Origin of the sequence: Sinorhizobium sp. NG07B (assembly GCF_002532005.1) — a bacterium.
Classification (GTDB): domain Bacteria; phylum Pseudomonadota; class Alphaproteobacteria; order Rhizobiales; family Rhizobiaceae; genus Sinorhizobium; species Sinorhizobium fredii_C.
Genome location: NZ_NWTD01000004.1, coordinates 446,754 through 503,127 on the forward strand (window position 1 = coordinate 446,754; position 56,374 = coordinate 503,127).

The following is a 56,374-nucleotide window of genomic DNA, read 5'->3' on the forward strand; positions in this document are numbered from 1 at the left end:
CCGTTTGCTGCCGGCATGGCGCTGCTCGCTGGCGCCTTTGCCGCCCGCATGGCACTGCCTGAGCTCTGGGAAATCGGCAACCGGCAGATATTCACGCTTCCCTGGATCTTTCACCTGGCGGTCGCGGGCTGGTGCGCGGCACTGGCGAAAAACTGGGCCCAGCGGCTCGCGGTCATGGCGGCAGGAACGGCGATCTATCTGTTTCTCGGCCTCTATGAGGGCGTCTGGATCGGCACGAAGATCAAATATCTGCTGCAGATCGTCGTGCTCGTGGCGCTTTTGTTCCTGCCGCGCATCCGCCTGCCGCAATGGGCAGTGCAGCTTGTCCTGCCGCTCGCGGCGGCAGGCTTTCATATCTACATCCTGCACCGCTTCGTGCCGGAGCTGCTGCTTGCGCCAATGCAGCCGTTCCTCCCGCCGCTTGCTTTCTCGCTCTGCTCGATCGCCGGCGGCGTCGCCTTGGGGATCGCGGTCTGGTCGGGGCAGCGCCAGCTGGTGAAGTGGCTCGTCCGCGGCCGGGTGGGTTCTCTCCGGATAGATTGGCCGGCCGCATTTATGGCCCGGCTCTTTTCAGGCCGACCACTTCTTCCCCTCGGTCCACAGGAAGAAAGCCAGGTCCAGCGTCAAGGATAGCCGCCCGAGCGCTGTCAAGATCGCATGCGCCTGTCCGCGGTGATGGGTCTGGTGGTTGAACAAATGGTCGAGCGCCAGGGCGACTTTCTGGGTGATCTCGCCGGGTCTGCTGATCGGCGAGTAGGTGAAGTGCGCGCCGAGCCGCGCCTCGTCGAGGCTGTCGATCCAGGCGATGATGCGCTCGTCCTCCGCCTCCCGCGCCGCCGTCAAGGCCGATAGGTCTTCATGGAGGATCGCGTCGAGCCTCGTGGGCGCGTCGCCCTCCTTGGTGAACCGCTTCATCCAGATCCGGTCGGCCACGAGGAGGTGGTTGAGCGTTCCATGCAGAGAACCGAAGAAGGCGCCCTTGTCCTGCCGGTACTCCGCCTCGGAGAGTTCGGCTACGGCAGCGTAGAGCAGCCGGTTGGCCCAGCGATTGTAGTCGGCAAACATCCGGTAATGGTCGAGCATCACATTCTCCCTTGCTGTCCGCCCACCCTAGCTCGGATTGATATTCGCGTGTCGAATGCAACTCATGAAAATTACTGATTTGATCGCCCGGGCTCACTCTCCTTTTATGCGTCGAACGATGTTCAGAACAGGAGGGGACATGACCCGCACACTTTATGCGCTCTGTGGTACCGACCGGACGCGCCCCTTTTCGCCGCATGTGTGGAAGACCAAGCTTTCGCTCGCACACAAGGGGCTCGGCTTCGACGTGGCGCCTGTCGGCTTCACCGAAATCCCAAAGCTCGAGCAAGGAGCGACGAAGATCGTCCCGCTGCTCCGCGACGGCGACAATCTCGTCAGCGACAGTTTCGACATCGCTCTTTATCTCGAGGAGACCTATCCCGACCACCCGGCCCTGTTCGGCGGCGAGGGTGGCAAGGCAACGGCCCGCTTCGTCGAAGGCTGGTCGCAGATGACGCTGCATCCGGCGATCGGCCGCATCGCCATCATGAATATCCATGACAGCCTCGATCCGGTGGATCAGGCCTATTTCCGGCAGAGCCGCGAGCAGCGCTTCGGTAAGTCGCTCGAGGCGACCGCGGAGGCGGGAGAAGCGGATCTCGAAACCTTCTCGATGAAGCTCGAACCGCTACGCCACATGCTGAAATTCCAGCCTTTCATCGGCGGCGATGGGCCACTCTTTGCCGATTACATCGTCTTCGGTGCCCTGCAATGGGCGCGGATCGTCTCGCCGCATCGTCTGCTCGCTGAGGGTGACGTCGTTTCGGACTGGTTCGAGCGTTGCCTCGATCTCCACGATGGCCTCGGCCGTTCCGTGACAGCCGCGTGAAACTGTCGCCGGCTCAGGCGAATCATCGCCGCTCCCCCTTGTTTTGCGCGGCATTGGCGGCTAATGAACCGCCACTTTCTCAAGAGCAAGGGAATTGAGCCAATGGCGATTGAACGTACCTTTTCGATGATCAAGCCCGACGCAACGAAGCGCAATCTGACCGGCGCCATCACCAAGATGCTCGAAGACGCCGGCCTGCGCGTCGTCGCTTCGAAGCGCGTCTGGATGAGCCGCCGCGAAGCCGAAGGCTTCTACGCCGTCCACAAGGAGCGCCCGTTCTTCGGTGAGCTGGTCGAGTTCATGTCTTCCGGCCCGACCATCGTTCAGGTTCTCGAAGGCGAGAACGCCATTGCCAAGAACCGCGAAGTGATGGGCGCCACCAACCCGGCCAACGCTGACGAAGGGACCATCCGCAAGGTTCACGCGCTGTCGATCGGCGAAAACTCAGTTCACGGTTCCGATGGTCCGGAAACGGCTGCCGAGGAAATCGCCTACTGGTTTGCGGGCACCGAGATCGTCGGCTGATCCATTTTCTTCGTTTTGCGCTCTAAGGGCTTGAAACGGTCTTCGAAACCGGGGCGGAGACGCCCCGGTTTTCCTTATGTCGGGCAGGCGGACGTGTCGAAATGCGTCGGCGCCAGCCCATTCCTGAAGACTTCCGGATTCTTGTCGTAGGCAGGGCCGACGACCAAGGGTCTTGCCGGCATGACGCTCTGGTCGACATCGGAAACCACCGTCGTTTCCAGCTTCTGCAGCGTCGCTCCGTCCGGCCCCTTGACCTCGATCGTCACCGCATAGGGCCTCTCCTTCCTGACGCAGGTTATGTCCGGGCTTTCCAGCACCACCTTGTCGAGCTTCGGAAAGAGCTTGCGCGTCAATGTCAGCGGTTCGCCGCCGGCCGGGTTCTCGAAGCTTGCCACGACGATGCTGCCGTCCGGCAGCGGTTCCGTCTTGTTGAGCGTGATCGTGTAGGTGGCGTAGGCGAGCCGGTAGTTGAAGACGAACATCTTGCCGGTCAATTTCAGTGGATCCGGTCCGGCCTCGCGCTGGCAGCCGGCAAGCGCGGCCGCGACCAAGGCGATTGCAATGGCGTGTTTCATGGCTGTGTTTCCTGTTTGGAACGGCGGTAGTGGCGTTTGGCCTTCGTGCGGTTGCCGCAAACCGCCATGTCGCACCAGGTCCTGCTCCGGTTGCGGCTGCGGTCAAGGAACAGCCATTCGCAGTTCGGGCAAATCTTAAGGCGGTCGGGCTCCGGATTGGCGACGAGGCTGAGCGCCGAATGCGCAGTGGCGACGTCGAGAGCGATGTATCCGCCGCCATCCCCCGGTCGGCGCACCACCGCGGCGATCGCCTCCAATAGATCGGCAAGAAGCTCCGGCCGGTCTTCGTCCCGCACCAGAGCCCGGAAATGCCGGTCCGTCGCCTCGCGCAGATCGATCAGCGACGCCCGCCTTTCAGGCCCGATCGGACCGAGCCTGCCGAACCGCTGCTTCTCGCAACCATGGAGATTGGCTGCTTCGGCAAAGCTGTCGATCGCCCTTTCATCGGCAAAACGATCGATGCGGCGTTGCGGGTCGAAGCGCAGGACCACCGAATTGGCGACATCTAGCGCCAATGCGCCGCCCGAAAATCGATGCGCGGTCCAGGTGAAGCTCATGCGAAAATCCTAACTAGTAAAACTCATTTTACCAGTTATATTGGTCCTGTCACCACTGCATGTCTCTTAAATCGACATCGATTTAAGGACAAAGATATGCAGCAATTCAAAGCGCTACAGCGATCCTTGCACGTCCGACAAGACGCACGGCGCTGTAGAGCCGCAGAGCAAAGTTGGTTGCGCCTTCGGCCTCCGCGTTTTGCAGGTGAACTTGATGCAGTTTCGTTCTCGGATCGACCCGATCCTGACCGCCGCGACCGACCGGATATGCCATGGCCTATTTCCTTCAGCAGATCGCCAATGCCGTTCCCGTTGCAGCGCTCTATGCGGCACTTGCCTTCGGCTACGCGATCGCCTTCGCCGTCACGCGGCGGGCCGACCTGACCTATGGCGCGCTCTTCGCATTTGCCGGGCAGATGTTCGTTCTCTTTTCGGATTTCGGCTGGAACCGGCTGTGGCTGGTGCTGCCTGCGGCCCTCGGCGTCGGTGCGGCGGCGGCGCTGAGCTTCGGGCTTGGCGCGGGGCTGGTCGCCGGCCGCTACATCATCCGGCCGCTGGCTTTCTCCTCGGCAAATGCGGTGGTTGTCGCCTCGCTCGGTAGCCTTATCGTGCTCATGGAAACGGCGCGTCTCGCGTCAGATACGAGAAGCCTCTGGCTGCCGCCATTTCTGAACCAGGTTATCGTCTTCTGGCCGGATCCGGAATTTCCCGTGACGCTGACAGTCGTGCAACTGCTGAACACCGCGCTGATGGCGGCGCTCGTCGCCGGCGGCCATTGGCTGCTGACGCACTCCTATGTCGGGCGATACTGGCGGGCCGTCTCCCAGGATCGTGAGGCTGCCGCCCTTTGCGGCATAGATCCCTCGATCGTCTACATTCTTGCCTATGGCGTCGCGTCGGTGATCGCCGCCTTCTGCGGCATTCTGGCCGCCTCCTATTATGGCAACATGGACTTCGGCATGGGCCTGACCTTCGGCGTCAAGGTCCTGTTCATCGCGGCAATCGGCGGCCAGGCGGCGCCACTCTATGCTGCCCTCGGCGCCGCCGGCGTAGGGCTCCTGGAAACGCTGTGGAGCGCCTACGGGCCGATCCTCTGGCGGGATTTCGCGATCTTCGGCTTTCTCGTCATCGTGCTCGTCGTGACCCGGCAGGAAAAGGTCATCCCCTGACGGCGCTCGCTCAGCGGCCCCAACGGCCGCGTGCCGCGTCGTCGGCGTCCTTGGCGCTGACCCAGTCGTCGGCACTGCCATCGGCACGGTGTTCCTTCTTCCAGAAGGGCGCCGAGGTTTTCAGGAAATCCATGATGAAGTTGGCGCCGTCGAAAGCGGCCTGCCGATGCGGCGAGACGGTGACCACGAGCACGATGTTCTCACCGGGCTCGATACGGCCGTAGCGGTGAATGGCCGTCGCGGCCTGCAACCCGAAGCGCTGCACCGCCTCGTGGCAGATGCGGCTGATCTCGGCTTCCGCCATGCCCGGATAATGTTCGAGTTCGAGCGCGTTCAAAGCCCCTGCCTCATCGCGGCAGAGGCCCAGAAAGGTGACGACAGCACCGATGTCCGCCCGGCCGCGGGTGAGCGCGGAGACTTCGGCTGCAAGATCGAAGTCCTCGGGTTGGACACGCACGCTGACCGAAGCGTCCATCGCCTCAGCCGCCCGTCATCGGCGGAAAGAGCGCGATCTCGCGGGCACCGGCGATCGGCTCGCCGTGATCGACATGTTCCTGGTTGATCGCCGCGCGGATGACGTTCTGGTGTTCGAGCGCCGATTCATACTCGGCGCCGAGCGTCTTCAAATGCGCCAGCAGATCGCCGACCGTGACGACGCCGTCCGGGAGATCCAGCGTTTCCTCACCCTTGCCGATGCGCTCGCGCACCCAGGAAAAATAGACGAGGTTGACGGTGCTCATTCGTTGACCACATGCTTCAGGCCAGCGCGGAAATAATCATAGCCGGTATAGAGCGTGATTGCCGCGGCGATCCACAGAAGGACGATGCCAGCCTCGGTTATATAGGGCACGATCTTGTCGCCGGCCGGACCGGCAAGCAGGAAGGCGATCGCCACCATCTGGATGGTCGTCTTCCACTTGGCGATTCGCGTAACGGGCACGCTGACCTTCAGCGCTGCAAGATATTCGCGAAGCCCGGAAACGAGGATTTCGCGGCAAAGAATGATGATCGCGGCCCAGATCGACCAGCCGGCGATGGTGCCGTCCGCAGCGACCAGCAGCAGGATCGAGGCGACCAGCAGCTTGTCGGCGATCGGGTCGAGCATCCGGCCGATATTGGAAGTCTGCTTCCATATGCGCGCAAGATAGCCGTCGAAGAAATCGGTGACCGAGGCGGTGACGAACAGCACGAGAGCGGTCCAGCGGGCGAAATCGGAACTGTGCAGCCGGCCCTCGATGAAGAAGCACAGCACGATCAGCGGCACGATGAGGATACGGAAGTAGGTCAGCAGATTCGGGATGCTGTAGGCAATGGGCGTTGGCATGGACTCGGTTTCTCTGGACACGACAATCCCCATTTCCCGCGGGTCATCGATGCGATTTTATTGTTCGGATGGCATCGGGTAAGCGCCAGCTCCCAGACCCTCCGGTTTCAGGTGTACAGAATGACTTTGCGACCACAAGGTCAACAGGTCATTGCGCTACTCCTGTCATATTTGGCGGATTTCGCCTGAACGCAGTCTGAATTGCGCCGCCGCTGCGCTTATTTGGCATCCTCGTGAAAATGCTCGTAGACGAGGCGGGCCACGGTCTCCGAAATGCCGTTGACGGCCATCAGGTCGTTGATGCCCGCGCGGGAAACCGCCTTGGCGGTGCCGAAATGGGTGAGAAGCGCTCGCTTGCGGGTCGGGCCGATGCCGGCGATTTCGTCGAGCGGGTTCTTGACCATCTCCTTCTTTCGCCGCGCCCGGTGCGAGCCGATTGCAAAGCGATGCGCCTCGTCGCGCAGCCGCTGGATGAAATAGAGCACCGGATCGCGGGGCGGCAGCGTGAACCCGTCCACGCCTTCGACAAAGAAGCGTTCGCGACCGGCGTCCCGGTCGACGCCCTTGGCGACGCCGATCGCCGTCACGCAGTCCTCGACGTCGAGTTCCTTGAGAATGGCGCGTACGGCCGTCATCTGTCCCTGGCCGCCATCGATGACGATGACGTCAGGCCATGCCGGGAAGGCCGCCTCTTCGCTCACCTCTGTCGAGCGGTCCGGCTTGCCTTCCTCCTTCAGCAGACGCGAGAAGCGACGCGTCATCACCTCACGCATCATGCCGAAGTCGTCGCCCGGGGTGATGTCCTTCGATTTGATGTTGAACTTGCGATACTGACCTTTAACGAAGCCCTCGGGGCCGGCGACCACCATGCCGCCGACGGCATTGGTGCCCATGATGTGCGAGTTATCGTAGATTTCGATGCGACGCGGCACCGAAGGCAACTTGAAGGTCTCGGCAAAGCCCTCGAGCAGGCGCGACTGCGAGGCCGTCTCCGCAAGCTTGCGGCCATGCGCTTCGCGCGCATTGGCCTGTGCGTGCTCGACAAGGTCCTTTTTCTCGCCCCGCTGCGGTACGAGGATCGACACCTTGTAGCCGGACTTCTCGCTCAACGCCTGGGCAAGCAATTCCTGCTCGTCGACCGCCTCGCAGAGCAGGATCTGCCGCGGGCACGGCTTGTCGTCGTAGAATTGGGCGAGGAAGGCGCTGAGTACCTCGGCGGCCGGGAGCGACGGGTCGGCCTTCGGAAAATAGGCGCGGTTGCCCCAGTTCTGGCCGGTGCGGAAGAAGAACACCTGGATGCAGGAAATGCCGCCCTCGTGGTGAATGGCGAAGACGTCCGCTTCCTCGACACCGGCAGGGTTGATCCCCTGGTAGCTCTGCACATGGCTGAGCGCCGCCAGGCGGTCCCGGTAAAGCGCCGCCCGCTCGAAGTCGAGATTTTCCGACGCTTCGGCCATCGCCGCGGCGATCGTCGCCTTCACAGCCTGGCTCTTACCGGAGAGGAAGTCCTTCGCCTCGCGCACGAGCTCGGCATAATCCGGATCGCTGATCTCGCCCGTGCAGGGCGCCGAACAGCGCTTGATCTGATAAAGCAGACAAGGCCGCGTGCGTGTTTCGAAGACGCTGTCGGTGCAGGTCCTCAAGAGAAAGGCCCGCTGCAGCGAATTGATCGTCCGCCCCACCGCACCGGCGGAGGCGAACGGCCCGAAATAGTCGCCCTTGCGGCTGCGCGCGCCGCGGTGCTTGTAGAGCGCCGGTGCCCGGGTGTCGCCGGTGACGACAATGTAGGGGAACGACTTGTCGTCGCGCAAAAGCACGTTGAAGCGCGGGCGCAGACGCTTGATCAGGTTCGCCTCGAGCAGTAGCGCCTCGATTTCGGTGCGCGTCGTGACGAACTCCATGTTCGCCGTCTCGCGCACCATGCGGGCGATGCGGTTCGAGTGGCCGCGCCCTTGTGCGTAGTTGCTCACCCGCTTCTTCAGACTGCGCGCCTTGCCGACATAGAGCACGTCGCCGGCCTCGTTGAACATTCGGTAGACGCCGGGTCCATTCGGCAGCAGCTTGACGAAGGCCTGGATCAGTTCGGCGCCCTTGAGCCCCTGCGTTTCTGCCTTGCTCTCCGCCCATTCCACAGTGGGCGCCGGCCGTTCGCTCTCGGCAACTTCGACGAGATCGTCTTCGTCATCGGTTTCGCTGCCGTCATAGAGGATGCCGCCGTCGGTGGGCGTCCGCCCGTTCATTCCACTATCTCCCGAATATCCGGCGTCTCCCAGGCGAGGTGCTGGCCGCCGTCGAGCGCGATCATCTGTCCGGTAACCGAGGGCGTCTCGAAAAGGAAGCGGATTGCGCGTCCGAATTCGTCGAGCGCCGGACCTCGCCTGAGAATCAGCGCGTGGACCTGGGCTTCGAAATCGCGCCGGTCCTGCCGCTCGTTCGGCAGCGTCGGACCGGGCCCGATGCCGTTGACGCGAATGTCAGGCGCCAGCGCCTGCGCCATCGTCTGGGTTGCCGTCCAGAGCGCCGACTTGGAGAGCATATAGGAATAAAAGCGTGGATTTGGAGACCAGACGCGCTGGTCGATCACATTGACGATAAGGCCGGAAACATCGCCCGAACGCTGCCGCGCGAAGTCGCGGGCAAGCAGGGAGGGGGCCCGCACATGCAGGGCGAAGTGCCGCTCCCAGGCGTCCTCGTCGAACTCGTCGAGACTGTCCTTGTTGAAGACCGAGGCATTGTTGACGAGGAGATCGAGCGGGCCGAGCAGCGAGGTCGCCTGCGCGATCAATTCCGACGCCGCCCTCACATCGGTGAGGTCCGCCTGGAGGGCGACAGCGTTTGTGCCGGCTTTTCTGAGGTCTGCCGCCAGCGCCTCGGCCTCGGCCATGGAGCCGTTTGCATGGATGGCGACCGCAAAGCCGTGGACGGCGAGATCCTCAACTATTGCCCTGCCGATGCGCCGGGCGCCGCCTGTAACCAGCGCCGCCTTGAATGTCCTTTTCAACGTTCTTTCCCGTTCTGCGAATCCTGTTCCGGTCGGACACAGATATAGGCAGGAAAGGCCGGGCTGAAAAACTCCCCCGGACGATTCATTTCGGAAAAATTAACGTGAGCGGCGTATTTTGAATTATCTTTTATTCTTATAGTATATCTTTGGTTAATCTTCAATTATGGTTAATAAATCCTCTGTGTCGTCAAGGCAACATCAAAGTTTGGACGCGGCTACGCCGCTAAAATTTCACATTTTAGCTCTTGAGAATCCGCATTTTCTGTCCAATTTCCGGTCAACCGGACGGGTTGATTGTAGATACCCGGTGTCTCGATAAAGCACGCCAAAGAGATGCTTCGGGGCGCCGGTCTGAAAGGAGAATAGTATGCGTACGCTCACCACCACTCTCATGGCTTCGGCCATTGCCCTGGTAACCTTCCAGGCAGCTCACGCCGCCGACGCGGTCGACGAAGTTCCGGCTGCTCCGGCTGCCGAATATACCGAGCCGGCCGTCAAGAACTGGTCCGGCGCCTATGTCGGCGGCACGGCCAATTGGCATCACGGCGAAGCCGATGCCACCGGCGGGAACACGTCGGCCGGCTTCGGCGGCGGCCTTTACGGCGGCTACAACGTGCAGGACGGTCAGATGGTCTACGGCGGTGAAGCCGACGTCAACTACGCCGGCAACGACTCCCACTCCAGCGGCCGCCGCGTGAAGCAGGGCGTCAACGGCTCGCTCCGCGGCCGCGTCGGTGTCGACCTCAACCCGGTGCTGGTCTACGGCACGGCCGGTCTCGCCCTTGGCAATGCCAAGCTCTCCACCCCGGCGGGCTCCGACGACAAGACCCTGGTCGGCTGGACGGCTGGCGCCGGTGCCGAAACCTTCGTCACCGACAACGTTACGGCCCGCGTCGAATACCGTTACACGGACTACGCCTCCAAGGACTTCCGCACCGGCGGCTCGACGGTCTCCTCCGGCTATGACGAGCACAGCGTCCGCGTCGGTATGGGCGTCAAGTTCTGATCCTTTCAAACGGATCAAGAAAAGGCCGGGGTGACCCGGCCTTTTTTGTACCCTTGATTCAGGTCTTGAATTTGGGATAATCCGGAAAGTGTTTCTCGAACTTGGCCGGCCAGGTCTTGAGCTTCGGCCGCCCTTTCTGCCATTCGCCGGCAAAGCGCAGCTCGATATAGCGCAGCATGGCGGCGAGCGCGAAATGTCCCGCATTCAGCTTGCCGCCGGTCTTCGGCAGATGAGCTTCCAGGTGGTCGAGCCCGCGCTCGACCTTTTCCCATTGTCGGTCGATCCAGGGCTGATGCACCTTTTCCGGCGGATGAAAGCGCTTTTCGTAGACGATCGCCAGCAGGCTGTCGCAGATGCCGTCGCAGAGCGCTTCGAAGATCTCGATCTGGGTGCGCTTCTCGGCGGTTTTCGGATAGAGCCCGCCTTTGGTCTCGCGGTCGAGGAAATGCATGATCGCCCGGCTGTCGTAGATCGACCGGCCATCGGCCGTGATCAGCGTCGGGATTTTTCCAAGCGGATTGCTGTCGACCAGTTCCGGCGGATTGGCATTGGTGTCGGTGAGCACGCTTTCCGCAGCGATTCCGAGATGATGGGCAGCCATCCGAACCTTGTTGGAATAGGGGGAGGCGGGCGAGTAGAGTATCTTCATTCGTCTTTCCGTTCTTATGGTGCGGCGGGGAGTAGCACCGCGCCTCGTCGGCAGGCGCGGCGATCTATTTCAGGGCAGGCCCTGAAACGCAATTCCCTGTCGAAGCAGACCCTGATTTCCTCGATCAGAGGCCCCTCGCAGGTCACGGCGATCATGTCTTTCGCCATGCCGGGGTTCTTCGTCGTGAAAGCGGTCTCGATCGATGCGGCGGAGAGGTCTCGCGAACCCTCCGTGGAGGTAAACTCGGCAGGAATCTCAAGCCGCTCGCGGGCCGCCCGTGTCACAGCGAAATAATCCGCCTGGCTGAGGCCGGAGCAGGTGCCGTGTTTGCGCCATTGATGCCCGATCAAGCCCATCGACGGAACGATGTCGAGATATTGCCGGCCAAGTGACTCAGGGACCCGGGCGGATTGCCCCGTCTGGCAAAACTGCGGATAGCCGCGTTCATATTGCGGCCAAAGGCCGTGGACGATCAGGCCGCTGCCGCGCTCGCACTGTTCGGATTTGCCCTTCGGGTCATTGCCTCGGCACCAGGTCGGGGACCAGGAGAGCGAAAGCACATAGAAGTCGAAGCCCTTGCCGAGCGGTACGCTCGCCGATGCGGCACCCGCCGGGGCGTCCACCCCGGAGCCGGATGTCTTGTCGCCTTCGCCGTTACAGCCGGCGATCGCCAACAGGGCAAGGGTCGCCAGAAGCCGGTTTCTTGCGGCAATCAACGAAGCGAAGAGCAATGGGCGCCGTAGACATACCAGGGATCGAGGCCGCCGACGCAGAACTCGACATTGGAGCCGACGCCGGCAAATCCCCAGGGTCGCTCGATGAGGTACCAGAGCGGCCTCCGGACCCCGTCGCTCATCACCGCGGTCGCATAGCAATATTCACGTTCGACCAGATGGGTGTAGTCGCGCGGCTCGAAGCGGTTCTGGCCCATGTCGCGGATTTCGGCGATCGCGAGATTGGCATGAAGATAGTTTGCCGCCTTATAGTCGAAGCGCCGCGTGATGAAGCCCAGCACCGACGGGTTGCCGCAAATGCCGATATTGTAAGCCTGCGGGGCGACGGGCACCGCGGCCAAATCCGCGGCGGCGGCACTGGTGACCACACCGGCGGCGAGGGAAAGCGAGGTCAGAAGCATTGCGGCAAGCTTGCAAATCATGACTTCCTCCTGGATCGTCTCTACAGCGCCGCGCGTCTTTCAGACGCGCAAAGGACGCTGCAAGACTTTGAACCTACGCATCGTGCTTTCCGAAAATGGATTCCGATTTTCGGGCCGATGCGCTAGAGATTGATGCTACGGCACCCGACGCGTCAAGGCCCTCGGTTGAGAGCTGTTTCGCCGCGCAGCCAGAAGCAGCGTGCCGACGCGAAGCGATCCTGGCGAAGTCGTTCCTTCAGGAAGGGCAGCAGGATGTCGAGCTCGTCCTTGAGCGTATAGGGTGGATTGACGATGACAAGGCCCGAGCCTGCCAGTCCGGTGATGTCGCGATCGCTGCGGACCGCAAGCTCGGCGCACAGCATTTTGGGTATTTCCAGCGCTTTCAGCGCCTCATGAAATTCCTTGACCGGCGCGCCTTTCTTCAGCGGATACCAGAGGCAGTAGATACCGCCGGCAAAGCGGCGATAGGCCCTGGCAAGCCCTTCGGCCAGCCGCTCGTATTCGCCTTCCTTCTCGAATGGCGGATCGATGAGGACAAGGCCGCGCTTTTCCTTCGGCGGCAGGTGGGCGCCGAGCGCCAGCCAGCCGTCGAGCCGGGTGATCCGGCTCTGGAAATCGCCGTCGAACAGCCGGTGCAGCGTTTCGTAGTCGTCCGGATGCAGTTCCATTGCCGAGAGCCGGTCCTGGGGCCGAAACAGCATGCGGGCAAGCTTCGGCGAACCGGGATAATGCGTGATCCCGGCATCCGCCCCAGTATGCGGATTGAGATCGCGCACGGCTGCGAGATAGGGCTCGAGAATGGCGGCTACCGGTGGAGGGAGTTCGGCGTCGACCAGCCTTCCGATGCCGTCGCGCCACTCGCCGGTCTTTTGCGCCTCCTCGCTGGAGAGGTCATAGAGACCGATGCCGGCATGGGTATCCAGCACCCGGAAGGCCCTATCCTTGTGTTTGAGATAGGTGAGGAGCCTGGCCAGCACCGCGTGCTTCAGGACATCGGCGAAGTTGCCCGCATGATAGATGTGCCGATAGTTCATAAGAGCCGCCGATGGCTGCGATCAATTGTTTCGATGGATGGCGAATGGGACTTTGAGCCCTCTTTCGGATGCCATATAGAAAAGCCATGAACGTTGCGACCCCCATCAGAGCAGAAAAGTCGGTCGGCCACTCTGTCTGTCCGCATGATTGTCCCTCGGCTTGCGCGCTGGAAGTGGACCTGACCGCCGAAGGCCGGATCGGGCGCGTCCGCGGCGCGGCCGCCAACAGCTACACGGCCGGCGTCATCTGCGCCAAGGTCGCGCGCTATGCCGAGCGCATCTATCATCCCGGCCGGCTGATGGTGCCGCAGCGCCGCATCGGCGCGAAAGGCGAGGGGCGCTGGGAGGAAATCTCCTGGGAGGCGGCACTCGACGAGATCGCCGAACAATTCGTCAAGGCCGAGCAGGAACACGGCTCGGAAGCGGTTTGGCCCTATTTCTATGCCGGCACGATGGGGCAGGTGCAGCGCGATTCCATCGAGCGCCTGCGCCATGCCAAGCGCTATTCCGGCTTCTTCGGCTCGATCTGCACGAACATGGCCTGGACCGGCTTTACCATGGCGACCGGAGCCCTGCGCGGCCCGGACCCGCGCGAAATGGCCAAGTCCGATTGCGTGGTAATCTGGGGCACCAATGCGGTGGCAACCCAGGTCAACGTGATGACCCATGCGGTCAAGGCGCGCAAGGAGCGCGGCGCCAAGATTGTCGTCATCGACGTCTACGACAACCCGACGGTCAAGCAGGCCGATCTCGGCCTCATCCTGAAACCCGGCACCGATGCGGCGCTCGCCTGCGCCGTCATGCACATCGCCTTCCGCGACGGCTATGCGGACCGCGCCTATATGGCGGAGTTTGCCGACGATCCGGCTGGTCTCGAGGCGCATCTGAAAACACGCGGGCCGGAATGGGCTTCGGCGATCACCGGGGTGTCCGTCGAGGAAATCGAGACCTTCGCGAAGCTCGTCGGGACAACGCCGAGAACCTATTTCCGTCTCGGCTACGGCTTCACCCGCCAGCGCAACGGCTCGGTCGCCATCCACGCCGCGGCATCGGTCGCCGCCGTGCTCGGCTCGTGGAAGCACGAGGGCGGCGGAGCCTTCCATTCCAACAACGACATCTTCAAGCTCGACAAGCGCGAACTGGTCGGAACCGCTCTGCACGACCCCGACATACGTATGCTCGATCAATCGCAGATCGGCCGCGTGCTGACCGGCGACGCCGAGGCGCTGCGCCATCGCGGGCCGGTAACGGCGATGCTGATCCAGAACACCAATCCGGTAAACGTCGCGCCCGAGCAGCGGCTGGTGAAGAGGGGGGTCCTGCGCGGCGACCTCTTCGTCGCCGTGCATGAGCAGTTCATGACCGACACCGCCCGGCTTGCCGACATCGTCCTGCCGGCAACGATGTTTCTGGAGCATGACGATCTCTATCGCGGCGGCGGACACCAGCACATTCTGATCGGCCCGAAGATCGTCGAACCGCCGCCGACGGTGCGCACCAATCTCTTCGTCATCGAAGAACTGGCAAAGCGCCTGGGCGTTGCCGACTGTCCCGGCTTTGGCCTCTCGGAGCGGCAGCATATCGACCGGTTGCTCGCCAATTACGGCATCGGCTACGAAGAAATGAAGGAGCGGAAATGGCTTGATTGCCAGCCGGCCTTTGAGGAGGCGCATTTCTTGAAGGGTTTTGGGCACCCGGACGGCAAGTTCCGCTTCAAGGCGGACTGGACCGGAACACCCGCACCGAACCGGCCGCCGAAATCGATGGGCCCGCAGGGACCGCATGGCAGCCTCCCCGAGTTTCCCGACCATGTCGATCTGATCGAAATCGCCGACGGCCGCCATCCGTTCCGGCTGGCGACCTCGCCGGCGCGTTCGTTCCTGAACTCGACGTTTTCCGAGACGCCCTCTTCGATCGAGAAGGAGGGGCGTCCGGACGTCATGATCCATGCGGAGGACGCAGCCGCGCTCGGCATCGCCGACGGCGATATCGTCAGGCTCGGCAACGACCGCGGCGAGATCCGACTTCATGCCAGGATCGGCGGCGGCGGGCGCCGCGGCGTCGTGATTGCCGAGGGCCTCTGGCCGAACGGCGCCCATCTCGACGGCGAGGGGATCAATGTCCTGACCGGCGCGGACGCGGTTGCACCCTATGGCGGTGCGGCCTTCCACGATAACCGGGTCTGGATGCGCCGGGCCTGAGCAGCCATGTTCGACACGCGCAGCATGCGTGTGAAAACGCTTTCATCAAGGATCACCCATGACGCAGCATGAAGACCCGCGCATCCGGATACTCGACCGCCGGTCTCTGTGGAAGGGCTTCATCAGCCTCGAGCAGGTCACCCTCGAGCAACAGATGTCCGACGGCAGGACTGCCCGCCTCGTTCGCGAGGTGCACGATCATGGCCGGGCAGCGACGATCCTGCTTTTCGACCCGGAACGCCAGATCGTCGTGCTCGTCCGCCAGTTTCGCCTTCCCGTCCTTTTGCAGGGGGAGCCCGCCTATCTGGTCGAGACGCCGGCGGGCCTGCTCGACGGCGAGGCGCCGGAAGTGGCGATCTGCCGCGAGGCGATGGAGGAGACGGGCTATTGCATCGAGAGTGCCATGCATCTCTTCGACGCCTATATGAGCCCGGGTTCGATAACCGAACGGACGAGTTTTTTCCTCGGCCGCATCGACACGTCCAAGAAGGTGGCCGCCGGCGGCGGGCTGGCGCATGAAGGCGAAGACATCGAGGTGCTGGAAATTGCCTTGGACCACGCCGTCAGAATGATCGGCAGCGGTGAAATCTGCGATGCCAAGACGATCATGCTTCTGCAATGGGCCGTGCTGAACCGGGCGGCGCTCGCGGGCTAACCCCTTGATACCGCATACATTACCGATAATTCACTTTTTGTCGGCTGCGGGCTGAGGTAAATCCCTCGTGTCTACTCCAACGACACGGGCGATCCATGACGTCCCCTTCTTTCCTCCACGAAATTGAAGCGCAGCCAGAACCGGCCGAGGTCGGGTGGCGGCCATTCCTGAGGCGCAATCAACGTTATCTTTCCGCCTTGGGCACCCTCCTGATGATCGCGCTCTTCGGGGTGGCGATTTTTCACCTCACTGCCGAAGTGCAGTATGAGGATGTGGTGGCGGCACTGGCAGGCACGAGCTGGAGCGCGGTGGCAACCGCCATTCTGCTCACCGGTCTGAGCTTTCTCGCGCTTACCTTCTACGACGTCGGCGCACTCGACTACGTCAAACGCAAGCTCCCCTATGTCGACGTCGCTCTGACGGCAGCCTGCGCCTATGCTGTGGGCAACACCGCGGGCTTCGGACCGTTGAGCGGCGGCGCGATCCGGTACCGCTCCTATTCCCGTCTCGGCCTGGAGCCCGATGAAATAGGCCGGGTCATTGCGTTCGTCACGCTCGCCTTCGGCCTCGGTCTTGCCGCCGTCGCCTGCCTCAGCCTGCTCGCCGTTGCCGAATATGTTGCGCCGCTGATGGGGATCGAGCCGTTCTGGCTGCGGGCAATCGCCATGCTCGTGCTTGCCGCCATGCTCGCGGTCATGGTGGCGGCGCGGAGCGGTCATGAGGTGAGCATCGGCCGCGTCACCCTGCGCCTGCCGGATACCAGGACCTCGTCGCGTCAGTTTCTGGTAACGGCGCTTGATCTCGCTGCCTCCGCTACGGTGCTCTACGTGCTGCTGCCATCGGGCACGGTCGGCTGGCCGGCATTCCTGGCGATCTATTCCGTCGCGGTCGGCCTCGGCGTGCTGAGCCACGTTCCGGCCGGGCTGGGGGTCTTCGAAACGGTGATCGTCGCAACCCTCGGCCGCGCCGCCGATGTCGATGCGGTCCTCGGCGCACTGGTCCTCTACCGCGTGATCTACCATGTGCTGCCGCTGCTGATCGCCATTTTCGTGATCATCGGCATGGAGCTCCGCCAGCTCGCTGGACATCCGGCCGCGTCCAGCCTGCGCCGCGCCGGCGGACGGATGACGCCGCTGCTGCTTGCGACACTCGCTCTCGTGCTCGCCCTGATGCTGGTTCTTTCGAGCGTCACGCCGACGCCGGACGAGAACCTGGCCTTCCTCGCCGACCATGTCTCCCTGCCGATCGTCGAAGGGGCGCATTTCCTGGCAAGCCTGCTGGGCCTGGCCCTGGTCATCGTCGCGCGCGGGCTGGCACTGCGGCTCGATGGCGCCTGGTGGGCATCGGTCGTCATCGCGCTCACCGCGCTTTTGCTCTCGCTCGTCAAGGCGGTGGCGCTCGTCGAAGCAGGCATGCTCGCCTTCTTCATCCTCGGCCTCCTCGCGAGCCGCCGGCTTTTCGTCCGTCCCGCTTCGCTGTTCGGGCAGGCGCTGACAGTCCCCTGGCTGATGGCGATGGGCGTCATCTGCCTCGGTGCCTATGTCGTTCTGCTCTTCGTCTATCGAAACGTCGATTACAGCCATGAGCTCTGGTGGCAGTTCGAGTTTTCGGCGGAGGCGCCGCGCGGCCTGCGCGCGCTGCTGGGCGTGACGATCGGCGCGACCGCCGTGGCGATCTGGAGCCTCATGCGGCCGGCCACGACGGCAGTGGCGCTCGCATCCGAGGAGGAGCTCGAGCGCGCCATCGCCATTCTCGACGCCCAGGACATGTCTGATGCCAACCTGGTGCGGATGGGCGACAAGAGCATCATGTTCTCGGCGGACGGCCGCGCCTTCATCATGTATGGCCGCTGGGCGCGCTCCTGGATCGCACTTTTCGACCCTGTCGGGCCCTTGGATGCCTGGCCGGACTTGATCTGGCAGTTCATGGAGACGGCGCGTTCCAACGGCTGCCGTGCCGTCTTCTATCAGGTCTCGCCCAAGGGCCTAGCTTACTACGCCGATGCGGGCTTGAGGGCCTTCCGCCTCGGCGAGCTCGCCGAGGTCGACCTTGCGCGCTTCGAGATGAAAGGCGGCAAATGGGCGAACCTGCGCCAGCAGGTGAGCCGCGGCCAGCGGGATGGGCTGGAATTTTCACTGGTGGAGCCCGCCGATGTGCCGGCGATCCTGCCGGAACTTGCGCAGATATCCGATGCCTGGCTTGCGCACCACAGCGCCCGCGAGAAGGGCTTTTCGCTCGGCGCCTTCGATCCGGATTATCTTGCGGAACAGCCGGTGGCGATCCTCAAATGCAATGGCCGCATCGTCGCCTTCGCGAACATCCTTGTGACCGGCACCAAGGAAGAGGGATCCGTGGACCTGATGCGCTTCTCGCCGGAGGCGCCCCGGGGTGCGATGGACTTCCTGTTCGCGCAGCTGATGGAATATCTGAAGGCGCAGGGCTATCGGCGCTTCAATCTCGGTATGGCGCCGCTGTCCGGCATGTCTTCTCGCCGGCTGGCGCCGGTCTGGGACCGTGCCGGGCGGACCTTCTACGAGCACGGCGAACGCTATTACAACTTCAAGGGCCTGCGCGCCTTCAAGTCCAAGTTCCATCCGCATTGGCAGCCACGCTATCTGGTAGCGAGCGGCGGGCTCAACCCGATCCTGGCGCTGATGGACGCGACCTTCCTGATCGGCGGCGGCCTCAAGGGAGTGATAAGGAAATGACAGTCATGGGCAAAGTTCGGAAAGCCGCGGTCCTCGCGGCCCTTGTCCTCGGGGCGGCCAACCTCTCGGCGGCGGCCGAGGACGCGCAGAAGTTCGACACAGGGACGATCCCGTCGCCGCATATCCTGTTCCCCAATCAAGAGGCGGCAGGACTCGTCGTGCTGCTTTCGGATGCCGGCGGATGGACGGCGAGGGAGGATACCGCGGCTCGTGCGCTTTCCGACGAAAACGCGATCGTCATCGGCATCGACCTGAAGGCCTATCTGGCGTCGCTCGCCAAGGACGACGGTGACTGCATTTATACGGTCTCCGACCTCGAATCCTTGAGCCAGCAGGTGCAGCGCGCGGCGGGCAGCGGCGCCTATCGCCCGCCTGTCATTGCCGGTGTCGGCGCCGGCGGCGCAATGGCGCTGGCGATCGCCGCGCAATCCCCCGCCGCGACGATCGGCAGGACGCTCGCAGTCGATCCAGAAGAAGGAATCGCTCTGACCAAGCAGCTCTGCACGCCGGCCGAGAAGAGCCACAAGAACGACCGCATGGTGTACGGCTTGACCGACGGAGCCTTGCCCGACCCGGTATCCGTCACCTTTTCTCCGGCAGCGTCTGCGGCAGGTCGAGACCATGTCGCTGCGCTTGTCGAGAAGCATTCCGAAATCGAGACCGACGAGACGGACGACGAAGCCTATAAGGCGCTCTCCGACGCGCTGTCGGATTATCTAGGGGAGGATGACGAAGCGGATAATCCGTTCGGATTGCCGCTGACGGTCCTCGACGCCAAGCCGAGCCGCGATACGATGGCGGTGATCTATTCCGGCGATGGCGGCTGGCGCGATATCGACAGGGAGGTCGGCAATGTCCTGCAACAGCAGGGCGTTCCCGTCGTCGGCGTGGATTCGCTGCGCTATTTTTGGGCGGAGCGCCAGCCGCAGGAGAGCGCCAACGATCTTCAGCGGATCATCGACTACTATCGCAAGCGGTGGAATGTCCGAAACGTGCTCTTGATCGGCTACTCCTTCGGCGCCGATATCCTGCCGCGCATCTATAACCTGCTGCCGCCCGCAGAGCGGGCGCGCGTCCGCCAGGTGACGCTGATGGCGTTGTCGCATCAGGCGGACTTCAAGATCTCGGTCTTCGGTTGGCTCGGCGCGGAAGGGGCGGGCAGCGCGGGCGACCCGGTCGACGACATCAAGGCGATCGATCCGTCGCTGCTCCAGTGCTTCTACGGAACCGAGGAAGAGGACGATGCCTGCCCGGAACTGAAATCATCCGGCGCCGATGTTGTCGCTATCGAAGGGGGCCATCATTTCGACGAGGACTATCCGGCCCTGACGCGTCGCGTTCTCGACGGCCTAGACCGGCGGCTCGCTCAGGCGAAGTGAGCCGGCGCTTCCAATTGACCACCCCTCCACAATTGATCGGAAGGTGGGCGGTCTTAGCCGCACAAGATGAGACATTCGCTGGCCGCTGGGGTATGATTGGGTCGGCCTGGAATTCTGGCACCCGAGAGTGGCAGTACACGAAGACTGGGTGGTCACATGAACGATCCGACGGTGCACAGACGTTTGACGGCCATCCTCGCTGCAGACGTCGTGACGTACAGCCGCCTCATGGGCCAGGACGAGGCAGGCACTCACGCGGCATGGAAATCGCACCGCCGGGAACTGATCGACGCCAAGATAGCCGAGCATGAGGGTCGCATCGTGAAGCTCACGGGCGACGGATTCCTGGCGGAATTTCCAAGTGTAGTAAATGCTGTCACCTGCGCGGCCACGGTCCAGCGGGGTATGGTGGAACGCAATGCGGGTGTGCCGCAGCGCAGCCGGATAGAGCTTCGGATGGGCATCAACCTCGGGGACGTGATCGTCGAGGGCGATGACATATTCGGGGATGGCGTCAATGTGGCGGTTCGACTTGAAAGCATAGCGACGCCCGGCGGGATCGCGGTCTCTGCAGCCGTTCGAGATAACGTCGGCAATCGGCTCGATCTTCGATTCGAGGATATGGGCGAGCAGGCACTCAAGAACATCGACCGTCCGGTGCGCGCCTATGGCATTACCCTGGACTTTCCTACGGCTCTCCGAACGACCGGTTCGGATTCTAGCCAGCAAGATCCCTGGGAGATCGAAAAGCCGTCGATCGCGGTTCTACCTTTCAACAACATAAGCGGTGACCCAGAGCAGGAGTATTTCAGCGATGGGATCACCGAGGACATCATTACCGATTTGTCGAAAATATCCGGCCTGTTCGTCGTCGCCCGCAATACTGCCTATACATACAAGGGCAAACCGGTGAAGGTGCAGCAGGTGAGCCAGGATCTAAGGGTCAACTTTATCCTGGAGGGAAGCATCCGCAAGGCCGGGTCGCGTGTGCGCGTCACCGCGCAGCTCGTGGAGGGCAAGGGTGGTGGTCATGTATGGGCCGACCGCTACGACCGTGATCTCACCGACATATTCGCCCTGCAAGACGAGATCACCCATACCATCGTCGACCATCTGAAGGTCAAGCTGCTGCCAGAGGAGAAGAAAGTCATCGGTCGAGTCCCGACGGGGAATTTCGAGGCCTATGCGTATTACCTCAGGGGTCGGCATTTTCTGCACTGGCACTGCAAATCGCATTACGTGCTTGCGAAGCGCATGTTCGCAATGGCTGTCGAACTCGACCCGCTTTATGCGCGGGCCTATGCGGGAATCGCGGACTGCGATTCCTTCCTCTTCCTTCACTATAACGCCGATGTCTCGATTGACGGCATTCTGGCGACGAGCGCCAAGGCGCTGGACCTTGAGAGCGGCCTGGCAGAAGCGCATGCTTCACGTGGCCTCGCCCTCTCGCTTCGCGAGCGGCATTCGGAAGCGATGGCAGAGTTTGAGCAGGCGATCGCCCTCGATCCCAATCTTTTCGAAGCTTACTACTTTTATGCCCGTGCCTGCTTTACGCAGGGTAAGCTGGATGAAGCGGCCCGGCTTTTCCTGCGCGCCGCAGAACTCAAGCCGGATGATTACCAAGCCTTGCTTGTGCTCGTTAACATTCTCCGATCACTCGGGCGCGATCAGGAAATGAGGATGGCGGCACAGGAAGGTGTTGCGCGGGCCGAGCGTGAGCTCAGGCTGCGTCCGGAGAATGCGAGACCCGCCTATTTGGGAGCCTTGGGTCTCGCGGCGCTTGGAGACCGCGACCGTGCTAAGGAATGGGCAGGACGCGCCCTGGCCATCGATCCCGACGATCGTCTGGCGAAATACAACGTGGCCTGCTTTTACTCGCTCGAGGGTGAACATGACCGGGCAATCGATCTGCTCGTGGAGCTTCTCCCGCGCGCCACCCACGAAACAAAACGATGGGTGAAGTACGACTCGGACCTCGATCCCATCCGAGAACATGCGCGGTTCCCGAAGGTGCTTGAACTCCTCGGGTAAGAGACTTTGCCCCGTTTCAAAGCGCCGGAGAAATCAGCGCGCCAGAGGCATCGCCGACCGTGTGGCTGACGGCCCGCCCATCCTGCATCGTGACCTTGCCCTCGGCGACCTGTCGGAGCGCCAGCGGATAGGTCTTGTGCTCGACCGTCAGGACGCGCGCGGCGAGCGTCTCCGGTGTGTCGCCGGCAAGGATCGGGACGGCGGCCTGGGCGATGATCGGGCCGTCGTCCATGCCCTCGGTGACGAAATGCACCGTGCAGCCGGCAAGCTTCATGCCCGCCTCGAGGGCGCGTTGATGCGTATGCAGCCCCGGGAAAAGCGGCAGCAGCGACGGATGGATGTTGAGGATCCGGCCTGCGTGGCGCTTTATGAAGGCGGCGGACAGCAGGCGCATATAGCCGGCAAGGCAGATGATGTCCGGCTGCAGCCGGTCGAGCTCGGCGAGGATCGCCGCTTCGTGATCTTCCTTGCTTTGGAAGTCCTTGCGCACGAACGAGGCTGTGGCGATGCCGAGCGCTGCCGCCTTGGCAAGGCCGCCGGCTTCCGCCTTGTCGGAAATGACGGCAATGATTTCGGCCGGAAAATCCGGTTCGGCCGCGGCTTTCGCCAGCGACAGCATGTTGGAGCCGCCGCCGGAGATGAAGACGATCACCTTTTTCTTCCTGGCCGGGGATAGACTCATAGGGCGAGGCTGCCCTTGTAGATCGTGCCGGCGGCACCCTCTTCGCGCGCCACCATGCGGCCGAGCGGGAAGACGGTTTCGCCTTCACCGGCAAGCACCGCCGCGACCCTGTCGGCTTCCGCTGCCGGAACGACGGCGATCATGCCGACACCGCAATTGAAGGTGCGCAGCATCTCATTGGCGGCGACGCCGCCGGTCTTGGCCAGCCAGGAGAAGACCGCCGGCGGCTTGACGGCGTCGAGGTCGATCTCGGCGGCGAGATGCTTGGGCAGCACGCGCGGAATGTTTTCCGGAAAGCCGCCGCCGGTGATGTGCGCCAGCGCCTTGATCGCGCCGGTCTCGCGGATTGCCTTCAGGAGCGGTTTCACATAGATGCGGGTCGGGGTCATCAGCCCTTCGGCAAGTGTGCCCTCGCCGAAGGGCGCAGGCGCGTCCCAGGAAAGGCCAGAGAGCGAGACGATCTTGCGGACCAGCGAATAGCCGTTCGAATGCACGCCGGAGGAGGCAAGGCCGAGGATGACGTCGCCTTCCGCAATGTCGCCCGCCGGCAGCAACTGCCCGCGCTCGGCCGCGCCGACGGCAAAACCGGCAAGATCGTAGTCGCCGCCGGAATACATGCCCGGCATTTCCGCCGTTTCGCCGCCGATCAGCGCGCAGCCCGCCTCGCGGCAGCCGGCGGCGATGCCGGCGACGATTGCCGCCCCCTGGTCGGGATCGAGCTTGCCGGTGGCGAAATAATCGAGGAAGAACAAGGGTTCGGCGCCCTGCACGACAAGGTCGTTGACGCACATGGCGACGAGGTCGATGCCGACCGTGTCGTGCTTGTCGGCGTCGATGGCGATCTTGAGCTTGGTGCCGACGCCGTCATTGGCGGCGACAAGGACCGGATCGGTGAAGCCGGCCGCCTTGAGATCGAAGAGGCCGCCGAAGCCGCCGATCTCGCCGTCGGCTCCGGGACGCCGGGTCGAGCGCACATGCGGCTTGATCTTTTCGACCATCAGATTGCCGGCATCGATATCCACACCCGCGTCGTTATAGGTGAGGCCGTTCTTTCCCGACTGGCTCATGCTCGTTCTCCAAGGCTCGTCGTATTTTGCGGATGCGATTGGCACGGTAAGCTAAGGAGTGCAAGCGGAGAGGCCGGGCCTTGCGGCCTTTTTTCACGTTTTTGCCTTCGCTCATCGCCTTCAGGCGCGAACGGAGCGGATTGAAGGCAGCCGGGCTTGACCTGCGCGCGCGCTGCACCCTATCTCGTCGGACGAAGATGCGGGCGCGCACCGTGCGACGACCGCGGGACGGGGACACCATGGGCAATCGGATCAGCGGTTTAGGACTTCAGCGCCAGATCTTCTTCTGGCTGCTCGTGCTCGCCGCCTTCATCGCTTTCCTGATGGTCTTCAGTTCCATCCTCCTGCCGTTCCTCGCCGGGATGGCGCTGGCCTATTTCCTCGACCCGGTCGCCGACCGGCTGCAACGCCTTGGCCTCAGCCGCCTGATGGCGACGATCGCCATTCTTGTCGCCTTCGTCCTTCTCTTTGCGCTGTCGCTGATCATCGTCATCCCGCTGATCTTCACCCAAGCGGCCGATTTCATCCAGAAGATGCCCGGCTATGTCGCCAGGCTTCAGGCCTTCGTGGCGGATACCACCCAGTCGACCCTCGTGCCGGACTGGCTCGAGGCGCAAATGGCGACGATCAAGGAGAATTCCGCCAAGCTTCTCGAACAGGGGGCAGTCTTTCTCGGCACCCTTTTCCAGCAGCTCTGGAATTCAGGCATGGCGCTCCTGGATATCCTGTCGCTCTTCATCATCACACCGGTGGTCGCCTTCTATCTGTTGCTCGATTGGGACCACATGGTCGAGAAGGTGGATAGCTGGGTGCCGCGCGACCATGTCGACGTGGTGCGCCAGATCGCCCGCGACATGAACACGACGATCGCCGGCTTCGTTCGCGGCCAGGGCTCGCTATGCCTCATTCTCGGCCTTTACTATGCGGTCGGCCTGTCGCTTGTGGGCCTGAATTTCGGCCTGCTGATCGGCTTCTTCGCCGGCATGATCAGCTTCATCCCCTATGTCGGCTCGCTGGTCGGCCTGGTTCTTGCCGTCGGCGTGGCGATCGTCCAGTTCTGGCCGGACTATCTCTGGATCCTGCTCGTCCTTGCCGTCTTCTTCACCGGCCAGTTCCTCGAAGGCAACGTTCTTCAGCCTAAGCTGGTCGGCAAGAGCGTTGGCCTCCATCCCGTCTGGCTGATGTTCGCGCTGCTTGCCTTCGGCGCGCTGTTCGGCTTCGTCGGCCTGCTCGTCGCGGTGCCGGCGGCTGCCGCGGTCGGAGTGCTTGTCCGTTTCGGCATCCAGCGATACCTTGATAGCGACCTCTATCATGGGCATAGGGCGGCCGCGAACCAGCAGTCGGAGGGCCAGGAGCCCAGCCGACCTATGCCGTCCTCCAGAGCAAAGCATGACAAGACGTCCTAACGAACAACTGCCGCTCGTCTTCGGCCACGACCCGTCAACCGGCCGGGAGGATCTGCTTGTCTCCGATCGCCTGAGCGCGGCCATTGCAATCGTGGATCATTGGCCGGATTGGCCGTCGCCGGTCGTCATCATCGCCGGTCCGGTCGGTTCCGGGAAGTCGCACCTCGCCAGCATCTGGCGAGAGGCGTCGGGTGCCGAACCGATCCATCCCGTTGCCGGTACGGACGCCGCCGACGTCGCCGCTTCGAAGCCGGTGCTTTTCGAGGATGTCGACCGAAAGGGTTTCGACGACACGGCGCTGTTCCATGTCATCAACAGCGTCCGCCAGAACGGTACGGCGCTTCTGATGACCTCGCGGCTGTGGCCGATGTCCTGGCCGGTGACCCTTCCAGACCTCAAGTCGCGCCTCAAGGCCGCCACCGTTGTCGAGATCGGCGAACCGGACGACGAACTCCTGACGCAGGTGCTCTTCAAGCTTTTTGCCGATCGCCAGCTGCTCGTCGACGAGCGTTTCGTGGCCTATATAGTCAATCGGATGGAGCGCTCGCTAGAGGCTGCACAGACCCTTGTCGAGCGGATGGACCATCTGGCGCTTGCCCGCGGCACGCGGTTGACGCGGGCCCTTGCGGCGGAAGTCTTGGAAGAACTCGCAATTGCCCGCCGGCCCGATTGACTGTCACAGAACCGTCGTCAAAGTGGGATAGCTCGTTCATCCGGAGCAATGGGGTCTGATGGGAATGGATAACGCGACGTCTGCAATCACCGAAAACAGGGCGCCGGCGGAGCAAATTGACCTTCTGACGAGCCCCGAGCGTTTCATCAACCGCGAGTTCTCGTGGCTTCAATTCAACCGCCGGGTACTCGAGGAGACGCTGAACACCGCGCATCCGCTCCTGGAGCGCGTCCGCTTCCTGTCGATTTCAGCTGCCAACCTCGACGAATTCTTCATGGTCCGCGTCGCCGGCCTCGAGGGCCAGGTGCGATCGGGCGTTTCGTTGCGCAGCCCGGACGGCAAGACGCCGGCCGAACAACTCGACGAGATCCTGAAGGAGATCGACAATCTCCAGATGGAGCAGCAGGCATCGCTCGCAGTCCTCCAGCAATATCTCGCCAAGGAAGATATTCTGATCGTGCGTCCGGCTTCTCTTTCGGCGCAGGACAAGAGCTGGCTCGCCAATGAATTCGACCAGTCGATCTTCCCGGTCCTGACGCCGCTTTCGATAGACCCGGCGCACCCGTTCCCGTTCATTCCGAATCTCGGCTTCTCCATGGGCCTGCAACTCGTCAGTAAGACCGGCCGCGAGCCGATGACGGCGCTCCTGCGCCTGCCGGTGGCACTCGACCGGTTCGTCCGCCTGCCGGACGTCAAGAACGTCATCCGTTACATCACTCTCGAAGATGTCGTCGGCCTGTTCATCGACCGCCTGTTCCCGGGCTATGAGGTTCAGGGTTCGGGGACGTTCCGGATCATCCGCGACAGCGATATCGAAGTCGAGGAAGAGGCGGAAGATCTGGTCCGGCTGTTCGAGACGGCGTTGAAGCGCCGCCGCCGCGGGTCGGTGATCCGCATCGAAACCGATTCCGAAATGCCGGCGTCGCTGCGCCAGTTCGTCGTGCACGAACTCGGCGTTCCGGACAACCGCGTTGCCGTGCTGCCCGGGCTGCTGGCGCTCAACACGCTTTCCGAAATCACCAAGGCGCCGCGCGAGGACCTTCGTTTCGAGCCCTATAATCCACGGTTCCCGGAACGCGTCCGCGAGCACGGCGGCGACTGCCTCGCCGCGATCCGCGAGAAGGACATGGTGGTCCACCATCCTTACGAGTCCTTCGACGTCGTCGTGCAGTTCCTGCTGCAGGCGGCGCGCGATCCCGACGTGCTGGCGATCAAGCAGACGCTCTATCGTACCTCCAACGACAGCCCGATCGTGCGCGCGCTTATCGATGCCGCCGAGGCAGGCAAGTCGGTCACCGCGCTTGTCGAGCTCAAGGCCCGCTTCGACGAGGAGGCGAATATTCGCTGGGCACGCGACCTCGAGCGCGCCGGCGTCCAGGTGGTCTTCGGCTTCATCGAATTGAAGACCCACGCGAAGATGTCGATGGTCGTGCGGCGGGAAGAGGGCAAGCTCAGGACCTATTGCCATCTCGGCACGGGCAACTACCACCCGGTCACGGCGAAGATCTATACCGATCTTTCGTTCTTCACCTGCAATCCGGTGATCGCCCACGACATGGCGAACATCTTCAACTTCATCACCGGCTATGGCGAGCCGGAGGCGGGGATGAAGCTCGCGGTCTCGCCGCACACCATGCGCCCGCGGATCCTCAAGCACATCGAGGAGGAGATTGCGCACGCCGAAGCGGGTCGGCCGGCGGCGATCTGGATGAAGATGAACGCGCTCGTCGATCCGGAAATCATCGATGCTCTCTACCGGGCAAGCCGCGCAGGCGTAGAGATCGATCTCGTCGTTCGCGGCATCTGCTGCCTGAGGCCCCAGGTCCCCGGGCTTTCCGAAACCATCCGTGTCAAGTCCATCGTCGGCCGCTTCCTCGAGCATTCCCGGATCTTCTGCTTCGGCAACGGCCACGGCCTGCCTTCGGAAAATGCGCTTGTCTATATCGGTTCGGCGGATATGATGCCGCGCAACCTGGACCGGCGGGTCGAGACGCTCGTGCCTCTCATCAACCGGACTGTGCACGAACAGGTTCTTTCGCAGATCATGCTTGGCAATCTCATCGACAACCAGCAGAGCTACGAGATTCTTCCGGACGGCACCTCGCGCCGCATGGAAGTCGACAAGGACGCCGAGCCGTTCAACGCGCAGCATTATTTCATGACCAATCCCAGCCTTTCGGGCCGGGGTGAGGCTCTGAAGTCCAGTGCACCGAAGCTGATTGCCGGCTGGAATAGCGGTTGGCGCAAGTAAACTGGAATCGCATGGTCGAATCTGAAGCGCAGGGGCGTCTGCCCGGCATACGCCCGGTGTCCGTCGTGGACATCGGCTCCAACTCCATTCGCCTCGTCGTCTACGAGGGGCTTAGCCGTGCCCCGACCGTGCTCTTCAATGAGAAGGTGATGTGCGGCCTCGGCAAGGGCATCGACGCCACCGGCCGGATGGAGGAGGAGAGCGTTCAGCGGGCGCTGAAAGCGCTGCACCGGTTCCGTGCGCTGTCCGACCAGGCCCGCGCCACGCAAATGTATGTGCTGGCGACGGCCGCCGCGCGCGAGGCCTCGAACGGCGCCGTCTTCATCGAGAAGGCGGAAGCCATTCTCGATCAGAAGGTTCGGATCCTCACCGGCGAGGAGGAAGCCTATTACTCGGCCATGGGCGTCGTCAGCGGCTATCACGATCCGGATGGCATCGTCGGCGACCTTGGCGGCGGTTCGCTCGAACTGGTCGAGGTCGAGGGCAGGCGCATCGGCAACGGGATCACCTTGCCGCTCGGCGGCATCCGGCTGTTCGAGCACAGCAACGGCTCCCTGAGCCGGGCGCGCACCTGGGTGCGGAAGTTCATGAAGGGCGCGGATGTACTGGGGCGGGGTACCGGGCGCACCTTCTACGCCGTTGGCGGAACCTGGCGCGCCATCGCCAAGCTGCAGATGGAAATGCGTGGCTATCCGCTGCACATGATGCAGGGCTATGAGATCTCCTATGACGAGGCGATGGCGATCCTGGCCGAAGTGATCGAGCCCAAGACCCTGAAGCCCTCCGCCTTCGCGACGATTTCCAAGAGCCGTCGCAGCCTCTTGCCATTCGGCGCCGTGACGATGCAGGAGGCGATCTCGATCATGAAGCCCGAGCGCATTTCGTTTTCGGCGCTTGGCGTTCGCGAAGGCTACCTCTACTCGCTCCTTTCCGACGACGAACGCCTTCAGGACCCGTTACTGACCGCTGCCGACGAGATCGCCATCCTGCGCGCCCGCTCCCCGGAACATGCGCGCGAGCTTGCCGAGTGGACCGGGCGGATGGTGCCGCATTTCGGCATCGAGGAAGCCGAGGAGGAGCGCCGTTACCGCGAGGCCGCCTGCCTGCTGGCGGATATCAGCTGGCGCGCGCATCCGGACTATCGCGGCCTGCAGGCGTTGAACATCATCGCGCACTCCGCTTTCACCGGCATTACCCATGCCGGCCGCGCCTATATCGCGCTTGCAAATTATTATCGTTTCGAGGGGCTCAACGACGACGGCGCCACCAGCCCGCTCGCCGGCATCACCACGCCGCGCCTGCTCGAACTGGCAAAGCTGCTCGGCGGCCTGTTGCGGGTTGCCTATCTCTTCTCCGCCTCGATGCCGGGCGTCGCGCGCCATCTGACCCTGCGGCCGTCGCCGCGGCCGGAGGTCGATCTCGAATTCGTCGTGCCCGCGGCCTATCTCGATTTCGAGGGCGAACGTCTCGACGGCCGCCTGCAGCAACTGAGCCGGCTGACGGGCAAGAAGCTCGCTTTCCACTTCGAGAGCTGAGCGGTCACCAAGCGGCGTCGTTTCAGATGGTGGGAACGGTCGCGCGCGGGTCTCCACGCGCGACCGTTCGGTTATTCGGCTTTCAGGAAGTCGCCGACTTCGAGCAGCACGAATTCGTTGTCGTCTGCCTCGTCGAGCGCACGTCCGGCGGAGAAGGGCAGGTTGTTGTCGTTGCCGACGATGATATGCGCGTCGTCGACGCGATCGACGTTCTCGATGGTGACGAAAGGCATGTCATAATAGCCGTCGCCGCCCTGGCGCTTCCTGTTGTCCGGATCGGAAATCTTCAGGAGGTCGATGTAACCGATCTTGCGCACGGCCTTGCCGACATACTCATCGTCCATCGCGATCTTGTAGACGCGCTTCAGCTTTGACCCGACCGCGAAGCAATCCGGCTTCGGATCCTTGGGATCGACGCAGGCCTTGTCGACGGTGCCGGCACCATTGTCGCGCTCGATTACCAGCGCCGACTTTTCGTCGAGCATATTGAAGTCGCCGATCGCCTCGCCGCCTTCGGCGAGCGGATAGAGCCAGCTACGCCCGGTCCAGGCCTTGGCTGCGGCCTCGAGCTCGACGATGCGGAGCGCCGGGCGGCCATCCGCCTGTTCGACCGTTTCGCCGTCGGTCCAGATCGGCCCCTCGAGCAGGCCGTAGAGTTTGGTGCCGTCCTTGGACAGAGCCAGACCTTCATAGCCGCCGGAGCGCTTGAGGTTGAAAGCGGGCGCCCTCTTCGACGGGTCCGCCTGGAGCGTCAGCGTCGGATTGTCCGGCGACAGCACCGGCTTGCCGTCCACCGTCGTCGGGATCACGTCGGTGAGCTTGCCGGTCGTCGAACTTCAGCACGTAGGGACCGAATTCTTCGCCGATCCAGAAGCCGTCGGCGACCGGCTGGATCGACTCGACGTCGAAGTCTCCGCCGGTGAGATAGCGTGTGGCAGAGCCTTCCATGACGATCGGGAAGGGCGCCTTGCGGTCGGGATCGGACAGGAAGACGGTTTTCAATGCTTCGACCTTGCCGGCGTCCCAGTCGATTTTCAGATGATGCAGCATCAGCATCGCGTCGGTCGAATTGAGCTTGTTGCCGAAGCCATTGTCCGAAAGGCTCCAGAAAGTGCCGCCCGCATCGCCTTGATGCCGGAGAAGCCCTGCATCGGCTGGCCGTTGAAGGGGAGAGAAAGGCCGGTCGGGCGGACGCCGTCCTTGCCCGCTACGCTGCCGAGCTCCGTCGCGCGGTTGCGGTCGGCGGTCGAGAACTTGCCCGACGTCTTGAGGTAGTCCGCCGCATCCGCAGGCGCGGCGATGATCGTATTGGCCGGCAGGACCGCATGGGCCTTCAGCGTCGCCGGAAAGGCCTTTTCATCGGCGAGCGCGGTGGTCGCCGACAGGAGCGTCAAGGCAACGGCGAGGATGGATTTCGTCATCAAATTCACCTGGGTTCGAGCTGTGTCGCTTCCCGATAGGCGGCTTTGATGACGGCGAGTTGACGCTTCTCTGACAGGCCGGTGAAGCTTTGATGACGGCCATACCGGCCGCCCAGGGGAGCGAAGACGGTGCCTCCCGGCGCGCGCTACAGTTGCACGGCGCGCAGCGAGAATACCCCGAGTTTCTGGCCGCGTCCCTTGATCTCGTGCTCTCCCAGGTCATCGCTTCTGACGAAGGTCGGCAGGCGCATGCGCCGCAACAGATCGGCGGAAATCAGCACCTGCCGATCGAGTGTTCGGCAGAGACCTTCGAGACGCGCCGTCGTGTTCACGGTGTCCCCGAAATAGGTGATCTTGTGCCTGTCGACGCCGATTTCGGCGGCAACGATCGTTCCGCCGTGGAGGGCCGCGCGCAGGCGTGGGACCTCGCCGTACACCTTGTGCCAGCGGGAGGCGGAAGCTTGGACCTGGTCGAGAATGTCGAAGACGCAGCGAATGCAGGCGGCGTCGGCCACGGCTCGGTCAAAAGGCCAGGTGATGACCGCGGCGTCGCCGATATAGTCGTCGATGGAGCCGCGATAGCGCAGCACCGGATCGGCGAGCTCCGCAAACAGTTTGCCGAGATATTCCTGCATCCTGAGGTCGCCGAAGCGCTCGGCATAGGCGGTCGAGCCGGCGACGTCGATAAACAGGAATACGCGTTCCTCCTGCACCGGCTTGCGGTAGCGTCCCATAAGCAAGCTCAGGAAGACGTCGCGGCCGAGCAGTTCCCGCACCCGCAGCACGAAAATGATCGGACCGGAAACGACGAGCGCATAGACGAGCACATTGAAGGACGGCACCATCGCCTCGCTCCAGGACTGCTGCAGCACGCCCGTCGTCTTCAGCACCACCCCCGCCGCCACAAAACCGAGATTTTCGACGGCGAAATAGACGGCGATGGAGGACAGGAGAAAGGCTGGTGTCGGAAGGCTGTGGATCGCCCTGTAGAGGCGGCGCAGGATGATGCGGCGTTCAAAGGCAAGGACCGGCATGCAGATGAACACCGCAAAGGTCGCGCCGATCAGCGCTCCGTCGCCATAGACGACCCATGCATAGGCCACGCCGCTGCCGGCAAGAACCAGAAGCAGGAAAATGAATTCGAGCGTGGAAAATCTCCAGCGCATGCGCGATGGCCTCGGGAATCAAACAGCGGAAGGAATGGCCGCGCCTGCGGAAGTCTCATTCGCGGCAGTGCGAACACCTGATCCGTTGAGTCGGATCAGCATTTCAATTCGTCTGGCTAAGACCGGATTCGGGCGGAAAGGTGTTGGCGGCTGCCGCCGTTCAACCGCCGATTTCCATCGCCTCGATCTTCTTTCCGACGAAGCGAAGCGCCACCTCGCCATTGATAAGCTTCAGCGCCATGTCGCCGAAAAGCTCCCGGCGCCAGCCGTGCAGCGCGGCGACGTCGGCCTTTTCGCCTTCGGCGGCGATCCGATCGAGATCGTCGCTGCTGGCGATGATCTTGGCCGCCACGCCCTCCTTTTCGGCGATGAGCTTCAGGAGCACTTTGAGCATCTCGCCCGCTGCCGCAGCGCCCTCCGGCGCGTGGTTCTGGCGCGGCAGGCGGGGCAGATCGGCCTTCGGAAGCGCCAGCGCCTCGGTGACCGCCTCGATGATCGCGGTCCCGGCAGCGGAACGCTCCCAACCCTTGGGAATGGTCCTCAGCCGGCCGAGTGCTTCCGCATCCTTCGGCTGCTGCTGGGCGATCTCGTAGATCGCGTCGTCCTTGATGATCCGGCCGCGCGGCACGTTGCGGGACCGTGCTTCGCGCTCGCGCCAGGCGGCGATCTTCTGCAGCACCGCCAGCTCGATCGGCTTTCTGACGCGCATCTTCAGGCGCTGCCAGGCATTCTCCGGGTGAAGATCGTAGGTCTCCCGGTTCTCCAGAATGGCCATTTCCTCGGCCAGCCAAGAGGAGCGTCCTTCCCGCTCGAGCTCCGCCTTGAGGTAATGGTAGATGTCCCTGAGATGCGTTACGTCGGCCAGCGCATATTCGAGCTGCTTGTCGGTGAGCGGCCTGCGGCTCCAGTCGGTGAAGCGCGACGACTTGTCGATCTGCACGTTCTTGATGCGGCTGACGAGCTGGTCATAGGAGACGCTGTCGCCGAAGCCGCAGACCATGGCCGCCACTTGCGTGTCGAAAAGCGGATGCGGAATGAGGTTGCCGAGGTGGTGGATGATTTCGATGTCCTGGCGCGCCGCGTGGAAGACCTTGACGACGTCGGCATTGGCCATCAGCGCGAAGAAGGGCGCGAGGTCGATTCCCGGCGCCATCGGATCGACGATCACCGCCGCATCCGGGCTCGCCATCTGGATCAGGCAGAGTTCCGGCCAGAATGTGGTCTCGCGCAGAAATTCCGTGTCGATCGTAATATAGCTCGAGCGGGCCAGCTCTTGGCAGGCGGCCTCCAGTTCTAACGTCGTCTGAATCATCGGGACTGAAATCACTATGGCGAAAATGAGGCTTGAGCCTTCCCTCTATCGTTTCGCTGCGGCGGTAACAATCGAAATTGTCAGATAATTTTGAAATAGCCGGTCATCCCGGTCTTTTGATGTTCGATGATGTGGCAGTGGATCACCCAGTCGCCGGGGTTGTCGGCCACGAGCGCCACCTCCGCCTGTTCGTCCGGCAGGAGCAGGACCGTGTCGGTTGGCGGCGGCAGGAACCTCCGCTTGTTTGAGCTGAGGATGCGGAAGCTCAAGCCGTGCAGGTGGATCGGGTGCGCATGCGGCGTGCGATTGGCGATTTGGAGCACATAGCTTTTGCCGAGCTTCATTTCCTCGATCGGCGCAATCGGCTCGGGCGTGTCCCCCGGCCACGGAACCTTGTTCAGCGCCCAGAAGGTGTAGCCGAGCGATCCGCAGATCGACGGCGTCGCCTTGTGTTCCGCGGTCGCCGTGAGCTCGAGCGGAATCCGTTTCGCCGTCGATAGGTCGGCTTCGGCGACAGGGTTGGCGGGGAGGGGAGCGACGTCGCCAAGATCCCGATTCAGGGCAGGTCCGGCCGCCCGGAAGCTTGCAATCGTCCAAGGGTTCGAGCCGCGGAAGTTGCCAAGCGTCGCGCGCGCCCCTTCGCTATAGGGCATGCGCAGGACGAGATCGACGCGCTGCCCCGGCCCGATATCCAAGCGGTCGAGCAGGAACGGATGTTTGACCGAGTTGCCATCGAGCGCGACCACCTTCGCCTTTGCGCCCTCTACACCGACCGTATAGATCCGCGTCACGTCGGTCGCCACGATCCTGGCGCGGACGAGGCCGCCGGCGGGCGCGTCGTAAACCGGTTCCTTCTGCCAATTGGCGGTTCTGACCGTTCCGTAGGTGCCGCCCCGCGCCGCATCCCGCGGTTTGAACGGGTCGATATATTTCCCCCCGGCGCCAAGCCGCCAGTCGCGAAGATTGAGGACAATCTCGGCGTCGTAAATGGGGTCCGCCGGATTCTCGACGACGATGACGCCGGTGAGGCCGTGGCCCATCTGTGTCAGCGTGTTGCAATGGGGATGGTACCAGAAGGTGCCGGCGTCGGGCGGGGTGAAGACATAGTCGAAGTGATCGCCGGGATAAACGTAAGGTTGGGTCATCTCCGGCACTCCGTCCATGGCGTTAGCGACCCGCAAGCCGTGCCAATGGATCGTTGTCGGTTCATCGAGCCGGTTCACCAGCCTGGCCGCATAGGCCTGGCCCTTGCGCATCCTCAAGACCGGCGGCATGCCGGAATGGGGCGCATCGCCGAGCCCGTAGGTCATGACGGGCGTCACGCCGTCGGCCGCCGCGATCTGCGCTTGCGCAAGCTGTGCCGTCAGCACATGCGGTTCGGCAGTCGCTTCGGCGCGTGCTGCAAGTCCGGCGCCGAGCGCAAAGGCGCCGCCGAGCGCCGCCGAGCCCTGAAGAAAACTGCGGCGGCTCAGCATCGGGGTCATGGCGTCCACATTCGAAAAAGGCGGGCGGCAGAGCGATGGCTTTGCCCGCAGCGTTTCGGGAATGGCGCCGTTTTAAACCTGATCCTCGCGTTCAGCAATTCGCGGAGACCGTGCATCTTGCCGCAGGCGATCTTGCTGCTGACTGCCGCCGGCCAGCTTGTTGAAGAAGGACGAGGTGCGTAGCAGATTGCGGAACGGCATCGCACGCTCGCCGGCCGGCACGGCCTCCCGCGCCGTCATGCGCTGCAGCGTGTAGAGCATGAAGAGGAAAAGGATAACAGCAGTATAGATGAAGAGCGCCCGCGGTCCGAAAAGGTCGAGCATGAAGGAGGCGAAGAGCGGTCCGATAATGGCGCCGAGCGACCAGAAGAACAGCATGCCGGCGGAGACCAGCGCATGCTGGCCTTCGGCGGCGTGGTCGTTGGCATGGGCCGAACAGAGCGAATAGAGCGGCATGGCGAAGGCACCGAAGGCGAAGATGCCGGCAAAATTCAGCCATTCGTCGCTGCCGGCGCCGAAGGCGAGGAAGAGACCGGCGACAAGTGAGCCGAAAGTGGCGATGAGGATGATCAGCCGCCGGTCGATCTGATCGGAATAATGCCCGAGCGGATATTGCAACACCACGCCGCCGATGATGCCGGCGCTCATGAAGGTCGCAATGGCGGTCACCGAAAGCCCGATCTCCTGCGCATAGATCGGCCCGAGCGAACGGAAGGCGGCATTGGTCAGCCCCACGACGATGCAGCCGATAGTGGCGAGCGGCGAGATGTTCCAGAGCGCCTTGACGTCGAAGCGGATCGCCTCCGGTGCGATCGGACTCGACCGGTCGGCAAAGGAGATCGGTACGAGCGAGAGCGTCAGCGCCATCGAGATGATGGCGAAGAGCTCGAAGCCGCCGATCCCAACGCCGGGTATCAGATATTGCGCGGCGGTCACCGAGCCGAGATCGACGAGGCGGTAGACCGACAGCGTGCGGGCCCGGTTGGCATTGGTGACGCTGGCGTTCAGCCAGCTTTCTACCGTTGCGAAAAGGCCGGCGAAGCAGATGCCGGCGACGAGCCGCATCAGGAACCAGAAGCCCGGATCGATGACGAGCACCATCGCGATTGCTGCCGCCGAGGCGATTGCCGCCATTGCCGAGAAGGTACGGATATGACCGATGGCGCGAAGGATGCGGGCGACATAGACGCAGCCGATCGCAAAGCCGATATTGTAGCCGGCGCCGACGAGGCCGATCAGCGACGTCGAAAAGCCTTCCTCCAGCGCACGCAAGGATATGAAGGTGCCCTGCAGTCCGTTGCCGCCGATCAGGATGCCGGCGGTGAGGAGGAGGGGGATGAGCGGGCGAATCTGGGACATGGCGCATCCGGCTTTACGGCGGCGACTCGTGAGCGGGTGGGTCTTTCTTCTGTTTAGCGATCCGGGATAGGCGGGGACAGTCGCGATTTGTGACCTTTTCGGGTGTCGTCCCCGCCGAGGGGCGCATAGTCCCAGCGACGTTGCGATGGACAGTGCCGATCGGACGGGCAGCGGGAGCGCCGCGGCCTTGACAAATCCGGCGCATCATGCGCTTTTCCGCCCGACTTTGGCTATGCCGCCGCGCCCGCCTTGGCGAGCCTCGCGCGGCCATTTGCAATTCCAGGACCAGACGATGCACCGTTACCGCAGCCACACCTGTGCCGCTCTCCGCAAGTCGGATGTCGGCTCCACCGTTCGCCTTTCCGGCTGGGTTCACCGCGTCCGCGACCATGGCGGCGTGCTCTTCATCGACCTGCGCGACCATTATGGCGTCACCCAAGTCGTCGCCGATCCGGATTCGCCCGCCTTCAAGATGGCGGAAACCGTGCGCGGTGAATGGGTCATCCGCATCGACGGAACCGTGAAGGCGCGCACCGACGAGACCGTCAACAAGAACATGCCAACCGGCGAGATCGAGCTCTATGCCCGCGAGATCGAGGTGTTGTCGGCCGCCAAGGAGTTGCCGCTGCCGGTCTTCGGCGAGCCGGACTATCCGGAAGACGTGCGGCTCAAGTACCGCTTCCTCGATCTGCGCCGCGAGACGCTGCACAAGAATATCATCAAGCGCACCGAGGTCATTGCCGCCATGCGCCGGGGAATGACCGACATCGGCTTCACCGAATATACGACGCCGATCCTGACGGCTTCGTCGCCGGAGGGCGCGCGCGACTTCCTCGTGCCGAGCCGCATTCATCCCGGTACTTTCTACGCACTGCCGCAGGCGCCGCAGCAGTACAAGCAGCTCCTGATGGTTGCCGGCTTCGACCGCTATTTCCAGATCGCGCCGTGCTTCCGGGACGAGGACCCGCGTGCCGACCGGCTGCCGGGCGAATTCTACCAGCTCGACCTGGAGATGAGCTTCGTCGAGCAGGAAGACGTCTGGGACACGATGGAGCCGATGATCCGCGCGATCTTTTCGGATTTCGCCGGCGGCAAGCCCGTCACCGAAAAGTTCCAGCGCATTCCCTATGACACGGCGATCCGCAAATATGGATCCGACAAGCCGGATCTGCGCAACCCGATCGAGATGCAGGACGTCACCCGGCATTTCGCCGGCTCCGGCTTCAAGGTCTTTGCCAACATGATTGCCTCCAACCCGAAGGTGGAAATCTGGGCTATTCCGGCCAAGACCGGCGGCAGCCGCGCCTTCTGCGACCGCATGAACGCCTGGGCCCAGAGCCAGGGCCAGCCCGGCCTCGGCTATATCTTCTGGCGCAAGGAAAGCGAGAAGCTCGAAGGGGCAGGCCCGCTCGCCAAGAACATCGGCGAGGAGCGCACCGATGCGATCCGCACGCAGCTCGGCCTCGAGGATGGCGACGCCTGCTTCTTTGTCGCCGGCGAGCCGGCCAAGTTCTACAAATTCGCCGGCGAAGCCCGCACCAAGGCCGGCGAGGAGCTGAACCTCGTCGATCGCGACCGCTTCGAACTGTGCTGGATCGTCGACTTCCCGTTCTATGAATGGAACGAGGACGAGAAGCGCGCCGACTTCGCCCATAACCCGTTCTCGATGCCGCAGGGCGGCCTCGAGGCGCTCTCGGGCGACGACCTGCTGTCGATCAAGGCATTCCAGTACGACATGGTCTGCAACGGCTTCGAAATCGCATCCGGCTCGATCCGTAACCAGTCGCCGGAGCTGATGGTCAAGGCCTTCGAGAATGTCGGCCTCAGTCAGGCGGATGTCGAAGCGCAGTTCGGCGGTCTCTACCGCGCCTTCCAATACGGCGCTCCGCCGCATGGTGGCATGGCCTTCGGCATCGACCGAATCGTCATGCTGCTGGTCGGAGCCAAGAACCTGCGCGAGATCTCGCTGTTCCCGATGAACCAACAGGCGGTCGATCTGTTGATGGGTGCGCCGTCGCCGGCAACGCCGGCGCAGCTGCGCGAACTGGCGATCCGGCCGATCCCGCAGAAAAAGGACTGAGCTCCAGAAGAAGCGAAGTAAGCCCGGCGAGACGACTCGCCGGGTTTTTCTTTGGGAAACTACGCCGTCCGGCCGCTCGCCTTGACAGGGATTCTCTTGAGGCGTTCCCTTATGCCGCTGCTCACCACAGCGCCGCGCGTTTTACGAGACGCGCAAAGGTCGCTGTAGTACTTTGAATCTGCATATCTTCGTCCCTAAATCGAGGTCGATTTAAGGAGACATGCAGTAGCAGTGCGTCAATGGGAGAAGAATGATGGCAAGGAATGTCAAGGATCTGCTGGCGGAAGCAAATAGTGCAGTCCCGAAATTGTCTCCCGCCGAAGCCGCCGCGAAGATGCGCGCCGGTGATGTGCTCATCGTGGACGTCCGTGATCCGACGGAAGTCCAGCAGACCGGCAGGATCAAGGGAGCGTTGAACGTCTCGCGCGGCATGCTGGAGTTTCGCGCAGATCCGGAGAGCCAATACCACAACCCGGCCTTTCAGAAGGACAAGACCATCCTTCTGCATTGCGCTTCCGGCGGCCGGTCCGCACTCGCGGGCAAGACACTTCAGGAGATGGGATATACGGCGGTTTTCAACATCGGCGGCTTCAAGGAACTGGCCGACGCCGGTATCGATACGGAACCCGCGTGACCGTGAGGTCCTTGTCGAGCCTTGGCCATTCCGGCCGCAATCGCGGCCGATGAACATGCAACAGATCAGAGCGGGATGAGGCGGAAAGAGTTCCCCATCCCGCTCCGGCTGTTGCATGGTTCCCCCGATCAGGACCGACAAAGGACAACGCATGCAGCAGCTCAAGATGCCATAGCGACCGTCCGAGGCGCCCGCGTTGCGGGCAACGCGCCTCAGATATTCGCGAGCAACTCGTTGATGCGGGACTCCATGTCTGCCAGAGCGGCGTCGATCTCCTTCTGGCCGGTGATCGCCGCATTCATTTCCTGGCCGATGATGTCCTGAATCGCGAACTGGCGCTGCACGGTCGACGGCAGCGGCGTGCCGAGTGTTGCGATCGGCGCGATCGTATCGCGATGCGGCAGCTTCTTGAATGCGTCCGACTCAAGCACGGCCTTTACCGCCGGAAGGTGGCCGGTGCGCGACCATTCGTAGTCATTGTCGTTGAAGAACTTCAGGAACTTGCCGATCGCCGCCTCTTCCTCCGGCGTGCGGTCCTTCTGCGAAACGGCCCAGCTGTGGCCGTCGGCATATTGGGCCTTTTTGCCCGAGAAAAGCTGAGGATAGGGGTAGACCGCGTAGCCGCCGGCGTTGAGCGCGGTGCCGGATGTTTCCGAGGAGGCGGTATAGTCGCCGATCACCCACGTTCCATTCAAATGCACGCCGCCTTCTCCTGCGAGAAAGGCATTGATGCTGGCGGCGTAGTCCAGGTCTTTCGTGGTGTCGTCGTTGTCGTAGATCGCCTTGTACATCTCGAGGACCTTCCTGGCCTCGGGCGTGTTCATCTTGACCTGCTTGGGATCGGCGAAGAAATCGGAATCCTGCTGGAAAAGATAGGTGTAGAGGTTGCGCGTGTAGAGCGCGACTTCGTTCGCGAGATTTTGGACGAAATAGGGTTTGCCGGTCTTTTCCTTGAACTGCTTGGCCTGTGCCATGAGTTCGTCGACGCTCGCCGGCAGCTTCGGCGTGCCGTCGGCATTGACGAGGCCGGCCTTCTTAAAGAGGTCCAGGTTGATGTGGAACAGCATCGTCCAGTTGTCGATCGGCAAGCCATAGATCTTGCCGTCCTTGGTGACGCCGCTGAGGCTCGCGTCGGTGAAGTCCGAGGGAGAGACGCCAACGGTTTTCAGGAGATCGTCAAGCGGCATCAACAGGCCTTTGGACTGGTAGTCGCCGAGCACGGAGTGGTGGACGGTGACGATGTCCGGCGGGTCGCCGGCCGCAAACTGCGCCGTCAGCTGGTCGTAGCCCGGCCATTCGACGGTGGTCACGGTCACATGCACATCCGGGTTGTCGGCGTTGAACTTGTTGATCAGCGAGGTGATGATGCCGCATTCCCCGACGGCCTTGCTGACGTCGGTATTGGTGCCGAACTCCGCGTCACAGGCGCCGAAGAAGCGCTGCACGGTAAGTTCGGTTGCCGCCAGGACAGGCGTGGCGACGGCGAGCGCGAGCGCCGAGGCGGCCGCCAGCATGTACTTCCTCAGGCTATGCGTCATGTTATCTCCTCCTCATGGGGCCTCGCCCCTGGCTTGGCTCCCCTCCCAGAGAGCCGGTTGCGACACTATGGGTGGTGGCTTCAGCGCACGGCGGCGCCGGAGACGGCCGTCACGATGTATTTCTGGAAAAACAGGTAGAGAACAAGGATCGGTGCTCCTGCAAAGACCGCCTGCGACATTAGGAATCCGAGGCCTTCCGACTGTGCGAAGTTCGTCTGCGTCGAAGCGATCCCGATCGTCAGTGTGTACATCTCCTTCTTGGTGCCGGAGATCAGCGGCCAGAAATAGTCGTTCCAGGACGACAGGAAGGTGAAGATGCCGAGGGTTGCCTGTGCCGGGATCGTCAGCGGCAAGAGCACCTTCCAGAAGATTTTGAAGCGGCTGGCATTGTCTAGCAGTGCCGCCTCGTCGAGCTCCTTCGGAATGGCGCGGAAATATTGCGTCATCAGGAACACGCCGAAGGGAGCGGCCAGGCCCGGCAGGATCAGCCCGTGATAGGTGTTGTGGAATTTCAGCCAGCTGAAGAGCTGATGCCGGGCGATCAGCACCGCCTGTTCCGGAACGGCGAGGCCGAGCAGCACGATGATGAACAGCGCATTGCGGAACGGGAAATTCAGCCGCGCAAAGCCGTAGCCGGCGAGCGACGACAGAACCAGTGTCATGACGGTGAGGCCGCCCGACACGATCACGCTGTTCAGGATCCAGCGGAAGACCGAGGACGTCGCCAGGATGTTGATGTAGTTGTGGATCGTATAGGGAGCATGGAAGACGGAATTCATGTCCGTCATCAGTTCCTTGTTGTCCTTGAGCGACAGCGCTATGACCCAGGCGATCGGTGCCATCATGACCAGCGCGAGAACGATCACCAGGACGAGAATGATGCGGTCGCCGGTCGAGCGGCCGACGATCCGGTCCGAAGACATGGAGCTCATCCTTCCTCTCCTCTGCGGCGAGAGATGAAATACTGCGCCATGGCGGCGATCATGATCAGGATAAAGAGAATTTCGGACGCCGCGGCGCCGAGGCCGAGGTCCCACTTGGTGAAGGCGGCCTCGTAGATGTAGAGCACGATCGGCTTCGAGACGTTGTTCGGGCCGCCCTGCGTCATCAGCCGCGCCTGTCCGAAAAGCTGGAACTGCAGGACGATCTCGATGATGATCACGAGAATGAAGGTGCGCCGGATCGAGGGGAGGGTGATGTGCCAGAGCGTTCGCCACCGGCTCGCATTGTCGAGCGCCGCAGCCTCGTAGATTTCCTGCGGCACCTGTTGCAGGGCCGATAGAAAGAGCATCATCGGCAGCCCGATGCACCACCAGATGGTCGCAATCGCAATTCCGATCATGGTGAGCTTCGGGTCCGACAGAAAGGCGGGCGCGGTCGCTCCGAACCAGCCGTAGATGGTCGCGAGCAGGCCGAAATTGCCGATGAAGACGATGCGCCAGATGAGCGTCACGATCGTCACGGAGAGGACCGACGACGAGAAGTAGACGGCGCGGAGCGCGGCCGCAGACTTTGTCTTGCGATTAAGGGCGAGTGCCAGCAGAAGGCCGATGAGGGCGAGGGCAGGGACGGTCAGGAAAACGAAGTAGAAGGTGTTGCCGACCGACTGGATGAAGATCTTGTCCCGGAAGAGCCGAAGGTAATTGTCGAGACCGACGAACCGCCCGACTCCGAAAGCATCTGCCTTGTGAAGACTGAGCCATACGCTCCAGAAGAGCGGCACGAGAAGAAGCGTCACGAAGAAGAACAGATAGGGCGCGACGAAAGCCGCGTTGCGCCAGAGCGGGGCATTGATGTTCTGCACCGCCTGCCGGGCTGCCGCCTTGGCGGCCGACGCGCTGCCGGGAAGTGTCGCCTCAGCCATGGCCGACGCCCTCGTTGTGCCGAGCCCGGCCTTCGGCGTCGAAGAGGTGCGAGCGGGCGCCATCGAGGGCTAGGGCGACCTCGTCGCCGATCGCGACGCGGCTGTTGCCGGCATCCTCGGCGATGATGAGGCTTCCCTCCTTAAGGCGCGTATACAGAAGGGTGCGGTCACCGAGACGCTCGATCACCTCGACCTTTCCCGTCGTCGTCGCGGCGGTTCCGTTGGAGAGTTTGACGGCCTCGGCGCGGATGCCGAGCGAATGCTCGCCGCCATTGATGCCGTCGAGACGGATCGCCGTCTGCAGCTCGGTGCCGTCCGGCAGCCTTGCGCGGGCGAAGCCGTTCTCGCCCGACAGGCCGACCGGCAGAAAATTCATCGTCGGCGAACCGACGAAGGTGGCGACGAAGCGGCTTGCCGGCCGCGAGTAGATCTCCATCGGCGTGCCGATCTGCTCGATCTTCCGGTTGTTCATCACGACGATGCGATCGGCGAGCGTCATCGCCTCGATCTGGTCGTGCGTGACGAAGATCATCGTCGATCTGACCCGGTTGCGAAGCTGGGCAAGCTCGACACGGGTGCGCACGCGCAGCGCCGCATCGAGGTTCGACAGCGGCTCGTCGAACAGGAACGCCTTCGGCTCCTTGACGATGGCGCGCCCGATCGCGACGCGCTGGCGCTGGCCGCCGGAAAGCTGGCCGGGCTTGCGGTCGAGGAGATGGCCGATTTCGAGCATGCGCGCGGCTTCTGCGACGCGGGCGGAAATGACGGCGGCCGGCAGGCCTATGTTGCGCAGCCCGAAGGCCATGTTGTCGGCCACCGTCATGTGCGGATAAAGCGCATAGCTCTGGAAGACCATGGCGATGTCGCGCTGGCCCGGCGGCAGGTTGTCGATGCGCTCGCCGTTGATCGAGATCGTACCGTCATCGACGCTTTCGAGCCCGGCGATCATCCGCAGAAGCGTTGACTTGCCGCAGCCCGAAGGGCCGAGGAAGACCATGAACTCGTTGGCCTTGATCGTCAGCGACAGTCCGTCGAGCACGGTCAGCGAGCCGTAGCGTTTGCTGACATTCTGGATTTCGATATGGGCGGTCATCCGGCGGCTCCGGGCCCGGTTTCAGAACCGCAAACGCGGAGTGCGACGCTCGGCCGGCCTCCTGCAAAACGGCGCTTTTTCCCCCCGGGCAGCGAGGTCAGATTGACCAACGATAGTGCCAAAACAGAAGCTCTTGCTCCCATCTCTTCCTCCCAGCGGCACGTCGAAGCGGTGTCGCGACGTTAAATTATACAATTCTTCTGTCAATATATTTTCGATATGTATCGAAAAATGTGATTTAGTCTGCTTACGATTTCAGCCGGATCATCCGGTACGACAGCGGCGCAATCCTCGCCCAGAGCTTTCCATCGGCAAAGGCGGCGCCTTCTCCTTTTTTCGGCCCCACATTGGCGGGCTGCTCGGCGGTGTTGGTGATGTTGATGTCGGAATGGGCGAGCACTTGGTCGTCGATGATCTTCATTGTCCCGAACTCGAGGAGGCTGACGTCGAGGTCGATCGCTTCGCTGCCATTCCGGTTGACGATGAAGAACGTCACGGCGTTTCTGTGTGCATCGTGCACGGCGGAAATATCGAGATAAGGCACCTCGCCAAGGCCATCGACGCTGTAGGCGGGGCTGTCGACCAGCAGCTTGAGCGCCGTTCCGCGGCCATAGATCGAAGCGAAATAATAGGGATAAAAGATCGTCTGGCGCCAGGCAGGGCCGCCCGGCACCGTCATGATCGGGGCGATGACGTTGACGAGCTGCGCCATGCAGGCGATCTTCACCACGTCGGCGCGGTTGATGAAGGTATTGAGGATGCAGCCGACCTGGAGCACGTCCTCGAAATTATAGTCGTCCTCCAGCAGCGCCGGCGCATGCGGCCAGCCATGGGCGCCCGCAAGGGTCGCCTTGTCGCGCTCCTTGGAGTGGTACCAGACGTTCCACTCGTCGAAGGAAATGTAGACCTCCTTGGTCGAGCGCTTCTTCGCTTTGATGTAGGAGATCACGCCGGCCACCGTGCCGATATAGTTGTCGAGCTCGATGCTGCGCGCGAGATAATTGGCGGTGTTCTTGGCGCGGTTCTCGAAATACATGTGCAACGATATGAAATCGATCTCGTTATAGGTGTGGTCGAGGACGGTCGCCTCCCATTCGGGGTAGGTGGGCATATGCGCGTTGGAGGAGCCGCAGACGACGAGCTCGAGCGAGTTGTCGAAGGCGCGCATCGCTTTGGCGGTCTCGTGCGCCAGCCTGCCATATTCGTCGGCCGTCTTGTGGCCGATCTGCCAGGGGCCGTCCATCTCGTTGCCGAGGCACCAGAGCTTGACATCCCAGGGCTCTTCGCGGCCATTGGCGCGGCGCTTGTCGCTCCATTCGCTGCCGCCCGGGTGGTTGACGTATTCGAGGAAGTTGCGGGCCTCGTCGAGGCCGCGCGAGCCAAGATTGACGGCGAGCATCATCTGAGTATCGGCGGCCGCGCACCATTCGGCGAATTCATGGATGCCGACCTGGTTGCTTTCCGAGGTGTGCCAGGCGAGATCGAGGCGAGTCGGGCGGCTCTCCTTCGGGCCGATGCCATCTTCCCAGTTATAGGCGGAAACGAAGTTGCCGCCCGGATAGCGCACGATCGGCACATTGAGTTCCCTGACGAGTTCGATCACGTCCCGGCGCATGCCGTTTTCGTCGGCAGTCGGATGATCGGGTTCATAGATGCCGGTATAGACGGCGCGGCCGAGGTGCTCGATGAAGGACCCGTAGAGACGCGGATCGATGTCCGAGATCGTGAACTTGCTGTGCACCGTTACCGCGGCCTTCATGGCTTCCTCCGTTAAATCCTGATTTATGATTTATATCAGAAATTGGGATGAGTAAAACGGAAGCGAGGCCGGAGGTCAAGTAGTGGGATTCTGTAGGCAGGGCGGGCTCAGCGCGTCTTCAGGCGCAACACGATGTCCTGATCGTAGTTGCCGAAGCCTCGGCCGAAGATGTTGATGCCGCCGGGATGGCGGGCATCGTCCCGGACGCCGACGCGAAGCCGGATCGAATGATGTTGCTCGAGCTTCAGCTCGGCGAGCTTCACGTTGGAGATCCGCAGGCCGTCGACGAAGGAGCCATCGTCATTGATCCGAAAACTCTTGAGTTTGCCGTATTGCGAGCCTTTGAGCTTCCACCAGTCCGGGGTGAAAACGCCGCGTTTGTCGCCGAAATCACCCGGGGAAGTCCAGGTTCCGATATCCACCCCATTGATCGTGAGGGTGATATCGGACGGCCAGTCGGCGCTGGTCCCCGGCACCTCGGAGCTCAGTTCCATGACGAATTCGACCTCGCGAATGCCGGTGTTCGCCAGGCGCGCATTGTTCGGAAACTGATACTCCACATAGCCGCGGGTGAACCAGATTAGTGCTGCCTTCATCCGGTCGGGATCGAGGAACGTGTCGGGCACATCGAGCAGTCCGACGATGCCGTCAACCGAGCAGAGGCCGCAGGGGGCAGTCACTTCGAAGCTCGTATAGAGCCCCAGCGGCATCGACACTTCGATCGCGTCCGGTTCAGTTTCCTTGATTTCATTCTTGAAGACGACGAGAATCTCGTCATAGACGCTGCGGCAGACCTTCTGGTTTCCCTTGCGCGCCCTCTGTGTCTCCGTGCGGATAAGTCCCGCCTCTTCCAATATCTGCACGTTGGTCGAGACGCTCGACTGCGGCAGATCAAGAACATCCGCAATTTCGTTGACGTTCAGCGGTCCCTTTTCGTGCAGCAGCTTGAGCACCGAGACCCTTGCCGGCGACGCGAGCCCTTTCAGTACGGGCATGCCTTCCTCGGGGTCGACGACAAGAAAATTACGGCTCATGGGGCTCCGGTCGGCGGGAGTGAAATGCAATTGGACAATGCATATCAAAAAATCTGATCTAATCAACCGCCAGCAAGATGTCGCGGGGACACTTACCATCGCAAGTTTCTTGGAGGGCAAAGGCAGGGCAGGCGGCGGCCCGTGCAGGCTGAACGGAGGCGGGCCCGTGGGACGGCGCCGGCGCGCGGCCGGCGCCTTGCGACGACGGCTGCGCCGGCGCTGTTAAGCCGGTAACTAGAAATCCATTCCGGGTGCCGGCGGCATCGGCGCCTGGCTTTCCTTCTTCGGCTTCTCCGCGATCATCGCTTCCGTCGTCACCAGAAGACCGGCGACGGAGGCTGCGTCCTGCAGCGCGGCGCGCACGACCTTTGCCGGATCGATGACGCCCATACCGAAGAGGTCGCCGAATTCTCCCGTCTGGGCATTCCAGCCATAGGCGAAGTCGGTCTTCGCCCGGAGCTGACCGACGATGATCGAGCCCTCGGCGCCGGCATTCTCGGCGATCTGGCGCACGGGCGCCTCGACGGCGCGGCGGACGATTTCCACGCCGACACGCTGGTCGTCATTGGCCGTCGCCACGTTTTCGAGCGCCTTGACGACGCGCAGCAATGCGACGCCGCCACCCGGCAGGATGCCTTCCTCCACCGCGGCACGCGTCGCATGCAACGCGTCGTCGACGCGGTCCTTCTTCTCCTTGACCTCGATTTCCGTCGAGCCGCCGACGCGAATCACCGCGACGCCGCCGGCGAGCTTGGCAAGCCGCTCCTGCAGCTTCTCGCGGTCATAGTCCGATGTGGTTTCGTCGATCTGCACCTTGATCTGGGCGACGCGGCCGCTGATATCCTCCTTGGCGCCGGCACCGCCGACGATGGTGGTCGCGTCCTTCTCCACCATGACGCGCTTTGCGCGCCCCAAAGCCTCCATCGTCACGTTTTCGAGCTTGATCCCGAGGTCCTCCGAAACCACCGTGCCGCCGGTCAGGATGGCGATATCCTCCAGCATCGCCTTGCGGCGGTCCCCGAAGCCGGGCGCCTTGACGGCGGCGATCTTCAGCCCGCCGCGCAGCTTGTTGACGACGAGCGTCGCAAGGGCTTCGCCCTCGACGTCTTCGGCGATGATCAGCAGCGGCTTGCCGGCCTGGATCACCGCTTCGAGAATCGGGATCATCGCCTGCAGGTTGGAGAGCTTCTTCTCGTGGATGAGAATGTAGACATCCTCCAGCTCCGCCCGCATCTTGTCCTGGTTGGTGATGAAATAGGGCGATAGGTAGCCGCGATCGAACTGCATGCCTTCGACGACCTCGAGTTCGATCTCGGCGGTCTTGGCCTCCTCGACGGTGATGACGCCCTCATTGCCGACCTTCTCCATCGCCTCGGCAAGGTAGCGCCCAATCTCCGCGTCTCCATTGGCCGAGATCGTTGCCACCTGGGCGATCTCCTCGTTCTTGGAAACCTGCCTTGCCTTGCCCTTCAGTTCCGTGACGAGCGTATCGACGGCGAGATCGATGCCACGCTTCAGGTCCATCGGGTTCATGCCGGAGGCGACGGCCTTCGCGCCCTCCCGGACGATGGCCTGCGCCAGCACCGTCGCGGTCGTCGTGCCGTCGCCGGCGATTTCACTGGTCCTCGAGGCGACCTCGCGGAGCATCTGCGCGCCCATATTCTCGAACTTGTCCTCCAGCTCGATCTCCTTGGCGACGGAGACCCCGTCCTTGGTGATCCGCGGTGCGCCGAAAGCCTTGTCGATGACGACGTTCCGCCCCTTGGGGCCAAGGGTGACCCGAACCGCGTTGGCCATTATGTCGACGCCGCGCAGCATCCGGTCGCGCGCATCGGTGTTGAACTTGACATCTTTGGCAGCCATGTATCCCTCCCTCAACACGATAAGTCAGATACTCACTCGTCCGGCCGTCCGCGGCCGGACCTGACGCCGGCACCTGCGGGCGAAAGCTTCGGCCGTCACTCCTCGTCGACCTCGGGTGTCAGAATGTCGATCAGGGCGGCAACCCGGCCGGCCGGAAGATGCCGGCCCTCTCCGATCAGCGCCTCGTCGTTGTTGACCCAGGCGATCGCTTCGGCAAGCTCGCTCGCGGTCGCGCCCGTCGCCAGAAGTTCGGCCATCAGGGTCTCGTCGACCGGACCGAGTATGGTGGTGATATCCGAATGCTTCAGTCCCATTGCGTCCTCCTTCCGGTTTTCTACGGTCGGGAATGCACAAACTGCCGGCTGTCGAAATAGATAGGCCGGCGCATGCGAGCATCAAGCGTCGCATGATAACATCGATCGCGGCGGCAAAAAAAAGCCCGGCGGGCTCCGCCGGGCTCGAATTCGAAAGCCGTACGCATTGCGTCGGCTTGTGGCGCTTCGGGAAGCGTCAGTCGTTCGCCGTCACCTTGACGCCGAGAACCGAGGGAATGGTGTTCGGCGCGCCCATCGCGGCACCCATGATCATCGGGAACGGCACGGGCTTTTCCGGTTCGGCGCTGATCGTCAGGCTCTTCGGCGCGTCGAGATAGGCGTTGACCGCGGCCGACACCTGGTTCTGCAACTCCGGCAGGTTCAACTGCGCCATCATGATCGGCACAAGGCCCTTCAGCGACTGCGCCATCTGTTCGCCGGTGACGCCCTGCTGGCTGCCGGCATAGTCGAGGGCCTTCTTGGTGATCGAGGCGTCGTCGAAGCGGATCGAGGCGCTGTTGAACGTCAGTTGCTGCATGAGGCCGAGCATGGCAAGGCCCATTGCCTGGTTGGCCTCTTCCTTGTTCGGATTCGCTTGCGCGGCCTTGTTCGCCTCCTGCAGCGACTTCAGGAACTGGAGCGTGTAGCCTGAGAAATCCATGGCGATGTTCAGCCGGCCGACATTCTTGAAGTCGAGGGCATACTCATCGACGGCGAGATTGCCGCTCTCCAGCTCCCAGCTTCCCTTCATCGTCACCTGGCCATCAATCTGCTTCAGTCCGAGCTTCTCGATTGCTTCCTTCGCCTTGGCGTCTTCGACCTCGGAGAGATTAGCGTATAGCCCGGCCATCGTCGCGTCGAAGTCGAAGCCCGCATCGTTTTCCTGCCGGCTGAGATTGCTCTCGATGCTGGCGATCTTGAAGACGTCCTTGCCCTTGACCTTGACCTCTACCGGCCCAGTGCCAAACGACTCATAGAGCAGAATGTCGTCGATCGTGCCGCCGGATGCATTACCGGGAATGGAGAGGCCGCCGATCGCGATATTCTTGACGGAGGCGCTGTCCTCCTTTTCGCTCACATTGACATCCGCGAAGGAAACCGTTTCGGCGTAGTAGCCTCCGTCATCGGTCTCCTCGACGCCTTCGAACGTCACATCGCCTATGTCGACCGTTTCGCCTGGCTGTGCCACGACCTGAAGCTTGACGCCGCTTGCCGTTACGACGTCACCGTCCGCCTCGGCCTTGTCGAAGGCGAGCGAGGTACCGTTCACCTCGAGCGCGGCACTCAGTTTCTTCATCATGTCCGCGCCGTCCAGGGCGAAGGCCGGGCCGGCAAGCGTGAGGAGGGCGGCGCTGGCCATCATCAGGCGGATCTTGCACGTATGCATCATTGCGTTGTTCCTTGTGAGAAATGTTGGACTGCTGGTTGTTTGCAAGGCCTGCTGCGGTGATTTCTGGCGGTCGTCGCGGAGCTCATCGGAAGCGCTGCGCGGCAGACGGAACTGCGACGCTGCCTCCCCGCGCACGAGCTCTTGCATCGATCCCCATCCTCAACCCACCGAATTGCCGTGCGACCCTAATACGAAACCGGGCGAATTTATATCGCCGAGTCGCATGGCGGATGTTCCCCGCGGATCATGCTTTCCGGAAAATTACCTGCGGAAATCCATGGTTGCAACTCGAGGTTTAGGCAAGTGCCTGAGGCGCGTTCTCCACAGCGTGGTGGGCCCCGATTCTTGCCGCGGCGGGCCGGTTGCGGTAGCAAGGAGGCATGGGACAAAGCCTTTTGCCGCCGTCTGGCGGGAACGACAACATTCAGCCGGTTGACCTCAAGGCGGCGCTCGAGGAGCGCTATCTCGCCTACGCACTGTCGACCATCATGCATCGCGCGCTGCCGGATGTCCGCGACGGATTGAAGCCGGTCCATCGCCGTATCATCCACGCGATGAGCGAGATGGGCTTGCGACCCAATTCCTCGTTCAAGAAATGCGCCCGTATCGTCGGCGACGTCATCGGCAAGTTCCACCCGCACGGCGACCAGTCGGTCTATGATGCGCTGGTCAGGCTCGCCCAGGACTTCTCGCAGCGCTATCCGGTCGTCGACGGGCAGGGCAACTTCGGCAATATCGACGGCGACAACGCCGCAGCCTATCGTTACACCGAAGCGAAGATGACCGACGTCGCGGCCCTGCTGCTCGAGGGCATCGACCAGGATGCGGTCGATTTCCGCCCGACCTACAATGAGGAGGATCAGGAGCCGGTCGTCCTTCCCGGCGCCTTTCCGAACCTTCTCGCCAACGGCGCATCGGGCATCGCGGTCGGCATGGCGACATCCATTCCGCCGCACAATGCGCATGAGCTTTGCGATGCGGCCCTCTATCTGATCCGTCATCCGAAGGCGACGGTGGAGGAACTGCTCTTCGATCCGGCCAATCCGCAGCGCGGCGGCATCGAGGGGCCGGATTTTCCGACCGGCGGCATCATCGTCGAAAGCCGCGCCAGCATGCTCGAATCCTACCGCACCGGCCGCGGCGGCTTCCGCGTCCGCGCCCGCTGGAGTGTCGAGGACCTGGGGCGCGGCGGGTATCAGATCGTCGTTACGGAAATTCCCTATCAGGTCCAGAAGTCGCGGCTGATCGAAAAGATCGCCGAGCTCCTGATCGCCCGCAAATTGCCGCTGCTCGAAGACATCCGCGACGAATCGGCGGAGGACGTCCGCGTCGTGCTCGTGCCGAAGAGCCGCTCCGTCGATGCCAATATCCTGATGGAATCGCTGTTCAAGCTGACCGAGCTCGAAAGCCGCATTCCGCTCAACATGAACGTGCTGTCGATGGGCCGCGTTCCGCGCGTCATGGCGGTGAACGAGGTGCTGAGCGAATGGCTGGCACATCGCCGCGAGGTGTTGCAGCGGCGTTCCCGCCATCGGCTTGCCGCGATCGACCGGCGGCTCGAGATCCTCGGCGGCTATCTCGTCGCCTATCTCAACATCGACGAGGTGATCCGGATCATCCGCGAGGAGGATGAACCGAAGGCGGTGATGATCGAGCGTTTCTCGCTGACCGATGTCCAGGCCGAAGCAATCCTCAACATGCGTCTGCGCTCGCTGCGCAAGCTCGAGGAGTTCGAGATCCGCACCGAATTCGACGCGCTGTCGAAGGAGAAGGGGGAAATCGAGGGGCTGCTCGCTTCCGATGACAAGCAGTGGCAGGCGGTCGCCTGGGAGATCGGCGAGGTGAAGAAGAAGTTCGCCAAGGCGACCGAGCTCGGCAAGCGCCGCAGCACTTTCGCGGACGCGCCCGACGCGGACGTGGAAGCTATCCAGCAGGCGATGATCGAGAAGGAACCGATCACCGTGGTCATCTCGGAAAAGGGCTGGATCCGCGCGCTCAAGGGGCACATCTCCGACACGTCTGCGCTGCAGTTCAAGGACGGCGATGCCCTGAAGGTGGCGTTTCCGGCCCAGACGACCGACAAGATCCTCGTCTTCACCACCGGCGGCAAGGTCTATACGCTTGGCGGCGACAAATTGCCGGGCGGCCGCGGCCATGGCGAGCCGCTGCGCATCATGGTCGATATGGAAAACGACCAGGACGTGCTGACGGCTCTGGTCCACGATCCGGCCCGCAAGCTTGTCGTCTCGTCCGCCGCCGGCAACGGCTTCGTCGTCATCGAAAGCGACATCGTTGCCAATACCCGCAAAGGCAAGCAGGTGATGAACGTCGTGATGCCGGACGAGGCAAAGCTCGTCGTCCCGGTCAAGGGCGATCACGTTGCCGTCGTCGGCGACAACCGCAAGATGCTGGTCTTCCCGCTGGTGCAGATACCCGAAATGGCCCGCGGCAAGGGCGTGCGCCTGCAGCGCTACAAGGACGGCGGCATTTCCGATATCCGCTGCTTCACCATGGCCGAGGGGCTGTCCTGGGAAGACAGCGCCGGCCGTGTCTTCACGAAGAGCAAGGACGAGTTGATGGAGTGGCAGGGCGACCGCGCCGGCGCCGGACGCGTCGTGCCGAAGGGCTTCCCGCGGAGTGGCCGGTTCAGCGGCTGATTGCCGGACCTGGTCAGTGGATCGTTCGTTCGGCAGCTTGGTTATCCACAGTTTCAGGTCTTTTCCACCAGCCGCTGCAACTCTTTGCTGTTTCCTTAAATCGGCCGCGATTTGCCCAATGATGCGCCGGAGAGAGGAATGCGATGATCTCGGCCCTTGACGATACCTTGTTGGCACTTGCCGATCCCACACGCCGCCGCATATTCGAAGTCCTGTTTGCCGGTGAAAGCTCCGTTGCGGACGTGGCCAGTGCGGTCGGCGCCGAACAGGACGAGCTGTCGAATCATGTGGTGATTCTGGAGGAGGCGGGGCTGATTACCCGCCGGCGCCAGGACAACGGAGAGTTTATCGCCGCCGATCCAACCCCTTTGGAGGTCGCGGCGGAATGGATCAACACCAATCGCGAACTCTGGGCGATGCGCTCGCAGATCGAGGACACGGGTTCCGCTCCCGTCAGTCCGCAGTGACCGGACGGCAGATCGACGTCACCCGGTGAACGGCAATTCAGCACAGGGAATCTGAGCCTTTGCCGCCTTGCTGCGCATCTGCCAGAGTGAATGGCCGAGCAAAGCGAGTATCAGGATGGCGCCGCCGACGAGCGTTTGGAACGTGGGCATCTCGGAAAAGACGATCCACACCCAGATTGGCGCTAGAATCGTCTCGAGCAGGTAGAACATCCCGACTTCCGGTGCCGAGAGATAACGCGGCCCGGTCGCCAGGCAGAAGAAGGCGACGGGAATCATCACCAGACCGTTGAAGAGAATGTAGCCGGGCGCGGCGATCGCGATTCCGCTCGCCGGCAAAAGCGTGAGCGCCGCGAGCGCCGGGAAGATCGCCGTCGTCAGCGGCACCAGCGCCATGTCCCTGCCATCGGCGCGGCTGATGGTGATGGCACTCGCCAACAGGAAGGCAGAGCAGGCGGCCATGGCGTCGCCGAACAGGTGCCCGCTCTCAAGTCCGTCCTGCACGATCACCCCGACGCCGAGCAGCATGATCGCCATCGTCAGCAATGTGGCGTTGGATGGCCGCTCCTTTAGGAAGATCCAGGAAAGGATTGCCGCGAACATCGAAGTGAAGGCGAGGATGAAGACGACGTTTGCCGTCGATGTGTTGAACACCGCGAGCAGGAAGGTGAAGGAATTGATGCCGTAGAAAAGGCCGGCGATCAGCCCGGCCTTGCCGGGGATCAAGGCAATGTGGCGGCCCAGGATGCGATTGATGAAGAACCAGGCGGCGATCGCCACCGCAAAGGTCGACAGGCTGCGCACGGCGAGAACCGACCATACTTCGCCGTCTGCGGAACGGATCAGCGGGATGTCGAAGGAAAGCGCAAGGCCGCCGAGGCCGGTGATGGCAAGGCCGCGTCGGTGCCGCGCGGCGTCAGAGGAGGGGGTCAATTCTTAATCCGTGGCGGTTTCGGGGAGGTCTTGTCCGCCAGCATAGCGCTCCCAACCGCGGGCCATAAGGTGCTCCTGCGGCAAAAACTTTGTTTTATACCCCATCTTGCGGGAGCCCTTGACCCAATATCCGAGGTAGACGTGCGGAAGGCCGCGTTCCTTCGCCCGGCGGATATGGTCGAGAATCATGAAGGTTCCGAGCGAACGGTTTGCGAGACCGGGGTCGAAGAAGGAATAAACCATCGACAGCCCATCGCCCATCCGGTCGGTGAGCGCCGTGGCGATCAGCGGACCTTTGGCCTTCTCGCTGATGCCGTCGCCCTCGGACCGCAACCGGTATTCGATGATTTTCGTGTGTACATGGGTGTCCTCGACCATCATCGCGTAGTCGAGCACCGACATGTCCGACATGCCGCCCCTCTGGTGCCGGCAATCGAGATAGCGGCGGAAGAGGTTGTATTGCTCGCTCGATGGCTCGGCAGGGTACTCGGTCGAGACCACGTCGTGATTGGCGGCGAGCACCCGGCGCATGGAGCGGGTGGGCATGAACTCGTTGGCTAGGATGCGGACCGAGATGCAGGCGCGACAGGTTTCGCAGGCCGGGCGGTAGGCGATGTTCTGCGAGCGGCGGAAACCGCCCTGGGTCAGAAGATCATTCAGCTCGGGTGCGCGCTCGCCCACCATGTGCGTGAAGACTTTCCGTTCCATCTCGTTGGGCAGGTAGGGACAGGCTGCCGGCGCGGTCAGATAGAATTGCGGAGACTGTGTGGTCTGCGTGTTCATCGAGCGCGGGGATCACTCTTCGCGAGGTTACTCTGCAATAGGATGGCCGAAGAATGAAAAACGTCAACACACGCGTTCGGCGAGGAACGAGCAAGTGCCCACAATTTCTGGGGACGTCGATTCGGCTCTGCCTGAATTCAATTCGACGTTGAAACGGTGTTCTCGGCCCGCCACCGTCAATACATGTCTCGGCGGACGCCGACGGTGCCGATCAGAAGGTCGTGCAGCAATCGGCCGCGATCCGTGAACAATCCGATCAGCAGGACGAGCGGCGTCAACAGCGCATTGGCGATCCAAAAGATCGCGAGATGTACGATTGCGGTCAGGAAATCCATCGGCCGGCCGTCCGTCCGGGCGATCGCAACGCCCATGATCCGCATGCCGAGCGATGCCTGCTCGCGGCCGCCGACCGTCAACCCGAAATACAGCATCGCCACCAGCGCGAAGAGCACCGGATAGAGGAAGAATCCGAGGCCGAGCGTCAGGATGCCCAAAAAGAAGACGACGACCGCAGCCGGGATCCACAGGAGCGCGACAATCAGATAGTCGACAATGAAGGCGAACACCCGGCGCGACAGGACACCCTGGTAAGCGCGCCAGTCCTGGCTCGGAAGTCGGAGTTCCTGGTTATGCATGCTCATGTCAGCCTCGCATCGTTTCGCTCACATATGGGGACCGTATTCGACAAAACAATGCGTCTGTCGTGCGAACCGGCCGCTCATCGCTTTGCCAGGATCCTTGCCACTTCGACGGCGAAATAGCTGAGAATGCCGTCGCAGCCGGCGCGCTTGAAGGCAAGCAGCGTCTCGAGCATGATGCGCTCGCCGTCGATCCATCCATTCGCCGCCGCCGCCTTGATCTGCGCGTATTCGCCCGAGACCTGGTAGGCGAAGACCGGCAAGCCGAAGGCTTCCTTCATCCGCCAGCAGATGTCGAGATAGGGCAGACCGGGCTTCACCATCAGCATGTCGGCGCCTTCCTCGACGTCGAGCGCGGCGTCGCGGATCGCTTCGGTGCCGTTGGCCGGATCGATGTAATAGGTCTTCTTGTCGCCCTTCAGCAGCCCGCCGGTGCCGATCGCCTCGCGATAGGGGCCATAGAAGGCGGAGGCGAATTTCGTCGCATAGGACATGATGCCGACATTCTGGTGGCCTGCCGCATCAAGCGCCTCGCGGATGGCGCCGACCCGTCCGTCCATCATTTCGGAAGGTGCGATGATGTCGGAGCCGGCATCCGCCTGCATTACTGCCGCGCGCGCCACCGCTTCCACCGTCTCGTCATTGACGATCTCGCCGCCGCGCAGGATGCCGTCGTGACCGTGGCTGGTGAAAGGATCAAGCGCCACATCGGTGATGACGCCGATATTCGGAACGGCGCTCCTGATCGCCCGCGTCGCCTGGTTGATCAGGTTGTCGGGGGCAAGGCTGTTCGAACCGGTTTCGTTGCGGAGCGCCATCTCGATGTTCGGGAAGGTGGCGACGGCGGGAATTCCGAGATCGGCCGCCTCCTTCACCGCCTCGACGGCCTTGTCGACGCTCATGCGGTTGACGCCGGGCATCGCGTCGATCGGCTGAACGATGCCGCTGCCCGGCACGATGAAGATCGGCCAGATCAGGTCGTCCACGGTCAAGCGGTTCTCCTGCACTAGGCGGCGCGTCCAGTCCGCCTTGCGGTTGCGGCGCATGCGACGGTGTCCAGTGATCCTGTCCACAAGATTTGTCCTGTCG

The 56,374-nt window shown here is 62.6% G+C and carries 50 protein-coding genes and 1 pseudogene (2 of these 51 only partly in view); 18 read left to right on the forward strand and 33 right to left on the reverse strand.

Translation table 11 applies throughout. The features are described from left to right. Positions 1–633, forward strand: the 3' portion of a protein-coding gene (locus CO664_RS16840; RefSeq protein ID WP_097539396.1) for an AMP-binding protein. It extends 2,034 nt beyond the left edge of the window; the window shows 633 of its 2,667 coding nt (coding positions 2,035–2,667); its start codon lies beyond the left edge, outside the window; the stop codon is at positions 631–633. Here the strand turns inward: CO664_RS16840 and CO664_RS16845 are convergent. Beyond that, a complete protein-coding gene (locus CO664_RS16845; RefSeq protein ID WP_097539397.1) occupies positions 571–1,083 on the reverse strand; it encodes a DinB family protein in 513 nt (170 codons plus the stop codon). The genes CO664_RS16840 and CO664_RS16845 overlap by 63 nt on opposite strands. 139 nt (positions 1,084–1,222) lie before the next feature. Between CO664_RS16845 and CO664_RS16850 the strand changes: the two genes are divergently transcribed. Both CO664_RS16850 and ndk read left to right on the forward strand, forming a co-directional pair. Further along, positions 1,223–1,912 (forward strand): glutathione S-transferase family protein, encoded by a 690-nt coding sequence (locus tag CO664_RS16850; protein ID WP_097539398.1) that lies wholly within the window; start codon positions 1,223–1,225, stop codon positions 1,910–1,912. Between the two features lie 102 nt (positions 1,913–2,014). Next, on the forward strand, positions 2,015–2,437 hold the full coding sequence (ndk, locus tag CO664_RS16855; RefSeq protein ID WP_012707487.1) for a nucleoside-diphosphate kinase: 423 nt from the start codon (positions 2,015–2,017) through the stop codon (positions 2,435–2,437). Positions 2,438–2,511: 74 nt separating this feature from the next. Here the strand turns inward: ndk and CO664_RS16860 are convergent, their stop codons facing one another. From CO664_RS16860 to CO664_RS30720, 3 genes are all read right to left on the reverse strand, one after another. Next, positions 2,512–3,012: a hypothetical protein gene (locus CO664_RS16860; protein WP_097539399.1), complete on the reverse strand. Its 501-nt coding sequence runs from the start codon at positions 3,010–3,012 to the stop codon at positions 2,512–2,514. Further along, positions 3,009–3,569, reverse strand: coding sequence for a CGNR zinc finger domain-containing protein (locus CO664_RS16865; RefSeq protein WP_037413887.1), 561 nt, complete (start codon positions 3,567–3,569; stop codon positions 3,009–3,011). Before CO664_RS16865 ends, CO664_RS16860 begins: the two co-directional genes overlap by 4 nt. Before the next feature lie 106 nt (positions 3,570–3,675). Then, positions 3,676–3,843 (reverse strand): hypothetical protein, encoded by a 168-nt coding sequence (locus CO664_RS30720; RefSeq protein WP_158254925.1) that lies wholly within the window; start codon positions 3,841–3,843, stop codon positions 3,676–3,678. On the opposite strand from CO664_RS30720, the gene CO664_RS16870 reads away from it, so the two are divergent. Next, positions 3,842–4,738 carry a branched-chain amino acid ABC transporter permease gene (locus CO664_RS16870; RefSeq protein WP_097539400.1) on the forward strand — a complete coding sequence of 299 codons (897 nt, stop codon included), beginning with the start codon at positions 3,842–3,844 and terminating at the stop codon, positions 4,736–4,738. The two genes, CO664_RS30720 and CO664_RS16870, sit on opposite strands and share 2 nt — an antisense overlap. Positions 4,739–4,748: 10 nt before the next feature. Here the strand turns inward: CO664_RS16870 and CO664_RS16875 are convergent, their stop codons facing one another. From CO664_RS16875 to CO664_RS16895, 5 genes are all read right to left on the reverse strand, one after another. Beyond that, positions 4,749–5,213 (reverse strand): molybdenum cofactor biosynthesis protein MoaE, encoded by a 465-nt coding sequence (locus CO664_RS16875; RefSeq protein ID WP_097526492.1) that lies wholly within the window; start codon positions 5,211–5,213, stop codon positions 4,749–4,751. Positions 5,214–5,217: 4 nt separating this feature from the next. Further along, complete coding sequence (gene moaD / locus CO664_RS16880) at positions 5,218–5,478, reverse strand: molybdopterin converting factor subunit 1 (protein ID WP_037413895.1); 261 nt, start codon at positions 5,476–5,478, stop codon at positions 5,218–5,220. After that, a complete protein-coding gene (pgsA, locus tag CO664_RS16885) occupies positions 5,475–6,062 on the reverse strand; it encodes a CDP-diacylglycerol--glycerol-3-phosphate 3-phosphatidyltransferase (protein ID WP_037379793.1) in 588 nt (195 codons plus the stop codon). The genes moaD and pgsA overlap by 4 nt, the downstream gene beginning before the upstream one ends. 218 nt (positions 6,063–6,280) lie before the next feature. After that, on the reverse strand, positions 6,281–8,302 hold the full coding sequence (gene uvrC, locus CO664_RS16890) for an excinuclease ABC subunit UvrC (protein WP_097526491.1): 2,022 nt from the start codon (positions 8,300–8,302) through the stop codon (positions 6,281–6,283). After that, entirely contained in the window at positions 8,299–9,063 is a 765-nt protein-coding gene (locus CO664_RS16895) for an SDR family oxidoreductase (protein WP_037413902.1), read from the reverse strand. The genes uvrC and CO664_RS16895 overlap by 4 nt, the downstream gene beginning before the upstream one ends. 370 nt (positions 9,064–9,433) lie before the next feature. Here CO664_RS16895 and CO664_RS16900 point away from each other — a divergent pair, with 370 nt between their 5' ends. Continuing rightward, positions 9,434–10,072: an outer membrane protein gene (locus CO664_RS16900; RefSeq protein ID WP_037413904.1), complete on the forward strand. Its 639-nt coding sequence runs from the start codon at positions 9,434–9,436 to the stop codon at positions 10,070–10,072. 58 nt (positions 10,073–10,130) lie between these two features. Here CO664_RS16900 and CO664_RS16905 read toward each other — a convergent pair whose 3' ends face one another. The 4 genes from CO664_RS16905 to CO664_RS16920 form a co-directional block, all read right to left on the reverse strand. Beyond that, positions 10,131–10,721, reverse strand: a complete 591-nt coding sequence (locus CO664_RS16905; protein WP_037413906.1) for a glutathione S-transferase — start codon at positions 10,719–10,721, stop codon at positions 10,131–10,133. 14 nt (positions 10,722–10,735) lie between these two features. After that, positions 10,736–11,437, reverse strand: coding sequence for a ribonuclease T(2) (locus CO664_RS16910; RefSeq protein ID WP_234819787.1), 702 nt, complete (start codon positions 11,435–11,437; stop codon positions 10,736–10,738). Beyond that, positions 11,434–11,877 carry a hypothetical protein gene (locus tag CO664_RS16915; RefSeq protein ID WP_037413910.1) on the reverse strand — a complete coding sequence of 148 codons (444 nt, stop codon included), beginning with the start codon at positions 11,875–11,877 and terminating at the stop codon, positions 11,434–11,436. The genes CO664_RS16910 and CO664_RS16915 overlap by 4 nt, the downstream gene beginning before the upstream one ends. Before the next feature lie 152 nt (positions 11,878–12,029). Continuing rightward, entirely contained in the window at positions 12,030–12,911 is an 882-nt protein-coding gene (locus CO664_RS16920; protein ID WP_097539401.1) for a 23S rRNA (adenine(2030)-N(6))-methyltransferase RlmJ, read from the reverse strand. Between the two features lie 68 nt (positions 12,912–12,979). On the opposite strand from CO664_RS16920, the gene CO664_RS16925 reads away from it, so the two are divergent. The 5 genes from CO664_RS16925 to CO664_RS16945 all read left to right on the forward strand — a co-directional run bounded on the left by CO664_RS16925 (position 12,980) and on the right by CO664_RS16945 (position 21,885). Then, a complete protein-coding gene (locus CO664_RS16925) occupies positions 12,980–15,112 on the forward strand; it encodes a molybdopterin oxidoreductase family protein (RefSeq protein WP_097539402.1) in 2,133 nt (710 codons plus the stop codon). A gap of 58 nt (positions 15,113–15,170) precedes the next feature. Next, positions 15,171–15,767, forward strand: coding sequence for an NUDIX domain-containing protein (locus tag CO664_RS16930; RefSeq protein ID WP_097539403.1), 597 nt, complete (start codon positions 15,171–15,173; stop codon positions 15,765–15,767). Between the two features lie 95 nt (positions 15,768–15,862). After that, positions 15,863–18,475, forward strand: a complete 2,613-nt coding sequence (gene mprF, locus CO664_RS16935) for a bifunctional lysylphosphatidylglycerol flippase/synthetase MprF (protein ID WP_097539404.1) — start codon at positions 15,863–15,865, stop codon at positions 18,473–18,475. Further along, positions 18,472–19,854 carry an AcvB/VirJ family lysyl-phosphatidylglycerol hydrolase gene (locus CO664_RS16940; RefSeq protein ID WP_097539405.1) on the forward strand — a complete coding sequence of 461 codons (1,383 nt, stop codon included), beginning with the start codon at positions 18,472–18,474 and terminating at the stop codon, positions 19,852–19,854. Before mprF ends, CO664_RS16940 begins: the two co-directional genes overlap by 4 nt. A gap of 156 nt (positions 19,855–20,010) precedes the next feature. Further along, positions 20,011–21,885 (forward strand): adenylate/guanylate cyclase domain-containing protein, encoded by a 1,875-nt coding sequence (locus CO664_RS16945; RefSeq protein WP_097539406.1) that lies wholly within the window; start codon positions 20,011–20,013, stop codon positions 21,883–21,885. A 16-nt stretch (positions 21,886–21,901) separates the two neighbouring features. Here CO664_RS16945 and purN read toward each other — a convergent pair whose 3' ends face one another. After that, entirely contained in the window at positions 21,902–22,567 is a 666-nt protein-coding gene (purN, locus tag CO664_RS16950) for a phosphoribosylglycinamide formyltransferase (RefSeq protein ID WP_097539407.1), read from the reverse strand. Continuing rightward, complete coding sequence (purM, locus tag CO664_RS16955; RefSeq protein ID WP_037413924.1) at positions 22,564–23,634, reverse strand: phosphoribosylformylglycinamidine cyclo-ligase; 1,071 nt, start codon at positions 23,632–23,634, stop codon at positions 22,564–22,566. The genes purN and purM overlap by 4 nt, the downstream gene beginning before the upstream one ends. Positions 23,635–23,873: 239 nt before the next feature. Here purM and CO664_RS16960 point away from each other — a divergent pair, with 239 nt between their 5' ends. From CO664_RS16960 to ppx, 4 genes are all read left to right on the forward strand, one after another. Continuing rightward, the gene (locus tag CO664_RS16960) at positions 23,874–25,040 is read left to right on the forward strand and encodes an AI-2E family transporter (RefSeq protein ID WP_097526482.1); all 1,167 of its coding nucleotides are present in this window, start codon (positions 23,874–23,876) and stop codon (positions 25,038–25,040) included. Beyond that, positions 25,024–25,713 (forward strand): DnaA regulatory inactivator HdaA, encoded by a 690-nt coding sequence (hdaA, locus tag CO664_RS16965; RefSeq protein WP_037413926.1) that lies wholly within the window; start codon positions 25,024–25,026, stop codon positions 25,711–25,713. The genes CO664_RS16960 and hdaA overlap by 17 nt, the downstream gene beginning before the upstream one ends. Before the next feature lie 64 nt (positions 25,714–25,777). Then, on the forward strand, positions 25,778–27,964 hold the full coding sequence (locus tag CO664_RS16970) for an RNA degradosome polyphosphate kinase (RefSeq protein ID WP_086022722.1): 2,187 nt from the start codon (positions 25,778–25,780) through the stop codon (positions 27,962–27,964). 11 nt (positions 27,965–27,975) lie between these two features. Continuing rightward, complete coding sequence (gene ppx / locus CO664_RS16975) at positions 27,976–29,499, forward strand: exopolyphosphatase (protein WP_097526481.1); 1,524 nt, start codon at positions 27,976–27,978, stop codon at positions 29,497–29,499. Between the two features lie 71 nt (positions 29,500–29,570). Here the strand turns inward: ppx and CO664_RS16980 are convergent. From CO664_RS16980 to CO664_RS17000, 5 genes and pseudogenes are all read right to left on the reverse strand, one after another. Then, positions 29,571–30,920, reverse strand: a pseudogene (locus CO664_RS16980) (esterase-like activity of phytase family protein). Between the two features lie 146 nt (positions 30,921–31,066). Continuing rightward, on the reverse strand, positions 31,067–32,086 hold the full coding sequence (locus CO664_RS16985) for an adenylate/guanylate cyclase domain-containing protein (RefSeq protein WP_097539408.1): 1,020 nt from the start codon (positions 32,084–32,086) through the stop codon (positions 31,067–31,069). A gap of 160 nt (positions 32,087–32,246) precedes the next feature. Then, complete coding sequence (gene rnd / locus CO664_RS16990; RefSeq protein ID WP_097539409.1) at positions 32,247–33,398, reverse strand: ribonuclease D; 1,152 nt, start codon at positions 33,396–33,398, stop codon at positions 32,247–32,249. A gap of 80 nt (positions 33,399–33,478) precedes the next feature. After that, the gene (locus CO664_RS16995) at positions 33,479–34,882 is read right to left on the reverse strand and encodes a multicopper oxidase family protein (protein ID WP_097539410.1); all 1,404 of its coding nucleotides are present in this window, start codon (positions 34,880–34,882) and stop codon (positions 33,479–33,481) included. A gap of 72 nt (positions 34,883–34,954) precedes the next feature. Then, positions 34,955–36,241 (reverse strand): MFS transporter, encoded by a 1,287-nt coding sequence (locus CO664_RS17000; protein ID WP_097526477.1) that lies wholly within the window; start codon positions 36,239–36,241, stop codon positions 34,955–34,957. A gap of 292 nt (positions 36,242–36,533) precedes the next feature. Here CO664_RS17000 and aspS point away from each other — a divergent pair, with 292 nt between their 5' ends. Together aspS and CO664_RS17010 are read left to right on the forward strand one after the other, a co-directional pair. Continuing rightward, positions 36,534–38,321 carry an aspartate--tRNA ligase gene (gene aspS / locus CO664_RS17005; protein ID WP_097539490.1) on the forward strand — a complete coding sequence of 596 codons (1,788 nt, stop codon included), beginning with the start codon at positions 36,534–36,536 and terminating at the stop codon, positions 38,319–38,321. A 253-nt stretch (positions 38,322–38,574) separates the two neighbouring features. Then, positions 38,575–38,955, forward strand: a complete 381-nt coding sequence (locus CO664_RS17010; RefSeq protein WP_037413931.1) for a rhodanese-like domain-containing protein — start codon at positions 38,575–38,577, stop codon at positions 38,953–38,955. 212 nt (positions 38,956–39,167) lie between these two features. On the opposite strand, the gene CO664_RS17015 is transcribed toward CO664_RS17010, so the two are convergent. The 9 genes from CO664_RS17015 to CO664_RS17055 all read right to left on the reverse strand — a co-directional run bounded on the left by CO664_RS17015 (position 39,168) and on the right by CO664_RS17055 (position 49,810). Further along, positions 39,168–40,493: an extracellular solute-binding protein gene (locus CO664_RS17015; protein ID WP_097539411.1), complete on the reverse strand. Its 1,326-nt coding sequence runs from the start codon at positions 40,491–40,493 to the stop codon at positions 39,168–39,170. A gap of 80 nt (positions 40,494–40,573) precedes the next feature. Then, positions 40,574–41,425 carry a carbohydrate ABC transporter permease gene (locus CO664_RS17020; RefSeq protein WP_037413933.1) on the reverse strand — a complete coding sequence of 284 codons (852 nt, stop codon included), beginning with the start codon at positions 41,423–41,425 and terminating at the stop codon, positions 40,574–40,576. Then, positions 41,422–42,357, reverse strand: a complete 936-nt coding sequence (locus CO664_RS17025) for a sugar ABC transporter permease (RefSeq protein WP_037413935.1) — start codon at positions 42,355–42,357, stop codon at positions 41,422–41,424. The genes CO664_RS17020 and CO664_RS17025 overlap by 4 nt, the downstream gene beginning before the upstream one ends. Then, entirely contained in the window at positions 42,350–43,450 is a 1,101-nt protein-coding gene (gene ugpC, locus CO664_RS17030) for a sn-glycerol-3-phosphate ABC transporter ATP-binding protein UgpC (RefSeq protein ID WP_037413938.1), read from the reverse strand. The genes CO664_RS17025 and ugpC overlap by 8 nt, the downstream gene beginning before the upstream one ends. Positions 43,451–43,697: 247 nt before the next feature. Then, positions 43,698–45,209, reverse strand: a complete 1,512-nt coding sequence (locus tag CO664_RS17035) for an alpha-N-arabinofuranosidase (RefSeq protein ID WP_097539412.1) — start codon at positions 45,207–45,209, stop codon at positions 43,698–43,700. A gap of 107 nt (positions 45,210–45,316) precedes the next feature. After that, positions 45,317–46,243, reverse strand: a complete 927-nt coding sequence (locus tag CO664_RS17040; protein ID WP_037413942.1) for a helix-turn-helix domain-containing protein — start codon at positions 46,241–46,243, stop codon at positions 45,317–45,319. Positions 46,244–46,477: 234 nt separating this feature from the next. Then, the gene (gene groL / locus CO664_RS17045) at positions 46,478–48,106 is read right to left on the reverse strand and encodes a chaperonin GroEL (protein ID WP_097539413.1); all 1,629 of its coding nucleotides are present in this window, start codon (positions 48,104–48,106) and stop codon (positions 46,478–46,480) included. A gap of 95 nt (positions 48,107–48,201) precedes the next feature. Next, complete coding sequence (locus CO664_RS17050; RefSeq protein WP_097539414.1) at positions 48,202–48,420, reverse strand: hypothetical protein; 219 nt, start codon at positions 48,418–48,420, stop codon at positions 48,202–48,204. Positions 48,421–48,616: 196 nt separating this feature from the next. After that, a complete protein-coding gene (locus CO664_RS17055; RefSeq protein ID WP_097539491.1) occupies positions 48,617–49,810 on the reverse strand; it encodes a hypothetical protein in 1,194 nt (397 codons plus the stop codon). A 380-nt stretch (positions 49,811–50,190) separates the two neighbouring features. On the opposite strand from CO664_RS17055, the gene parC reads away from it, so the two are divergent. Together parC and CO664_RS17065 are read left to right on the forward strand one after the other, a co-directional pair. Beyond that, on the forward strand, positions 50,191–52,467 hold the full coding sequence (gene parC / locus CO664_RS17060) for a DNA topoisomerase IV subunit A (protein ID WP_097539415.1): 2,277 nt from the start codon (positions 50,191–50,193) through the stop codon (positions 52,465–52,467). Positions 52,468–52,610: 143 nt separating this feature from the next. Next, positions 52,611–52,934 carry a metalloregulator ArsR/SmtB family transcription factor gene (locus tag CO664_RS17065; protein WP_097526472.1) on the forward strand — a complete coding sequence of 108 codons (324 nt, stop codon included), beginning with the start codon at positions 52,611–52,613 and terminating at the stop codon, positions 52,932–52,934. Between the two features lie 18 nt (positions 52,935–52,952). Here the strand turns inward: CO664_RS17065 and CO664_RS17070 are convergent, their stop codons facing one another. The 4 genes from CO664_RS17070 to hemB form a co-directional block, all read right to left on the reverse strand. Beyond that, positions 52,953–53,864 (reverse strand): DMT family transporter, encoded by a 912-nt coding sequence (locus CO664_RS17070; protein ID WP_097539416.1) that lies wholly within the window; start codon positions 53,862–53,864, stop codon positions 52,953–52,955. A 3-nt stretch (positions 53,865–53,867) separates the two neighbouring features. Beyond that, complete coding sequence (locus tag CO664_RS17075) at positions 53,868–54,647, reverse strand: arginyltransferase (RefSeq protein ID WP_037413957.1); 780 nt, start codon at positions 54,645–54,647, stop codon at positions 53,868–53,870. A gap of 176 nt (positions 54,648–54,823) precedes the next feature. Further along, positions 54,824–55,288 carry an RDD family protein gene (locus CO664_RS17080; RefSeq protein ID WP_037413959.1) on the reverse strand — a complete coding sequence of 155 codons (465 nt, stop codon included), beginning with the start codon at positions 55,286–55,288 and terminating at the stop codon, positions 54,824–54,826. Between the two features lie 77 nt (positions 55,289–55,365). After that, positions 55,366–56,374 carry the 3' portion of a porphobilinogen synthase gene (gene hemB, locus CO664_RS17085; protein ID WP_097539417.1) on the reverse strand. Its footprint extends 5 nt past the window's final position, so 1,009 of the gene's 1,014 nt are visible here — the last part of the coding sequence; its start codon lies off the right edge, out of view — the gene reads right to left on this strand; it ends in the stop codon at positions 55,366–55,368.

What these genes read in the sequence shown, in the direction of transcription:
- CO664_RS16845 (WP_097539397.1), bottom strand. Translation starts at nt 1,083, where the DNA reads ATGCTCGACCATTACCGGATGTTTGCCGACTACAATCGCTGGGCCAAC.
- CO664_RS16850 (WP_097539398.1), top strand. Translation starts at nt 1,223, where the DNA reads ATGACCCGCACACTTTATGCGCTCTGTGGTACCGACCGGACGCGCCCC.
- ndk (WP_012707487.1), top strand. Translation starts at nt 2,015, where the DNA reads ATGGCGATTGAACGTACCTTTTCGATGATCAAGCCCGACGCAACGAAG.
- CO664_RS16860 (WP_097539399.1), bottom strand. Translation starts at nt 3,012, where the DNA reads ATGAAACACGCCATTGCAATCGCCTTGGTCGCGGCCGCGCTTGCCGGC.
- CO664_RS16865 (WP_037413887.1), bottom strand. Translation starts at nt 3,569, where the DNA reads ATGAGCTTCACCTGGACCGCGCATCGATTTTCGGGCGGCGCATTGGCG.
- CO664_RS16870 (WP_097539400.1), top strand. Translation starts at nt 3,842, where the DNA reads ATGGCCTATTTCCTTCAGCAGATCGCCAATGCCGTTCCCGTTGCAGCG.
- CO664_RS30720 (WP_158254925.1), bottom strand. Translation starts at nt 3,843, where the DNA reads ATGGCATATCCGGTCGGTCGCGGCGGTCAGGATCGGGTCGATCCGAGA.
- CO664_RS16875 (WP_097526492.1), bottom strand. Translation starts at nt 5,213, where the DNA reads ATGGACGCTTCGGTCAGCGTGCGTGTCCAACCCGAGGACTTCGATCTT.
- moaD (WP_037413895.1), bottom strand. Translation starts at nt 5,478, where the DNA reads ATGAGCACCGTCAACCTCGTCTATTTTTCCTGGGTGCGCGAGCGCATC.
- pgsA (WP_037379793.1), bottom strand. Translation starts at nt 6,062, where the DNA reads ATGCCAACGCCCATTGCCTACAGCATCCCGAATCTGCTGACCTACTTC.
- uvrC (WP_097526491.1), bottom strand. Translation starts at nt 8,302, where the DNA reads ATGAACGGGCGGACGCCCACCGACGGCGGCATCCTCTATGACGGCAGC.
- CO664_RS16900 (WP_037413904.1), top strand. Translation starts at nt 9,434, where the DNA reads ATGCGTACGCTCACCACCACTCTCATGGCTTCGGCCATTGCCCTGGTA.
- CO664_RS16905 (WP_037413906.1), bottom strand. Translation starts at nt 10,721, where the DNA reads ATGAAGATACTCTACTCGCCCGCCTCCCCCTATTCCAACAAGGTTCGG.
- CO664_RS16915 (WP_037413910.1), bottom strand. Translation starts at nt 11,877, where the DNA reads ATGATTTGCAAGCTTGCCGCAATGCTTCTGACCTCGCTTTCCCTCGCC.
- CO664_RS16920 (WP_097539401.1), bottom strand. Translation starts at nt 12,911, where the DNA reads ATGAACTATCGGCACATCTATCATGCGGGCAACTTCGCCGATGTCCTG.
- CO664_RS16925 (WP_097539402.1), top strand. Translation starts at nt 12,980, where the DNA reads ATGCCATATAGAAAAGCCATGAACGTTGCGACCCCCATCAGAGCAGAA.
- CO664_RS16930 (WP_097539403.1), top strand. Translation starts at nt 15,171, where the DNA reads ATGACGCAGCATGAAGACCCGCGCATCCGGATACTCGACCGCCGGTCT.
- mprF (WP_097539404.1), top strand. Translation starts at nt 15,863, where the DNA reads ATGACGTCCCCTTCTTTCCTCCACGAAATTGAAGCGCAGCCAGAACCG.
- CO664_RS16940 (WP_097539405.1), top strand. Translation starts at nt 18,472, where the DNA reads ATGACAGTCATGGGCAAAGTTCGGAAAGCCGCGGTCCTCGCGGCCCTT.
- CO664_RS16945 (WP_097539406.1), top strand. Translation starts at nt 20,011, where the DNA reads ATGAACGATCCGACGGTGCACAGACGTTTGACGGCCATCCTCGCTGCA.
- purN (WP_097539407.1), bottom strand. Translation starts at nt 22,567, where the DNA reads ATGAGTCTATCCCCGGCCAGGAAGAAAAAGGTGATCGTCTTCATCTCC.
- purM (WP_037413924.1), bottom strand. Translation starts at nt 23,634, where the DNA reads ATGAGCCAGTCGGGAAAGAACGGCCTCACCTATAACGACGCGGGTGTG.
- CO664_RS16960 (WP_097526482.1), top strand. Translation starts at nt 23,874, where the DNA reads ATGGGCAATCGGATCAGCGGTTTAGGACTTCAGCGCCAGATCTTCTTC.
- hdaA (WP_037413926.1), top strand. Translation starts at nt 25,024, where the DNA reads ATGACAAGACGTCCTAACGAACAACTGCCGCTCGTCTTCGGCCACGAC.
- CO664_RS16970 (WP_086022722.1), top strand. Translation starts at nt 25,778, where the DNA reads ATGGATAACGCGACGTCTGCAATCACCGAAAACAGGGCGCCGGCGGAG.
- ppx (WP_097526481.1), top strand. Translation starts at nt 27,976, where the DNA reads ATGGTCGAATCTGAAGCGCAGGGGCGTCTGCCCGGCATACGCCCGGTG.
- CO664_RS16985 (WP_097539408.1), bottom strand. Translation starts at nt 32,086, where the DNA reads ATGCGCTGGAGATTTTCCACGCTCGAATTCATTTTCCTGCTTCTGGTT.
- rnd (WP_097539409.1), bottom strand. Translation starts at nt 33,398, where the DNA reads ATGATTCAGACGACGTTAGAACTGGAGGCCGCCTGCCAAGAGCTGGCC.
- CO664_RS16995 (WP_097539410.1), bottom strand. Translation starts at nt 34,882, where the DNA reads ATGACCCCGATGCTGAGCCGCCGCAGTTTTCTTCAGGGCTCGGCGGCG.
- CO664_RS17000 (WP_097526477.1), bottom strand. Translation starts at nt 36,241, where the DNA reads ATGTCCCAGATTCGCCCGCTCATCCCCCTCCTCCTCACCGCCGGCATC.
- aspS (WP_097539490.1), top strand. Translation starts at nt 36,534, where the DNA reads ATGCACCGTTACCGCAGCCACACCTGTGCCGCTCTCCGCAAGTCGGAT.
- CO664_RS17010 (WP_037413931.1), top strand. Translation starts at nt 38,575, where the DNA reads ATGGCAAGGAATGTCAAGGATCTGCTGGCGGAAGCAAATAGTGCAGTC.
- CO664_RS17015 (WP_097539411.1), bottom strand. Translation starts at nt 40,493, where the DNA reads ATGACGCATAGCCTGAGGAAGTACATGCTGGCGGCCGCCTCGGCGCTC.
- CO664_RS17020 (WP_037413933.1), bottom strand. Translation starts at nt 41,425, where the DNA reads ATGAGCTCCATGTCTTCGGACCGGATCGTCGGCCGCTCGACCGGCGAC.
- CO664_RS17025 (WP_037413935.1), bottom strand. Translation starts at nt 42,357, where the DNA reads ATGGCTGAGGCGACACTTCCCGGCAGCGCGTCGGCCGCCAAGGCGGCA.
- ugpC (WP_037413938.1), bottom strand. Translation starts at nt 43,450, where the DNA reads ATGACCGCCCATATCGAAATCCAGAATGTCAGCAAACGCTACGGCTCG.
- CO664_RS17035 (WP_097539412.1), bottom strand. Translation starts at nt 45,209, where the DNA reads ATGAAGGCCGCGGTAACGGTGCACAGCAAGTTCACGATCTCGGACATC.
- CO664_RS17040 (WP_037413942.1), bottom strand. Translation starts at nt 46,243, where the DNA reads ATGAGCCGTAATTTTCTTGTCGTCGACCCCGAGGAAGGCATGCCCGTA.
- groL (WP_097539413.1), bottom strand. Translation starts at nt 48,106, where the DNA reads ATGGCTGCCAAAGATGTCAAGTTCAACACCGATGCGCGCGACCGGATG.
- CO664_RS17050 (WP_097539414.1), bottom strand. Translation starts at nt 48,420, where the DNA reads ATGGGACTGAAGCATTCGGATATCACCACCATACTCGGTCCGGTCGAC.
- CO664_RS17055 (WP_097539491.1), bottom strand. Translation starts at nt 49,810, where the DNA reads ATGATGCATACGTGCAAGATCCGCCTGATGATGGCCAGCGCCGCCCTC.
- parC (WP_097539415.1), top strand. Translation starts at nt 50,191, where the DNA reads ATGGGACAAAGCCTTTTGCCGCCGTCTGGCGGGAACGACAACATTCAG.
- CO664_RS17065 (WP_097526472.1), top strand. Translation starts at nt 52,611, where the DNA reads ATGATCTCGGCCCTTGACGATACCTTGTTGGCACTTGCCGATCCCACA.
- CO664_RS17075 (WP_037413957.1), bottom strand. Translation starts at nt 54,647, where the DNA reads ATGAACACGCAGACCACACAGTCTCCGCAATTCTATCTGACCGCGCCG.
- CO664_RS17080 (WP_037413959.1), bottom strand. Translation starts at nt 55,288, where the DNA reads ATGAGCATGCATAACCAGGAACTCCGACTTCCGAGCCAGGACTGGCGC.